The organism is Nonomuraea sp. NPDC001831 (genome assembly GCF_042892035.1).
Classification (GTDB): domain Bacteria; phylum Actinomycetota; class Actinomycetes; order Streptosporangiales; family Streptosporangiaceae; genus Nonomuraea.
In genome coordinates, this window is the sequence record NZ_JBIATU010000002.1 from 1111333 (window position 1) to 1162548 (window position 51216).

63 protein-coding genes (1 of these 63 only partly in view) are annotated in these 51216 nt (G+C 68.9%); 9 read left to right on the top strand and 54 right to left on the bottom strand.

The features are described from left to right. The 11 genes from rimI to ACFYYW_RS10720 all read right to left on the bottom strand — a co-directional run. Positions 1-222, bottom strand: the 5' portion of a protein-coding gene (gene rimI, locus ACFYYW_RS10670; RefSeq protein WP_352318789.1) for a ribosomal protein S18-alanine N-acetyltransferase. It extends 210 nt beyond the left edge of the window; the window shows 222 of its 432 coding nt (coding positions 1-222); the start codon lies at positions 220-222; its stop codon lies off the left edge, out of view. Between the two features lie 11 nt (positions 223-233). Beyond that, positions 234-878 (bottom strand): tRNA (adenosine(37)-N6)-threonylcarbamoyltransferase complex dimerization subunit type 1 TsaB, encoded by a 645-nt coding sequence (gene tsaB, locus ACFYYW_RS10675; RefSeq protein ID WP_352318674.1) that lies wholly within the window; start codon positions 876-878, stop codon positions 234-236. 27 nt (positions 879-905) lie between these two features. Further along, a complete protein-coding gene (locus ACFYYW_RS10680) occupies positions 906-1835 on the bottom strand; it encodes a phosphotransferase (protein ID WP_387647231.1) in 930 nt (309 codons plus the stop codon). Positions 1836-1845: 10 nt separating this feature from the next. Next, on the bottom strand, positions 1846-2382 hold the full coding sequence (locus ACFYYW_RS10685; protein WP_358282161.1) for a class F sortase: 537 nt from the start codon (positions 2380-2382) through the stop codon (positions 1846-1848). A gap of 3 nt (positions 2383-2385) precedes the next feature. Further along, positions 2386-3033 (bottom strand): hypothetical protein, encoded by a 648-nt coding sequence (locus ACFYYW_RS10690; RefSeq protein WP_387647234.1) that lies wholly within the window; start codon positions 3031-3033, stop codon positions 2386-2388. Between the two features lie 211 nt (positions 3034-3244). After that, the gene (gene tsaE / locus ACFYYW_RS10695; protein WP_364415230.1) at positions 3245-3697 is read right to left on the bottom strand and encodes a tRNA (adenosine(37)-N6)-threonylcarbamoyltransferase complex ATPase subunit type 1 TsaE; all 453 of its coding nucleotides are present in this window, start codon (positions 3695-3697) and stop codon (positions 3245-3247) included. Continuing rightward, the gene (locus tag ACFYYW_RS10700) at positions 3697-4749 is read right to left on the bottom strand and encodes an alpha/beta hydrolase (protein WP_352318664.1); all 1053 of its coding nucleotides are present in this window, start codon (positions 4747-4749) and stop codon (positions 3697-3699) included. Before ACFYYW_RS10700 ends, tsaE begins: the two co-directional genes overlap by 1 nt. A gap of 19 nt (positions 4750-4768) precedes the next feature. After that, a complete protein-coding gene (gene alr / locus ACFYYW_RS10705) occupies positions 4769-5917 on the bottom strand; it encodes an alanine racemase (protein WP_352318787.1) in 1149 nt (382 codons plus the stop codon). 135 nt (positions 5918-6052) lie between these two features. Next, complete coding sequence (locus tag ACFYYW_RS10710) at positions 6053-7516, bottom strand: NAD(P)H-hydrate dehydratase (RefSeq protein ID WP_387647239.1); 1464 nt, start codon at positions 7514-7516, stop codon at positions 6053-6055. 113 nt (positions 7517-7629) lie between these two features. Continuing rightward, complete coding sequence (locus ACFYYW_RS10715; RefSeq protein WP_352318661.1) at positions 7630-7980, bottom strand: holo-ACP synthase; 351 nt, start codon at positions 7978-7980, stop codon at positions 7630-7632. A 13-nt stretch (positions 7981-7993) separates the two neighbouring features. Beyond that, positions 7994-9397, bottom strand: coding sequence for a PhoX family protein (locus ACFYYW_RS10720; RefSeq protein WP_387647242.1), 1404 nt, complete (start codon positions 9395-9397; stop codon positions 7994-7996). Positions 9398-9601: 204 nt separating this feature from the next. Between ACFYYW_RS10720 and coaA the strand changes: the two genes are divergently transcribed. Beyond that, positions 9602-10504 carry a type I pantothenate kinase gene (gene coaA, locus ACFYYW_RS10725; protein WP_352318785.1) on the top strand — a complete coding sequence of 301 codons (903 nt, stop codon included), beginning with the start codon at positions 9602-9604 and terminating at the stop codon, positions 10502-10504. On the opposite strand, the gene ACFYYW_RS10730 is transcribed toward coaA, so the two are convergent. Beyond that, the gene (locus ACFYYW_RS10730; RefSeq protein ID WP_352318657.1) at positions 10476-10610 is read right to left on the bottom strand and encodes a hypothetical protein; all 135 of its coding nucleotides are present in this window, start codon (positions 10608-10610) and stop codon (positions 10476-10478) included. The two genes, coaA and ACFYYW_RS10730, sit on opposite strands and share 29 nt — an antisense overlap. 63 nt (positions 10611-10673) lie before the next feature. Between ACFYYW_RS10730 and ACFYYW_RS10735 the strand changes: the two genes are divergently transcribed. From ACFYYW_RS10735 to ACFYYW_RS10755, 5 genes are read left to right on the top strand one after another with little or no spacing between them, the layout of a single operon-like run. Beyond that, on the top strand, positions 10674-11600 hold the full coding sequence (locus tag ACFYYW_RS10735) for a DUF389 domain-containing protein (protein ID WP_352318656.1): 927 nt from the start codon (positions 10674-10676) through the stop codon (positions 11598-11600). Positions 11601-11640: 40 nt separating this feature from the next. Further along, positions 11641-12549 carry an ABC transporter ATP-binding protein gene (locus tag ACFYYW_RS10740; RefSeq protein ID WP_352318655.1) on the top strand — a complete coding sequence of 303 codons (909 nt, stop codon included), beginning with the start codon at positions 11641-11643 and terminating at the stop codon, positions 12547-12549. After that, positions 12542-13396 carry an ABC transporter permease gene (locus tag ACFYYW_RS10745; protein WP_387647246.1) on the top strand — a complete coding sequence of 285 codons (855 nt, stop codon included), beginning with the start codon at positions 12542-12544 and terminating at the stop codon, positions 13394-13396. Before ACFYYW_RS10740 ends, ACFYYW_RS10745 begins: the two co-directional genes overlap by 8 nt. Beyond that, positions 13393-14307: an ABC transporter ATP-binding protein gene (locus tag ACFYYW_RS10750; protein ID WP_352362865.1), complete on the top strand. Its 915-nt coding sequence runs from the start codon at positions 13393-13395 to the stop codon at positions 14305-14307. The genes ACFYYW_RS10745 and ACFYYW_RS10750 overlap by 4 nt, the downstream gene beginning before the upstream one ends. After that, on the top strand, positions 14308-15024 hold the full coding sequence (locus tag ACFYYW_RS10755; RefSeq protein ID WP_352318650.1) for an ABC transporter permease subunit: 717 nt from the start codon (positions 14308-14310) through the stop codon (positions 15022-15024). A gap of 43 nt (positions 15025-15067) precedes the next feature. Here the strand turns inward: ACFYYW_RS10755 and glmM are convergent, their stop codons facing one another. The 3 genes from glmM to rplM are packed head-to-tail and all read right to left on the bottom strand — an operon-like array spanning position 15068 to position 17410. Beyond that, the gene (gene glmM, locus ACFYYW_RS10760) at positions 15068-16417 is read right to left on the bottom strand and encodes a phosphoglucosamine mutase (protein ID WP_364389329.1); all 1350 of its coding nucleotides are present in this window, start codon (positions 16415-16417) and stop codon (positions 15068-15070) included. A 1-nt stretch (position 16418) separates the two neighbouring features. Continuing rightward, entirely contained in the window at positions 16419-16940 is a 522-nt protein-coding gene (gene rpsI, locus ACFYYW_RS10765; protein WP_125644639.1) for a 30S ribosomal protein S9, read from the bottom strand. 26 nt (positions 16941-16966) lie between these two features. After that, on the bottom strand, positions 16967-17410 hold the full coding sequence (gene rplM / locus ACFYYW_RS10770; RefSeq protein WP_352328322.1) for a 50S ribosomal protein L13: 444 nt from the start codon (positions 17408-17410) through the stop codon (positions 16967-16969). Positions 17411-17732: 322 nt separating this feature from the next. Here rplM and ACFYYW_RS10775 point away from each other — a divergent pair, with 322 nt between their 5' ends. The 3 genes from ACFYYW_RS10775 to ACFYYW_RS10785 all read left to right on the top strand — a co-directional run bounded on the left by ACFYYW_RS10775 (position 17733) and on the right by ACFYYW_RS10785 (position 23304). Further along, positions 17733-18494 (top strand): CAP domain-containing protein, encoded by a 762-nt coding sequence (locus ACFYYW_RS10775; protein WP_352328321.1) that lies wholly within the window; start codon positions 17733-17735, stop codon positions 18492-18494. A gap of 24 nt (positions 18495-18518) precedes the next feature. Continuing rightward, the gene (locus ACFYYW_RS10780) at positions 18519-19697 is read left to right on the top strand and encodes a hypothetical protein (RefSeq protein ID WP_387647252.1); all 1179 of its coding nucleotides are present in this window, start codon (positions 18519-18521) and stop codon (positions 19695-19697) included. A gap of 1285 nt (positions 19698-20982) precedes the next feature. After that, a complete protein-coding gene (locus ACFYYW_RS10785) occupies positions 20983-23304 on the top strand; it encodes a hypothetical protein (RefSeq protein WP_387647254.1) in 2322 nt (773 codons plus the stop codon). On the opposite strand, the gene truA is transcribed toward ACFYYW_RS10785, so the two are convergent. From truA to ACFYYW_RS10980, 39 genes are all read right to left on the bottom strand, one after another. Next, positions 23269-24147: a tRNA pseudouridine(38-40) synthase TruA gene (truA, locus tag ACFYYW_RS10790; protein WP_387647257.1), complete on the bottom strand. Its 879-nt coding sequence runs from the start codon at positions 24145-24147 to the stop codon at positions 23269-23271. The two genes, ACFYYW_RS10785 and truA, sit on opposite strands and share 36 nt — an antisense overlap. 80 nt (positions 24148-24227) lie before the next feature. Next, complete coding sequence (gene rplQ / locus ACFYYW_RS10795; RefSeq protein ID WP_364389332.1) at positions 24228-24773, bottom strand: 50S ribosomal protein L17; 546 nt, start codon at positions 24771-24773, stop codon at positions 24228-24230. A gap of 159 nt (positions 24774-24932) precedes the next feature. Further along, the gene (locus tag ACFYYW_RS10800; protein WP_043623495.1) at positions 24933-25949 is read right to left on the bottom strand and encodes a DNA-directed RNA polymerase subunit alpha; all 1017 of its coding nucleotides are present in this window, start codon (positions 25947-25949) and stop codon (positions 24933-24935) included. A 105-nt stretch (positions 25950-26054) separates the two neighbouring features. After that, positions 26055-26681, bottom strand: coding sequence for a 30S ribosomal protein S4 (gene rpsD, locus ACFYYW_RS10805; RefSeq protein ID WP_352327498.1), 627 nt, complete (start codon positions 26679-26681; stop codon positions 26055-26057). A 23-nt stretch (positions 26682-26704) separates the two neighbouring features. Next, positions 26705-27109, bottom strand: a complete 405-nt coding sequence (gene rpsK, locus ACFYYW_RS10810) for a 30S ribosomal protein S11 (RefSeq protein WP_020542285.1) — start codon at positions 27107-27109, stop codon at positions 26705-26707. 42 nt (positions 27110-27151) lie between these two features. Then, on the bottom strand, positions 27152-27532 hold the full coding sequence (rpsM, locus tag ACFYYW_RS10815; protein ID WP_125644650.1) for a 30S ribosomal protein S13: 381 nt from the start codon (positions 27530-27532) through the stop codon (positions 27152-27154). 213 nt (positions 27533-27745) lie between these two features. After that, entirely contained in the window at positions 27746-27859 is a 114-nt protein-coding gene (gene rpmJ, locus ACFYYW_RS10820; protein WP_003956441.1) for a 50S ribosomal protein L36, read from the bottom strand. Positions 27860-27883: 24 nt separating this feature from the next. Next, positions 27884-28105 carry a translation initiation factor IF-1 gene (gene infA, locus ACFYYW_RS10825; RefSeq protein WP_012887858.1) on the bottom strand — a complete coding sequence of 74 codons (222 nt, stop codon included), beginning with the start codon at positions 28103-28105 and terminating at the stop codon, positions 27884-27886. Positions 28106-28381: 276 nt separating this feature from the next. Continuing rightward, complete coding sequence (locus ACFYYW_RS10830; protein WP_352327497.1) at positions 28382-28759, bottom strand: hypothetical protein; 378 nt, start codon at positions 28757-28759, stop codon at positions 28382-28384. A 108-nt stretch (positions 28760-28867) separates the two neighbouring features. Then, entirely contained in the window at positions 28868-29293 is a 426-nt protein-coding gene (locus ACFYYW_RS10835) for a DUF1707 domain-containing protein (RefSeq protein WP_352327496.1), read from the bottom strand. 17 nt (positions 29294-29310) lie between these two features. Further along, positions 29311-30120 carry a type I methionyl aminopeptidase gene (gene map, locus ACFYYW_RS10840; RefSeq protein ID WP_387647261.1) on the bottom strand — a complete coding sequence of 270 codons (810 nt, stop codon included), beginning with the start codon at positions 30118-30120 and terminating at the stop codon, positions 29311-29313. 126 nt (positions 30121-30246) lie between these two features. Further along, entirely contained in the window at positions 30247-30897 is a 651-nt protein-coding gene (locus tag ACFYYW_RS10845) for an adenylate kinase (protein ID WP_352327494.1), read from the bottom strand. After that, positions 30897-32201, bottom strand: a complete 1305-nt coding sequence (secY, locus tag ACFYYW_RS10850) for a preprotein translocase subunit SecY (RefSeq protein WP_352327493.1) — start codon at positions 32199-32201, stop codon at positions 30897-30899. Before secY ends, ACFYYW_RS10845 begins: the two co-directional genes overlap by 1 nt. Before the next feature lie 171 nt (positions 32202-32372). Then, positions 32373-32828 (bottom strand): 50S ribosomal protein L15, encoded by a 456-nt coding sequence (rplO, locus tag ACFYYW_RS10855; protein WP_352327492.1) that lies wholly within the window; start codon positions 32826-32828, stop codon positions 32373-32375. 2 nt (positions 32829-32830) lie between these two features. Further along, on the bottom strand, positions 32831-33013 hold the full coding sequence (gene rpmD / locus ACFYYW_RS10860) for a 50S ribosomal protein L30 (protein ID WP_080043226.1): 183 nt from the start codon (positions 33011-33013) through the stop codon (positions 32831-32833). Between the two features lie 2 nt (positions 33014-33015). Then, entirely contained in the window at positions 33016-33645 is a 630-nt protein-coding gene (rpsE, locus tag ACFYYW_RS10865) for a 30S ribosomal protein S5 (RefSeq protein WP_049572667.1), read from the bottom strand. 25 nt (positions 33646-33670) lie between these two features. After that, positions 33671-34054 carry a 50S ribosomal protein L18 gene (gene rplR / locus ACFYYW_RS10870; protein ID WP_125644663.1) on the bottom strand — a complete coding sequence of 128 codons (384 nt, stop codon included), beginning with the start codon at positions 34052-34054 and terminating at the stop codon, positions 33671-33673. Positions 34055-34056: 2 nt separating this feature from the next. Then, on the bottom strand, positions 34057-34599 hold the full coding sequence (gene rplF, locus ACFYYW_RS10875; protein ID WP_352327491.1) for a 50S ribosomal protein L6: 543 nt from the start codon (positions 34597-34599) through the stop codon (positions 34057-34059). Between the two features lie 16 nt (positions 34600-34615). Next, positions 34616-35014, bottom strand: a complete 399-nt coding sequence (rpsH, locus tag ACFYYW_RS10880; protein ID WP_125644666.1) for a 30S ribosomal protein S8 — start codon at positions 35012-35014, stop codon at positions 34616-34618. 145 nt (positions 35015-35159) lie between these two features. Beyond that, positions 35160-35345 (bottom strand): type Z 30S ribosomal protein S14, encoded by a 186-nt coding sequence (locus tag ACFYYW_RS10885; RefSeq protein WP_020542298.1) that lies wholly within the window; start codon positions 35343-35345, stop codon positions 35160-35162. A gap of 4 nt (positions 35346-35349) precedes the next feature. Further along, positions 35350-35925 carry a 50S ribosomal protein L5 gene (rplE, locus tag ACFYYW_RS10890; RefSeq protein WP_352327490.1) on the bottom strand — a complete coding sequence of 192 codons (576 nt, stop codon included), beginning with the start codon at positions 35923-35925 and terminating at the stop codon, positions 35350-35352. Continuing rightward, positions 35925-36212, bottom strand: a complete 288-nt coding sequence (gene rplX / locus ACFYYW_RS10895) for a 50S ribosomal protein L24 (RefSeq protein ID WP_352327499.1) — start codon at positions 36210-36212, stop codon at positions 35925-35927. Before rplX ends, rplE begins: the two co-directional genes overlap by 1 nt. Before the next feature lie 8 nt (positions 36213-36220). Then, positions 36221-36592, bottom strand: coding sequence for a 50S ribosomal protein L14 (rplN, locus tag ACFYYW_RS10900; RefSeq protein ID WP_090769698.1), 372 nt, complete (start codon positions 36590-36592; stop codon positions 36221-36223). Between the two features lie 191 nt (positions 36593-36783). Then, complete coding sequence (gene rpsQ / locus ACFYYW_RS10905) at positions 36784-37077, bottom strand: 30S ribosomal protein S17 (RefSeq protein ID WP_352327248.1); 294 nt, start codon at positions 37075-37077, stop codon at positions 36784-36786. After that, positions 37070-37306: a 50S ribosomal protein L29 gene (gene rpmC / locus ACFYYW_RS10910; RefSeq protein WP_026214152.1), complete on the bottom strand. Its 237-nt coding sequence runs from the start codon at positions 37304-37306 to the stop codon at positions 37070-37072. Before rpmC ends, rpsQ begins: the two co-directional genes overlap by 8 nt. Further along, positions 37306-37725 carry a 50S ribosomal protein L16 gene (gene rplP / locus ACFYYW_RS10915; RefSeq protein ID WP_125644673.1) on the bottom strand — a complete coding sequence of 140 codons (420 nt, stop codon included), beginning with the start codon at positions 37723-37725 and terminating at the stop codon, positions 37306-37308. Before rplP ends, rpmC begins: the two co-directional genes overlap by 1 nt. 2 nt (positions 37726-37727) lie before the next feature. Further along, on the bottom strand, positions 37728-38579 hold the full coding sequence (rpsC, locus tag ACFYYW_RS10920) for a 30S ribosomal protein S3 (RefSeq protein ID WP_352327249.1): 852 nt from the start codon (positions 38577-38579) through the stop codon (positions 37728-37730). Beyond that, complete coding sequence (rplV, locus tag ACFYYW_RS10925) at positions 38579-38932, bottom strand: 50S ribosomal protein L22 (protein ID WP_080043235.1); 354 nt, start codon at positions 38930-38932, stop codon at positions 38579-38581. The genes rpsC and rplV overlap by 1 nt, the downstream gene beginning before the upstream one ends. Before the next feature lie 31 nt (positions 38933-38963). Then, entirely contained in the window at positions 38964-39242 is a 279-nt protein-coding gene (gene rpsS, locus ACFYYW_RS10930; protein ID WP_030451498.1) for a 30S ribosomal protein S19, read from the bottom strand. 11 nt (positions 39243-39253) lie between these two features. Then, the gene (gene rplB, locus ACFYYW_RS10935; RefSeq protein ID WP_125644676.1) at positions 39254-40090 is read right to left on the bottom strand and encodes a 50S ribosomal protein L2; all 837 of its coding nucleotides are present in this window, start codon (positions 40088-40090) and stop codon (positions 39254-39256) included. A 106-nt stretch (positions 40091-40196) separates the two neighbouring features. Continuing rightward, on the bottom strand, positions 40197-40499 hold the full coding sequence (gene rplW / locus ACFYYW_RS10940; protein WP_352327250.1) for a 50S ribosomal protein L23: 303 nt from the start codon (positions 40497-40499) through the stop codon (positions 40197-40199). Beyond that, complete coding sequence (gene rplD, locus ACFYYW_RS10945) at positions 40499-41149, bottom strand: 50S ribosomal protein L4 (protein ID WP_352327251.1); 651 nt, start codon at positions 41147-41149, stop codon at positions 40499-40501. Before rplD ends, rplW begins: the two co-directional genes overlap by 1 nt. Next, positions 41146-41799 carry a 50S ribosomal protein L3 gene (rplC, locus tag ACFYYW_RS10950; RefSeq protein WP_138694761.1) on the bottom strand — a complete coding sequence of 218 codons (654 nt, stop codon included), beginning with the start codon at positions 41797-41799 and terminating at the stop codon, positions 41146-41148. Before rplC ends, rplD begins: the two co-directional genes overlap by 4 nt. 14 nt (positions 41800-41813) lie before the next feature. Continuing rightward, on the bottom strand, positions 41814-42122 hold the full coding sequence (rpsJ, locus tag ACFYYW_RS10955; protein WP_012887830.1) for a 30S ribosomal protein S10: 309 nt from the start codon (positions 42120-42122) through the stop codon (positions 41814-41816). Positions 42123-42375: 253 nt separating this feature from the next. Beyond that, entirely contained in the window at positions 42376-43569 is a 1194-nt protein-coding gene (gene tuf, locus ACFYYW_RS10960; RefSeq protein ID WP_352327252.1) for an elongation factor Tu, read from the bottom strand. 109 nt (positions 43570-43678) lie between these two features. Next, on the bottom strand, positions 43679-45727 hold the full coding sequence (gene fusA, locus ACFYYW_RS10965; RefSeq protein ID WP_387647314.1) for an elongation factor G: 2049 nt from the start codon (positions 45725-45727) through the stop codon (positions 43679-43681). Positions 45728-45817: 90 nt separating this feature from the next. Beyond that, on the bottom strand, positions 45818-46288 hold the full coding sequence (rpsG, locus tag ACFYYW_RS10970) for a 30S ribosomal protein S7 (protein ID WP_043623423.1): 471 nt from the start codon (positions 46286-46288) through the stop codon (positions 45818-45820). 2 nt (positions 46289-46290) lie between these two features. After that, a complete protein-coding gene (gene rpsL, locus ACFYYW_RS10975) occupies positions 46291-46665 on the bottom strand; it encodes a 30S ribosomal protein S12 (RefSeq protein ID WP_020542315.1) in 375 nt (124 codons plus the stop codon). Positions 46666-47218: 553 nt separating this feature from the next. Next, on the bottom strand, positions 47219-51094 hold the full coding sequence (locus ACFYYW_RS10980; protein ID WP_387647271.1) for a DNA-directed RNA polymerase subunit beta': 3876 nt from the start codon (positions 51092-51094) through the stop codon (positions 47219-47221). Between the last annotated feature and the right edge of the window lie 122 nt (positions 51095-51216).

The following is a 51216-nucleotide window of genomic DNA, read 5'->3' on the forward strand; positions in this document are numbered from 1 at the left end:
CTGGTGCTTCTCCAGCACGGCGATGGTCTGCACGTCGGCCTGGTCGGCCGCGACCGCGATGCCGCTGTAGCCGACGATCTCGTCGTCGGCCAGGGCCACCACGTAGTGGCGCGAACGCGGCATGTCGGCCAGCTCGCCGCGCATCATGCCCTCGCTCCACGCGTCGAGCGGGAACGTGGCCCGCTCGATCGCCATGACCGCGGGCAGGTCGGCCTCGGTCATCGGCCGCAGTCTCACGCCGTCACCCTCTTGGGCGCGCCCGGCACCACGGCGTCGGGCCTGCGCAGGTAGATGGGCCGCGGCGGGTCGAGCGGGACGCCCGCGGCCAGCCGCTCGGCGGCCAGCGCGGCCAGCGCGCCCGCGTAGGGGTAGGGCGGGGCGTCGTGGCGGCCCAGGACGTCGGGGTAGAGCCCGGCGCCGGCGCCCACGACCGGCAGGCCCTCGACGGGCACCTCGGCGGGCCGGTCGACGAACGGGCCGTCGGCACGGGTGCGCATGTCCTGGTAACGCGCCCAGAACACCTCCTTGCGCCGGGCGTCGGTGGCGACCAGGAACGGCTCGCCGAGCCCGCTGCCGTAGGCGACCGCGTCGAGGGTGCAGATGCCGTACGCGGGCACGGAGAGCGTCGTCGCGAGCCCCTGGGCGGTCATCAGCCCGACGCGCAGGCCCGTGTAGGGCCCGGGGCCGCTGCCCGCGACGACGGCCGTCACGTCGCGCAGGGCGGCGCCCGACTCGGTCAGCACGCGTTCGATGGTGGGGACGAGCAGCTCGCCGTGGCGGCGGGCGTCGATCGTTGTGGACTCGGCGAGCACCCGCTCGCCGTCGTGGAGGGCGGCGGTGACGGCGGGCGTCGCGGTATCAAAGGCCAGGACCAGCACGACTGTTTAGCCTACCCGCCGGACGGGTCAGACCCAGCCGGTACGCCGTTTCAGCCACTCCAGCGCGACCACTCCCTGCGCCCGCTGGAACGCCCTGAGCGTGGGCAGGCCGGGCGGATCGGGCAGCCGGCCGTTCCGGACGAAGTAGCCGGTCTGGGCCGCGACGACCGCGGTGACCGCCGGGTCGGGATCGTCGAACAGCTCATGGGGGGCGGGACCGCCCTGCATGCCGACCGACGGCAGCATGGCCACCTGGTCGTACCAGGGCGCGGCCAGGCAGGCCCACGGCCAGTCGACCACGTAGACGCGGTCGGGCGTGAGCAGGATGTTGTCGGCCCGCAGGTCGGCGTGGACGAGGGTGTCGCCGGCCGCCGCCGTCTCCCAGCCGGACTCCAGCTCGGCCAGCTCGGGCAGGTGGCGCAGCGCCCACGGGTCGAGCCCGGCGGTGTCCTCGCCGAGCAGTTTGCGCCAGCCCTGGAAGGAGTCGCCCATGACCTCGCCGACCGTGGGAGCCTCGATCGGCGACGGGGTGAGCGCGGCGGACATCTCCTTCAGTGCCGTGAACACCCGGTCGAGCTCGTCGCGCCGCCACGGCATCGCGGGGTGCACGGCCTCGACGTCCTCGAAGACCAGGGCGACCCAGCCCTCCAGCTCGAACGCCGTCAGCAGCTTCGGCGCGGGGACCGACTCGGGGAGCGCGGCGGCGTTCCTGAGCTCGGAGCGGTAGATGCGCACGCTGTCGGGGTTGGGCTCGGGGCCGACGGCCTTGACGAACGCGCGCCGGCCGTCCTCGGTGCGCACGCGCACCGCGGCCGCCGGGGAGAAGCCGCCCTCCTGGGTGACGGCCGCCACGACGCGGCCGCCGAGGAAGCCCTCGACCGCCTCGCGCACCAGCGGGTGGACCTCTGGCCAGGGCACGCGGGCGCCGGACGCCGGCGGGTTGTGGTCAGTGCTCATCGTTCCATGATCAGGCTCGGGACGCGTAGACGATGATGTTGTCGACATATTCGCCTCTGGCGTAGTCGAACTTACCGCCGCAGGTCACGAGTTTGAGCCCGTCGTCGACGTACACCCGCCGGGCCGGGAAGTGGTCCTTGGAGACCTGCTCGATGGCGTCCACCTTGAAGCTGACGACCTTGCCGTCGCTGCGTTCCACCTTGACGGTCTCGCCCTTGCGCAACTGCCTGAGCTTGTAGAACACGGCGGGGGCGGTCTTGGTGTCCACGTGGCCGATGATCACCGAGGCGCCCTTCTCGCCGGGCACCGCGCTGCCGCTGTACCAGCCGGCCACCTTCGGCTTCTCGTACGGCGGCAGCTCGACCTCGCCGTCCTTGCTCAGCCCGAGCTTCATCAGCGGGGCCTCAAGGTCGAGCGACGGGATGTCGATGCTCTTGGGCACCACGCTCGCCGCCGGGGTGGAGGAGTTCTGCATGCTCTTGCCGAAGGCGACCAGCAGCAGGCCCGTGACGGCGCCCGCGAGCACCACCCGTCCTGGACGTGCCATCGGTCAAGCCCGGCTGCGCCGCTTGACCATCACGACCGCGCCGCCGACGAGGACCAGGGCCACCAGCGCGCCGGCCGGGCCCAGCGGGATCGAGGACTCGTCGTCGACGTCACGGCCGAAGGTGCCGCCGCCGCCCGCCTTGGGCGCCTTGGTGGGCACGCCGGTCGGATCGGCCTCGGCCCTGACCACCTTGAGCGTGGCCTTGCCGACGTCGTTGGTGCCGTCGCACTTGACGTCGACGGTGTACGAGCCGCGCTTGACCGTGCCGGAGACCGTCGCCTCGCCCCGGACCCAGGGCGAGCCGTTCGCCGGGCTGCCGGTCGTGGCCGGCGTGGCCGACCCGGCCGGCACGGGGTTGAGCGGGACGCCGTTGAGGAACGCCCGCGAGGTCGCGGTGCCGGTGTGGGCCGGGCCGCCGGACGGCAGCGGGCAGTTGGCCAGGATCCACACCTTGGACGTCTCCCCCGCGGTGACCCGGTCGGGGTTGACCTGGACCGCGATGCTCGGCCTCTTGGTGGGCGGCGGGGCGGTCGCGGTGGTCGTGGCCGTGGTCGTCGCAGTTGCAGTGGTGGACGTCGTGGCTGTGGCCGTCGGTGTGCCTGTCGGTGTGGTCTCGGCCGAGGCCGCACACCCGGTCAGCCCGACCACCATGATGGCACCCGCGTACGCGACTCGCCTGACCCTGAGCACCGCCGCACCCCACTTTGCCGTCTTGCACCCAGCATCCACCAAAAATGTGGATGTCGCCCCTCCTGATACCCAGAAATTCTGGGCGAATCCCTGACCAACGATCATGATTTATGTCTTCGGCCAGATACGTCAAGGGTGACAGCTTTGCCGGAAATTGACGGACGTTTTAGCCTTAGGCCGGATCAGACGGCGTGTCGGCCCACCGCTCGCCCACCCCGCGCAAGGTCACCAGGCGGGCGTCGTCGCCGGTCTCCCGGTCGATGTGGATCTCCAGCCGGTCTTCGGCCAGCCCCTCGACCAGGCCCTCGCCCCACTCGACCACGGTGACCGACTCCTCCAGCGAGGCGTCGAGGTCGAGGTCGTCGACCTCCAGGTCGCCGCCGAGCCGGTAGGCGTCGACGTGCACCAGGGGCGGGCCCTGCCGCAGCGACGGGTGCACCCTGGCGATCACGAAGGTGGGCGAGGTGATCGGCCCGCGCACCTTGAGCCCCTCGGCGATGCCCTGGACGAGCGTGGTCTTGCCCGCGCCGAGCGGGCCGGACAACACGATCAGGTCGCCGGGCCGCAGGTGGGCCGCCAGGCGGGCGCCGTAGGCCCGCATGTCCTCCGCTGTCGCCAGTCGCACTACAACTCCACTCGCTTGATCAGGTCGCGCAGCGCGTCGTTGACGATCCCCGGGCGCTCCAGCTGGATCAGGTGGGAGGTGTCGGGGATCTCGGTGACCTGCGCCTTGGGCAGCGCCGCCGCGATGGCCCTGCTGTGGTCGGGCGGGGTCAGCCAGTCGCGCTCGCCGTAGACGATGGCGGTCGGGACCGGGTCGAGGACGTGCAGCGCGGACAACTTGTCGTGGTTCATCAGGGCCGGGTAGAAGGCGGCGAACACCTCGGTGGGGGTCTGCCTGATCATCGACTCGGCGAAGTCGACCACGGTCGGGCTCACGTTCGCGGAGTCGCCGAAGCCCATGTAGCGGGTGATCAGGAACGCGATGTCGCTGCCCGCGTGCCGGGTCTTGTCGATCAGCGAGCCCTTCCTGCCCAGCAGCGACACGGTGGACGGCGCGACCTTGTGCACGGCCTTGGACACCATCGCCGGCAGCCCCAGCGTCAGCTCGGCCAGCTTGCCCGCCGAGGTCGCGATGAGGGCGACCGCCCGGATCTTGTCGCCGAACAGCTCAGGGTGGCTGTCGGCGAGCGCCATGATCGTCATGCCGCCCATCGAGTGGCCGACCACCACGCACGGGCCGGGCACGAACTCCTCGATCACCTCGGCGAGGTCCTGGCCCAGCCGGTCGATCGTGCTGTCGTCGGCCGTGCCGCGCTGCGAGCGGCCGTGGGAGCGGATGTCCCACAACACCAGGCGGTGGTTCTCGCGCAGCTCCTTGCGCTGGTAGTGCCACGATTCGAGGTTGAGGCAGTAGCCGTGGCACATCACGATCGTCAGCGGCGCGTCCTCGGGGCCGTCGATCTCGACGTGGAGCGCCACCCCGTCGGAGGTGACGAGCGTGCGCTCCCTGCCGCGCAGCTCGCCGAACGGCTCGCTGGCCTCCTCGTCGGGCCGCAGCCTGATCCGGCCGACCGCGTAGCGCTTGGCCAGAGCCGCCGCCGCGACACCGGCCGACGCCGCTCCGACGATCGCGCCGGCGATTCCGACCCTGCGCCGCCGTGTTGTCGTCGTCATGTCCCCGATCCTTCTCCGCTCATGGCCGCTCCGGAGTGCCCGCCGTCACATGCTGGTGGACCCGCGGCACCCGGGAACCGATCCTGGTCACGATCTCATGCGTGATCGTGCCGAGGGTATCCGCCCATTCCTGGGCAGTCGGCTCGCCCCCGTCGCCGGGACCGAACAGGACCACCTCGTCGCCCGGCGACAAGGGGTCGTCGCCGACGTCGATCACGAACTGGTCCATGCACACCCGGCCCGCCACTTTCCGGCGGCGCCCGCCCGCCAGCACCTCGGCTCTTCCCGACGCGTGCCGGAGTATGCCGTCGGCGTAGCCGAGCGGCACGAGGCCGAGGGTGGTCTCGTGGTCGGTGACGTAGAGGTGACCGTAGGAGACGCCCGACTCCTGAGGGACGCGCTTGACGAGCGCGATCCTGGCCGTCAGGGTCATGGCCGGACGCAGCCCGAAGTCGCCCAGCTCGGGGACGGGGCTCAGCCCGTACATGGCGATGCCCGTCCTGACCAGGTCGAAGCGGGCGGCCGGCAGGGTCAGCACGGCGGCCGAGTTGGCCAGGTGCCTGATCACCGACGACCCGGCGGCGCCCGCCTGCTCGGCCTGCTTCAGCGCGCTCTCGAACGCCTCCAGCTGCTGATCGACCGACGGATGGCCGGGCAGGTCGGCGCAGGCGAAGTGGGACCACAGGCCGACGATCTCGACGACGCCCTCCGCCCGCAGCTCGAGCGCCCTGCTCAGCAGGCCCGGCCAGGCGGCCAGCGGCGCGCCGCCCCTGCTCATGCCGGTGTCGGCCTCCAGGTGCAGCTTGGCCGGACGGCCCACGCGGCGGGCGGCGGCCGCGATCTCGTCGAGCAGGCCCTCGTGAGCGGCCGACAGCTCGATGTCCTGGGCCACGGCCCGGTCGAGGGGCTCGCCGGGGGTGATCAGCCAGGCCAGGACGGGCGCGGTGACGCCGCCCTCGCGCAGCGCCAGCGCCTCGGCGACGAAGGCCGTGCCCAGCCTGGACGCGCCGCCCTCGAGGACGGCCCTCGCCGAGGGGACCAGCCCGTGGCCGTAGGCGTCGGCCTTGACGGCCCCCATCAACTCGGCGCCGCCCGCCCGCTCCTTGAGCAGGGCCACGTTGTGCCGGATGGCGGACAGGTCGACCCGCGCCTCGGCGGGGGTGGCCATCGAGGAGTACATCTCTCCAGTGTGGCAGCTCAGACGGGTGGTCGAGCGCGGTTCGCACCGCCCGGGGACGAGGTTCGCCGTGGACGGAGCTGATGGCCTCAGGGACGTGGTTCGCCGTGGACGGACCGGATGGTCTCAGGGACGAGGTTCGCCGTGGACGGACCGGATGGCCTCCGGGACGGCCGCCGCCACCCCGGCCGCGGTGAGCGGGGCGCCGCGGGCGGCCAGCCGGCCGGCCAGCCCGTGCACGTACGCGCCGGCCGAGCCCGCGTCGTAACAGCACAGCCCCTGCGCCAGCAGCGCGCCCGCCACGCCCGACAACACGTCGCCGGTGCCCCCGGTGGCCAGCCACGACGTGCCGGTCTCGTTGACCCGGACCGGCCTGGCCTCCTCGGCCACCACCGTGGTCGAGCCCTTGAGCAGCACGGTCACGCCCAGCTCGGCCGCGGCGCGGCGAGCGTGCTCCAGCCGGGCGGCCTCGATGTCGTCGCGGCTCACGCCGATCAGCCGCGACAGCTCGCCCGCGTGCGGCGTGATCAGCACGGGCGCCCGCCTGCGCAGCAACGACCGGTCGCGGGCCACCAGCGTGAGCCCGTCGGCGTCGATCAGCACCGGGACGTCCGAGGCCAGCACGCGGGCGGCCAGCTCGTGCGCCCAGTCGCCGGTGCCGAGCCCCGGGCCGAGCAGCCACGCCTGGACGCGGCCCACGTCCTCGACGGACGGCCGGTCGAGCGGCGTGATCACCGCTTCCGGCCAGTGGGCGCGCACCTGCTGGACCGGCTCGTGGGTGCCCGCGTAGCGGACCAGGCCCGCGCCCGCCCGCAGCGCGCCGCCCACGGCCAGCACGGCCGCGCCGGTGTACTGGTCGCTGCCCGCGGCCACCCCGAGCACGCCCCTGCGGTATTTGTCGGACTCGTTGCCGGGCCTGGGCAGCAGGTCCTCCACGTCCGCCCGGGTCAGCGCCGCGACGTCGGGGTCGGGCAGGAAGGGGCCGAGCCCGATGTCCACCAGCTCGACCCGGCCCGTGTGCGCGGCGCCGGGATCGACCAGCAGCCCCGTCTTGTACGCCCCCATCGTCACCGTCACCCGCGCCCGCACCGCCGCGCCCGCGACCCGCCCGGTGCTCGCCTCGACGCCGCTCGGCACGTCGACCGCGACGACCGTGCCGTGGGCCGCGTTCGCCTCCTCGGCCAGCCGGGCGTACGGCTCGCGCAGCGCCCCCGTGGCCCCGATGCCGACCAGCCCGTCCACGATCAGGTCGGCGTCGTGGACGTCCTGGACGGCTGAGGATCCGGCCACGCGGCCTCCCGCGTCGAGGAAGGCGCGCAGGCCGCCCTCGTGCGTCCTGGCGCCGGCCAGGACCGCCTCGACCCTGGCTCCCCGGCGGGCCAGGCGCTCGCCGGCGTAGAGGGCGTCACCGCCGTTGTCGCCGCTGCCGACCAGCAGCACGACGCGAGCGCCGTAGACCCGGCCCAGCAGGTCGGCGCAGACGGCGGCGAGGCCGTGGGCGGCCCGCTGCATGAGGGTGCCCGCGGGCAGGCGCGCCATCAGCGTGCGCTCGGCGTCCCGGATCTGGTCGGCGGTGTAGGCGGTCTTCATGGCCTCACTCCGTTCGGCTGCTCGGTCGCCATATGCCGCCTTCCCCCGCTCCGGTCGCTCCGCTCCAGCTGCCGCTCCACGCGACGGCGCCGCCGCGCGCGCATGATCCGAAACTATCCCTCCGCGATCACGTAGGCCACGGCGACGCCCCCGTCATGGCTGAGCGACAGGTGCCAGCGCTTGACCCCGAGGCCGTAGGCGACCTCGGCGACCTTGCCCGACACGTGCAGCTCGGGCTTGCCCAGCTCGTCGCAGCGCACCTCGGCCTCCAGGTGCCCGAGCCCCCTGGGCGCGCCGAGCGCCTTGGCCACGGCCTCCTTGGCGGCGAACCTGGCGGCCAGCGAGTGCGCCGGCAGCGGCCTTTCGAGGTCGGTGAACAGCCGCTCGCGCAGCTGCGGTGTACGTTCGAGAGCCGCCTCGAAGCGGGCGATGTCGACGATGTCCACTCCGATACCCAGGATCATCGTCCCAGGCTACTCAGAACAGGCCGCGCTCCCACGGCCCCCAGATGGCGAACGACCGCCCCTGGACGGCCTGGACGTTGACATAAAGCGTCTGGCCGCCCGGCCCGAACGTCGAGCCGGCGAACTCGGCGCCCGGGTCGCCGGGGATCGGCTGGAGGCGGCAGAAGTCGAAGATCTCGCCCGTCCTGGTGAGGCCGCGCAGGAAGTTGTCGCCGTCGCCGTCCTCGCAGAGCACCAGCGTGCCGCGCCGGCTGACGGTCACGTTGTCGGGCAGGTCGAGCGCCGACGAGCGGGGCGACTCGTAGACCAGCCGCAGCCGCCCGCTCCACGTCTCGTACGCCCACACCTGGCCCCGCCCGTCGCCGAACCCGGGAGGCGGCCGGTCGCCCGGCGCGGTGGCCCCGCCCTGGGTGGAGACGAAGTACACCACGCCCTGGTGGAAGACCGCGCCCTCCAGCCTGGCGAAGATCGCCGCGCCGCCCGCGCGTCCCTGCCGGCCCACCGCCTGGACGGCCTCCTCGTAGGGCGGCCTGCCGGTGAAGCGGGGGTCGGGCTCGTCGATGTGCACCCAGCGCGTGGCGTAGGAGGCCCCCGCCCGCTGCCCACGCGACAGGTCGGCGCGGTCGGCGCCGACGACGGCGAGCATCTGCAGCCGGCCGCCGTCGAGCAGCCGGCCCTCCCGCATCGGGTGCTTGGGCGGCAGGTAGCGGTAGAAGCCGGAGGGGAAGGAGAAGTTGTCCTCGGTGAGGTAGACGGCTCCGGTGGCGGGGTCGAAGGCGGCCGATTCGTGCGGGAAGCGGCCGGCCGACCTGATCGGCCGCGCGCTCGCGACCCCGCTGACCGGCACCTCGAACAGGTAGCCGTGCCTGCGCTTGAGCTTGCTGTTGTCGCTTCCGGACGGGTCGTCGCCCACGTCGGGGCCGTTGACCGTCTCCTCGCAGCTCACCCAGGCCCGCCACGGCATGGGGCCGCCGGAGCAGTTGGTCATGGTGCCGTTGAGCGAGGGACCGCTGCTGATCACCTCGCCGTGGCGGGTGACGTGCAGGGTCGAGGTGCCGCCGCCGGCGGCCGGGTCGTAGGCGGTGTCCTTGTCGCCGAACGCGCCGACCGGACCGGTGACCTCGTGATTGCGGACGAGGAACGTGCTGCCCTTGGGGCCGCTGAAGGCCGCCATGCCGTCGTGCCTGCCCGGGACGGTGGAGCCGTCGGTGAACCGCTCGCCCGCGGCGCTGAACGAGCGGTACCGGAAACCGTCGGGGAGGTGCAGGCGCACCTTGCCGTCGCGCAGGTCGGCGACCGGGCGCAGCGGCCCGTAGCCGACGGCGGGCCGCACGCCGCCCCTGGCCCCGGCGCAGGCGACCCCGGCGAAGGGCCCGGCCACGGCCAGGGCGTTGGCGAGGAAGCGACGGCGATCCACAAGACCTCCCGGGAGGCTACGTCCGGAACAGTAGCCGCCCGCCGGTTCCGGCACGCCCGGATCGTCGGGACCGGTCTTTCTTCCCGGAATCATGCTTTGGTAATCCCACGTTTTTGTCCACAGGCTGTGGACGACGCCGCGCCGTACCCGCCCATGATCGCATTTGTCCCCCATCGCTACGCTGCCTAGGTGAACAACGGCTACGTGGAACTGAGCAGGGAGCAGTGGAGCGAGCTCCGCAAGAACACGCCCTTGACTCTCACCGCAGACGAGCTGGAAGACCTGCGCGGCGTCGATGACCCCATCGACCTCACCGAGGTCACCGACATCTATCTCCCCCTGACCCGGCTGCTCAACCTGCACTTCACCGGGTCCAGGCAGCGCAGCAGCGTGCTGAGCGCCTTCCTCGGCGACGCGGGGGCGCGCGTGCCGTACATCCTGGGCATCGCCGGGAGCGTCGCGGTCGGCAAGTCGACCACGGCGCGGCTGCTGCACACCCTGCTGGCCCGCTGGCCCGAGCACCCGCACGTGGAGCTGATCACCACCGACAGCTTCCTCTACCCCAACGCGGTGCTGGAGGCCAAGGGCATCATGCAGCGCAAGGGCTTCCCGGAGAGCTACGACCGGCGCGCGCTGGTCAGGTTCGTGGCGGAGGTCAAGGCGGGCGCGCCCGAGGTGTACGCGCCGGTCTACAGCCATCTGGAGTACGACATCGTCCCCGGTGCTCGCCAGGTTGTGAAAAATCCAGACATCCTGATCATCGAGGGGCTGAACGTGCTCCAGCCGGCCCCGCCCACGTCCCTGGCCGTCAACGACTACTTCGACTTCTCCATCTACGTGGACGCCAAGGTCGAGGACATCCGCACCTGGTACGTCGAGCGGTTCCACAAGCTGCGCCGCACGGCCTTCGAGGACCCGAAGTCCTACTTCAAGTACATCGCCGAGCTCACCTACGAGCAGGCCACGGACTTCGCGGTCAACGTCTGGCGCGACATCAACGAGCGCAACCTGGTCGAGAACATCGCCCCCACCAGGGGACGCGCCGACCTCGTCCTGCAGAAGGGCGCCGACCACGCGGTCAGGCGGGTACGGCTTCGCCGGACCTGAACACCTCGTCGAAGACATAGGCGGCGAACCGGCCCGCGCACTCCTGGTCGTCGATGTCGGCGAACCAGCAGTCCTCACCATGATCGTGGCATCTGAAGCGAGTCATGTGAGGCAGCCTCGCGTACGGCGGTCAACACGACGTCAATGTCCGATGGACGACAATGGCGGGGTGCTGCATCTGCGACTGATCACCCCTGCCGACCGCACCGACGAGGCCGTCGCGCTGTTGCAGGGGTGCACGGGCGTCACCAACGTCATCGTGCTGCCCGGGGCGGCCCGCGAGCCGGCGGGCGACGTCGTCCTCTGCGACGCCGCCCGCGAGGCGGCCAACGAGGTGATCAGCAGGCTCAAGTGGGTGGAGGACGTCGGCTCGATCGCCATCGAGCAGGTGGACCTGTCGTTGTCCAGGGCCGCCACGGCGGCAGTCGAGGAGGCGCCCGGCGATCCCGACGACGCGGTGGTGTGGGAGGAGCTGGCCCACAAGGTCTCCAGCGAGTCCCGCATCACCTGGGCCTACCTGGCCTTCCTGGCCATCGCGACGCAGCTCGCGGGCATCGGCGTGCTGCAGAACTCGCCCATCCTGATCGTCGGCGCGATGGTGCTCGGCCCGGAGTTCGGCGCGATCGCCGCGATCTGCTTCGGCCTGCTGGGCCGGCGCGGACGCCTGATCACCACCGCTCTGCGGACGCTGGTCATCGGCTTCACCGTCGCCATCGCCATCACCTTCGCCTGCGCGCTGGTCTCCAACTGGCTGGGCTGGATCGACCTCGGCAACCTGAAGGTGAACGCGGAGGTGCAGTTCATCGTCAAGCCGGACAAGTGGTCGTTCATCGTGGCGCTGCTGGCGGGGGCGGCGGGCGTCCTGTCTGTGACGGCGGGCAAGTCCTCGGCCCTGATCGGCGTGTTCATCTCGGTCACCACCGTCCCGGCGGCCGGCTACCTCGCCGTCGCGCTGGGGCTCGGCGACTGGGCGGAGGTCGCGGGGTCGGTCTCGCAGCTCGCGGTGAACATCCTCGGCATGGTCATCTCGGGCACCGCCACGCTGTTGGTCCAGCGGAAATTCTGGCCTCAAGTAGGACAGCGTTCATCCGTGTGAACGAGGCCAGGCCCACCCCGCGCCCGGTAGGGTCCGCCACATGCACATCCTCGCCACCGAGGGGCTGACCAAACGTTTCCCCACCGTCACCGCGGTCGACGGGCTCACGGTGACCGTGGGATCCGGCGTCACCGGGCTGGTGGGGGCGAACGGCGCGGGCAAGTCGACACTGATCAAGATGCTGCTCGGCCTGCTGCCGCCCAGCCAGGGCGCCGCGCGGGTGCTCGACCTCGACGTCACCGCGCAGGGCGCCGAGATCCGCCGGCTCGTCGGCTACATGCCCGAGCACGAATGCCTCCCTCCCGACGTCTCCGCGACCGAGCTGGTCGTCCACCTCGCCAGGATCTCCGGGCTGCCGCGCACGGCCGCCCGCGAACGCGCCGCCGACGTGCTGCGCCACGTGGGCCTGGCCGAAGAGCGCTACCGCCCGATCGGCGGCTACTCCACCGGCATGAAGCAGCGGGTCAAGCTGGCCCAGGCTCTCGTGCACGACCCCAAGCTCGTCTTCCTCGACGAGCCCACCAACGGGCTCGACCCGCGCGGCCGCGACGAGATGCTGACGCTGATCAGGCGCATCGGCACCGAGTTCGGCATCAGCGTGCTGGTCACCTCCCACCTGCTGGGCGAGCTGGAACGCGTCTGCGACCACGTGATCGTCATCGACGGCGGCCGGCTGCTGCGCTCGTCGGCGATCTCGGAGTTCACCCAGGCCACCCAGACGATCACGGTCGAGGTCGAGGACGGCCTGGAGCCCCTGGCCCGCCGCCTGACCGAGACCGGCCAGACCGTCTCCCAGCAGGGCCGCCTACTGGTGGTCAAGGTGCTCGGGCCCGAGACCTACGACGCCGTCCGCGACGCCGCCGTCGACCTCGACCTGTGCCTGATCCGCCTCGAACAGGGACGCCACCGCATCGAGGACGTCTTCAGGGAGGAGGCGGCCAATGTCTGAGATCTACGACATCGGCTACCGGCACTACGACGGCCCCCGCATGGGCGGCGCGTACGCCACCCGCGCGCTCACCGTCCACAGCCTGCGCGGCATCTTCGGCCTCGGCCGTCCGGCGCGCAGCAAGATCGTGCCGTTCGCGCTGGTCGTCATCATGCTGCTGCCGATGGTGGTGTCGATCGCGCTCATGGCGCTGGCCAAGCAGCGCGGCATCCCCTACAGCGGGTTCGCGGTGCTCATGCAGGCCGTGGTGGCCATCTTCCTGGCCTCCCAGGCCCCCACGGTCGTCGCCCCCGACCTGCGCCACCGCGTGCTGCCCCTGTACCTGTCGCGGCCGATCTCGGTCTTCCAGTACGTGGCGGCCAAGGTGATCGCGATGACCACCGCGCTGTTCCTGCTGGTCGCCGGGCCGCTGACGCTGCTGTGGATCGGCGAGCTGGTCGTGGACATGCCGGGGCCGCCCGCCACCGGCGAGTACGTCGGCGCGCTGCTCATGGCGCTGGTGCTGGCGCTGCTGCTGTCGGCATTCGGCCTGGCCCTCGCCTCGTTCACGCCGCGGCGCGGGCTCGGGGTGGCCTCGGTGATGACGGTCTACCTGCTGTCCTCGGCGTCCGTGCCGCTGCTCTACGGCACGATGCTCAGCACCGGCAACGAGTCGTCGGCGCCCTGGGCCTGGTTGATGAACCCCTTCTGGCTGGTCGACTCCGTGCAGTCGTGGCTGTTCGGCACTCCGTCCCACGCCGACGGCCCGTACCCGAACGGTCCCGCCTCGGCGGCGATCCTGGTGGTGCTGATCGGCGTCGGCCTGGGAGCTCTCGCGCTGCGCTACAGGAAGGCGGCCTCGCGATGAAGATCGAGCTCTCCCAGGTGTCCCGCTGGTACGGCAACGTGGTGGCGGTCAACGACGTGACCATGACGATCGGCCCCGGCGTCACCGGCCTGCTCGGCCCCAACGGCGCGGGCAAGTCGACGTTGCTGCACATGATGGCCGGGTTCCTGGCGCCGTCCGGCGGCTCGGTCACGCTGGACGGCACTCAGGTCTGGAAAAACCACCACATCTATCGAAATATCGGTCTGGTCCCGGAACGCGAGGGCGTGTACGGCTTCCTCACCGGCTGGCAGTTCGTCCTGTCCGCCGCCCGCCTGCACGGCCTCCCCGACCCCGTCGAGGCCGCCCGCAAGGCCCTGGCCACGGTCGAGATGGAGGAGCCGAAGGACCGCCGGGTGGAGACGTACTCCAAGGGCATGCGCCAGCGGGTCAAGGTGGCCGCCGCCCTCGTCCACGACCCGGCCGTGCTGCTGCTCGACGAGCCGTTCAACGGCATGGACCCGCGCCAGCGCCTCCACCTGATGGACCTCATCCGCGCCATGGGCACCGCGGGCAAGACGATCCTGTTCAGCTCGCACATCCTGGAGGAGGTCGAGCGGGTCGCCCAGCACATCGAGGTCCTGGTGTCGGGCCGGCACGCGGCCTCGGGCAACTTCCGCGAGATCAGGCGCCTGATGACCGACAGGCCCCACCTGTTCGTCATCCGTTCCAGCGACGACAGGAAGCTCGCCGCGGCCCTGATCCGCGACGAGTCGGCCGGCGGCATCACGCTGCGCCCCGACGGCCTGGAGGTCCAGGCGACGGAGTTGCGGCGCTTCGCCCGGCTGCTCCCGCGCGTCGCCCGCGACGAGGGTGTGCGCCTGCACCAGGTCTCCCCCGCCGACGAGGACCTGGAGAGCGTCTTCGCCTACCTGATCAACAGGAGCACCTGAATGAACACCGTGGTCGCGGGCATCACGTACCGCTCACTGCTCGGGCGTCGCCGCATCATCCTGCTCCTGCTGCTCCCGCTGGCCCTGATCGCCCTGGCCGTGCTGCTGCGCGTGGCGACCGGCGCCGACCAGAAACTGGCCGTGGACCTGATGCAGAAGTTCGCCGTCCAGGCCATGCTGCCCTTGCTGGGGGTCATCGCGGGCACGGGCGTCATCGCGCCGGAGATCGACGACGGCACCGTCATCCACCTGATGTCCAAGCCCATCTCCAGGCCCGTGATCGCCCTGACCAAGTTCGGGGTGGCGGCCTCGCTCATGGCCGTGTTCGGGGCCCTGCCGACGTACGTGGCGGCCTGGATCCTGGTGGGCGGCGAGGACGGCATCGCGGCCGGCTTCGCCCTCGGCGCACTGGTCGCCGGCATCGCCTACGCCGCGCTCTTCCTGGTCCTCGGGGTCGTGACCAAGCACGCGGTCACGATCGGCGTCATCTACGCCCTCGTCTGGGAGGTCACCGTGGTCAACCTCATCCCGGCGGCGGGCAGGTACTCGATCCAGGCGTGGGCCGCGTCCATCGCCGACCAGATCTCCGACTCGCCGTTCCTGGAGTCGAAGGTCGCGATCGGCTTCGCCGTGCCGGCGCTGGTCGTCGTGACCGTGGGCGCGGTCTTCTGGGCCGGCCGCAGGCTGCGCGTGTTCGCCCTCACCGGCGACGAGTGACGGCCCGGCGGGTACGGCACGAGGCCGTACCCGCCCAGGCGCGTCAGGAGGCGCAGGCCGTACGGACCACGTCGGCCAGGCGGCCGGCCACCTGGTTGGCGTGCTCCTCGGAGGCGGCCTCCACCATCACCCGGATCATGGGCTCGGTGCCGCTCGGCCGGATCAGCACCCGGCCGGTCTCCCCCAGCTCCGCCTCGGCCTCGGCCACGGCGGCGATGAGCTCGGGCACCGACGCCTTGCCCTTGTCGACGTCCTTGACGTTGATCAGGATCTGCGGCAGCGGGGTCATCACCGAGGCCAGCTCCTTCAGCGGGACGCCCGACTTGGCCACCACGCCCAGCAGGTGCAGCGAGGTGAGCAGGCCGTCGCCCGTGGTGGCGTGGTCGAGCATGATGACGTGACCGGACTGCTCGCCGCCCAGGTTGAACCCGTCGGACTTCATGCGTTCGAGGACGTAACGGTCGCCGACCGCGGTCTCGATCACGGTGATGCCGGCCTCGCGCATCGCCAGCTTGAAGCCCAGGTTGGACATGACGGTGGCGACCACGGTGTCCTTGGACAGCAGGCCGTCGCCGTGCATGGCGGCGGCGAGCACCGCCATGATCTGGTCGCCGTCGACGACCGTGCCGGTGTGGTCGACCGCCAGGCAGCGGTCGGCGTCGCCGTCGTAGGCCACGCCGAGATCGGCGCCCCTGGACACGACCACCTGCTGGAGCTTGTCCAGGTGGGTGGAGCCGTGCCCGGCGTTGATGTTGAGCCCGTCGGGTCTGGCGCCGATGGCCTCGACCCGGGCGCCCGCCCGCACCAGCGCCTCGGGCGCGACCATGTGGGCAGCGCCGTGCGCGCAGTCGACCACGACGTGCAGGCCGTCGAGCGCGGCGGTCATCGTGGTCAGGACGTGCGAGATGTAGCGGTCGGCCTCGCCGTACGCGTCGCGCACGCGGCCGACCCCCGAACCGACGGGGAAGGACCAGCTCTCACCGAGCCGGCGCTCGATCTCGTCCTCAACCGCGTCGGACAGCTTGAAGCCGCCCCTGGCCAGGAACTTGATGCCGTTGTCCGGCGCCGCGTTGTGCGAGGCGGACAGCATGACGCCGAGGTCGGCGCCGAGCGCGGCGGTGAGATGGGCGACGGCCGGGGTGGGCAGCACGCCGAGGCGCAGCACATCCACTCCGGACGCCGCGAGGCCGGCGACCACTGCGGCCTCCAGGAACTCCCCGGAGGCTCGCGGGTCCCGGCCCACGACGGCCACGGGACGACGTCCCGTGGCCGCGAACGCGCCCGCATCACCGAGTACATGGGCGGCCGCCACGGACAGGTCCATGGCGAGCTCGGCCGTGAGGTCGCGACCAGCGACCCCACGGACCCCGTCGGTGCCGAAAAGGCGCGCCAATTTAGCGCTTGCTGTACTGCGGAGCCTTGCGGGCCTTCTTGAGGCCGTACTTCTTCCGCTCCGTGGCGCGGGCGTCACGGGTGAGGAAGCCGGCCTTCTTCAGCGGCGGGCGGTTGACGTCGACGTCCAGGATCGCCAGGGCGCGGGACAGGCCCATGCGCAGCGCGCCGGCCTGGCCGGTGACGCCGCCGCCGTCGATGCGCGCGATGACGTCGAACGCCTCTTCGGCGCCGAGCACCACGAAGGGCTCGTTGACGATCTGCTGGTGGACCTTGTTCGGGAAGTAGACGTCCAGCGAACGACCGTTGATCGTCCACTTGCCGGTGCCGGGGACGATGCGCACGCGGGCGATCGCCTCCTTGCGGCGACCGGTGCCGTACGAGTTACCCGTGGTGACGGGCTTGCGCACGGGCGCGTCAGCGCTGGCAGCGGACTCGGTGGTGTACTCGGACGGGAAGTCCTCGCCGGAGAATTCCTCCAGCTCGGTCTCGACGACCGTCTCGACACCGGTGGGCTCAGCCACGGTTCTCCTCTAACTCTTTCGAACTACTACTGGGCGATCTGGGTGATCTGGAACTGCACCGGCTGCTGAGCCTGGTGCGGGTGGTCGGAACCCGCGTAGACCTTCAGCTTCTTGGCCATCTTCCGGCCGAGGGAGTTCTTCGGCAGCATGCCCTTGACGGCCTTCTCGACGGCCTTCTCCGGCCGCTTGTCCATGAGCTCGCCATAGGTGACGGAACGCAGACCGCCCGGGTAGCCCGAGTGACGGTACGCCTTCTTCTGCTCACGCTTGTTACCGCTCAGCGCAATCTTGTCGGCGTTGATGACGATGACGAAGTCACCGGTGTCGACGTGGTTGGCGAAGATCGGCTTGTGCTTGCCGCGGAGCAGGTTCGCGACGTGGCTGGCCAGCCGGCCCAGCACGACATCGGTCGCGTCGATGACGTACCACTGACGCTGGACGTCGGCGGGCTTCGGTGAGTACGTGCGCACGGTCGTAGCCTTCTTTTGCTCGCGTCTTCGGCGCTGTCGGATGCGACAGCTACATGGGTCGGTCGGTGCGGGCACACGGCAGCCCGGACCTTCCGTCTCCCGAGCCCGATGGGCTTGACGATGGGAGATGACGCCGGACGCGCCGCGCATCGGTCACGCTGGACCTATGCACACAACGAACGATTAGGTTACCCGCCTACAGGCGCGCAGGTCAAAAGACCGGTAACCCTGCACGAGTCTACCTGACAGCAGAACGGTTCCATTTCGTTTCCCTGGGATCCCTTCTTTCGCAGTACCCGACATCTCTATCGTTAGCTGCGGTATGTGGCGGAACTCTCACACCCGGCAAACCCAGCGGGGCGCGCGGCGCCGGAACAGCCTGGGCGTGCTGGCCTGCCTGATGGCCGCGCTGTTCACCGGCGTGCTGCTCGGCCGGCTGTCCGACGACGTCGAGCCCACCGCCCACATCTACCTCAACGAGACCGCCCCGCCGGCCGCGGCCACCGCGCGTCCCGCCCCCACCGCCGGCCAGAAGGCCCAGCCCGAGCTGGACCGCATCCCGCGCCAGGCCAGCACGGTCAGGACGCCGCGCGGCAGGTCCACCCCCAGGCCCGCCAGGACCCCCGAGGGGCAGATCGCCGGCTTCGACGCCGACGACGACCCCACCCAGGTGTTCACCGGCGGCGGCGACCAGGCCAAGGTGATCCCCGGCATGGCCGCCCGGGTCGTCACGCTCACCAACGCCGCCCGCGCCGAGCACGGCTGCGGGCCGCTGCGGGTGGACGGCAGGCTGGGACGCTCGGCGCGCGAGCACTCGCTGGAGATGGCGCGCACCGGGCAGCTCGCCCACAACTCCCCCGACGGCGCCTCCCCCTGGGACCGCATGGACCGCGCCGGCTACCACTGGGGCGCCGCCGAGAACATCGGCAACGGCTACAGCACGCCCGAGCAGGCCGTACGCGGCTGGCTGGACAGCCGCGACCACCGCAGGAACATCCTGGACTGCACCCTCAAGGCCATCGGCGTCGGCGTCGCCGCCGGACCGGACGGCCCATGGTGGACCCAGGACTTCGGAACTCAATGACGAACATCACGGTAATGTCTCCGCATGGTTTCCAACGGCAATGAGGAACGTGGCACGGACAGCGGTCCCCGCCGTTCGCGCAGGGAGCGCGCCGCCGAGAGCGAGACCACTCAGCAGTCTCCGTTCCCGCCGCCGTCCTCGCAGTCCCCTTTCCCCGGGCCTTCGCAGCCGCCGCAGTCCGGCCGCACCGGCCAGTTCCTGCCGCCCGAGCAGCCCGGCCAGCCGGGGCCGTTCGGTCAGTCCGGATCGTTCGGTCAGTCGGGGTCGTCCGGCCAGTCCGGATCGTTCGGTCAGTCGGGGTCGTCCGGTCAGTCCGGATCGTTCGGCCAGTCGGGATCGTTCGGCCAGCCGCCGTATTCGTCGCAGTCCGAGCAGTCGACGCAGTCGGGGCAGCCGGGACAGTCAGGGCAGGCGGGGCAGTCCGAGCAGTCGCCGCAGCCGCAGCAGCCGCAGCAGAGCCGGGTCGGCTGGAGTCCCTACGACGAGGGCCGGCGCTCGCGCGCCCCGCTGTGGTTCGCGATCGGCGGCGTCCTGCTGCTGGGCCTGCTCGGCGGCGGCCTGGCGCTGATGTGGAACGCCGACGGTCCCAGCACCGCTGCGGCCGGCGCCCCCACCAGGACCTCCGCGCCGCTCCCCTCGGCCCCGCCGGGCAAGTACGGCTTCGCGGCCGAGCGCAAGACCGACCCCGACCCGATCACGGTCAAGGAGATCTTCGGCTCGACCAAGAAGATCAACGTCTCGGGGCGCTCGTACGAGATGACGGTCACCAGCAAGGACAAGAAGTGCACCGACGGCGCCCTGGGCGACAAGCTCCAGAAGGCGCTCAAGTCGGGCAAGTGCACCCAGCTCCTCCGGGCCAGCTTCCGCGACAAGTCCGGCAAGGTGATCGGCACGATCGGCGTGGCCAACCTCAAGACGAGCGGCACCGCCAGCAAGGTGGCCAAGGTCGGCGACGCGAGCAACTACGTCAAGCCGCTGGCCGGCAAGGACAGCGTCACCAAGATGCTCGGCTCGGGCAGCGGCGGCGCCAAGATCTCGACCCACGGCCACTACGCGATCATGGTGTGGTTCCAGAACAAGGACGGCAGCAAGCCGGACAAGAAGGAATCGAAGCGCATCCTCGAAGCCATCAAAGACCTCAGCGACGCGACCGTCTTCAAGGCTCTGGACAACCGTTCGATGACGGGAAGCGCCCTCAGCTGAACCGGCATCCTGCCCGATAACCCCCCAAAGAGGACGGCGGATCCCGCGGGGAACCCCCATACCGACATAACGATCTCGCTACTCTCGCTAGGCTCGCCCTATGCGTGGCCAGGAACCCGGGTCCGAGCACGATCGCAGGGAAGCCGACCGTACGACCGCATCGCCGATGCCACCGCCGAGTTTCGGCCGCATCGGCAGCGGCGTCCCGTCGGCGTTCTCTCCGTCAGGTGAACCGAGCGGCGACGAGGCGCGGGTTCCAGGCGGCATTCCACCGGAGCCCGCGGAGGCGTCCACCGGCGTACAGCCGTGGGAGGTGGCCGGCGACGACTCGGCCCCCTACGACTGGTTCGCCGACGACGCCCCCGACACCACCGCTCCCCCACCCCCGAGCTCCTCCGGGTCCAGCGCCTTTCCCGGCACCACCGCTCCCGCACCCCCGAGCTCCTCCGGGTCCAGCGCCTTTCCCGAGACCTCCGGTCCCCGAGCGGGCGGCCCCTCCGAAGCCTCCGGCCCCTTCAACGTCCCTGGGCCTCACCCCCCTTACGGAGCACCCGTCCCCGCCGCCGGCGCCTCCTTCGCGCCTCCCGAGGCGGGCGGCGCTCCGCAGGGCCCGGGAGTCGACGAAGACACCGTCGCCGCCCCCCGTACCCCCCGCAGAAACACCGGCCCTTGGCCGACCGGCACGCCGAACACCCCCGCGGCCGCTTCCCCCACCTCAGCCGGTGCTCCCTCCACCCCAGCCGTGCCGTCAGGCCCCCCGGCCGCCGGATCCGGCATCCCCGGCACTTCGGTCCCGGGAGCCTCCGGAGCGCCCGAAGCCCCCACCTCTGCCCCCGGCAGCTGGGGATCGTCTGCGTCCGCGTCCCGGATGCCCGGAACGCCCGTCTCGGCTTCCGACCCCGCAGGGGTTGCCGATGCCCCCGAGTGGGCTGTTGACGCCCCGACGAGGCCCGCCTGGGCCCCCCAGGTTTCCGACGCTGCGGGCGAGTCGTCCCGCTCGTCCGCCCGGCCCGCCTGGGCGCCCCAAGCTCCCGACCAAGCCGCCTCGCCCCCCAGAGCCGTCCCCGGCCCCGGACGCCCCCTCGGCACCCCCACCGAAGCCGGATGGGGCCCGAAGCCGTCCAGCGAGACCGAGCCGAGCGCAGGCACCGCCGACACACCCGCCTGGACCCCCAGAAACGCCACCGAAGCCACCTGGGGCCCGCAACGTGGGCACGACGCCTCCTGGACCCCGCACCCCCAGACCGACGCCGGCCGGGGCCCACAGCCAGGCGGCAACCCCACCATGGGCCCGCAGCCGGAGGACGGCGCCACCTGGGGTCCGCACCCCCAGGACGACGCCGGCCAGGGCCCGCGCCCCGGGAACAACCCCGCCCGGGGTCCGCAACCGGAGGATGACACCTCCTGGACCCCTGACCCCGGCCAGTGGGCCGCCACCCCGGAGGAAGACCCTCCCGCCTGGCCGGGGCAGTCGGCCGCGCCGGGCACTCCGCAGTGGGAGCAGCCAGGGCCGGTCGTACCGGGCGCGCCGCAGAGGGAGCAGCCGGGGCCGGTCGTGCCGGGCACTCCGCAGAGGGAGCAGCCGGGACCGGTCGTGCCGGGTGCGCCGCCGTGGGAGCCGCCGCCGGCGTTCACAGCCGCCGCCGCGGGCCTTCAGGTGTGGCCCGCCCCGGTCGCCGACCCGCACACCATGCCTCCATGGCCCGCCGCCACGGGCGAACTCGTGGCCGAGCCGGACACCGACGAGCCGTCCCTCGGCGACCCCACCGCTCGATTCCCCACCCCCCAGGCCGGTCACCCTGGGCCCCCGGCAGCGGCCGGCCACCAGCCCACGCAGTTCCCCACCCCTCCGACCGACACCCCGACCGGCCCATCGACCAGCCGCCCCACAGCGCCGCCGGTCCACCCGTCGACCGCCGCGGCCGCCACCTCCGCCACCGGCGTGCCCACCGACCCGAACGCCACCGCACCGGCGTTCCCCCACGACCCCGCAACGCCGTACGACCAGGACGCCGCACCGTACGCCCCCGGCCATCCGCCGTATCCCGCCGACGCCCTCGACACCCCGGACACCGCACCACACGACGCCCCTGACGCCGTACGGTTCGGCACCGAGCCCGGACAGTCCGGCACCGACGCCGGACGTCTCACCCCCAAGCCCGGACAGTCCGGCCCCGACGCCGGACGTTTCACCCCCGAGCCCGGCTCGTACGATCCCGAGGCCGGTTCACCCACCCCCGAGGCCGGCTCGTACGACCCCGATGCCACCCGCCCGGGCGGCATCCCCAAGGCGGCCCACTACTTCGACCCCGAGGCCGCCAAGCGCGACGCCGCCGCCACCGTCCAGCAGCACGCCACCCCGGCCGCTCCGCACGACGAGAACGACCCGGCAGCCCTGGACACCCCGACCCAGGGCATGCGCGCGTCCGACCCCCGCGAGGAGCCCACCGGCCCGATGCGGACGGCCCACCACGTCGAGCCCCACCCCACCAACCCGACGGGCCGCCCCCCGGAGCCGGGCGACGTACCCGTCTGGCCCCCCGCGCCCCCCGCCGAGGAGAAGCGCCCGGAGGACAGGCACCCGGACGAAAGGCCCGACGCGGCGACGCAACGCGCAACCGGCCACGCTCCCGACACGCCTGCACAGACCACCCACCCAGCGGAGCAGGACGAACCCCGGCGTTCACCGGAGCTGCGCCCGGACCCGTCCCCCACCCAGGAGAGACTCCCCGACCTGCCCTTCAACCAGGACCTGTGGACGAAGAGGCCCGGCACCGCCCTCGACCTCCCCACCCCGCCCCAAGGCACGCCCGCCTTCCCACCCGGCGCGTTCAGGCAGCCCCCGTTCCAGATCCCACCGCCACCGCCCCCGGCCCGCGGCAAGAGCAAGCGCGCCCTGCTCGTGACCCTCGGCGCCCTGGCCCTGGCAGGCGTCGCGACCGGCGGCTTCTTCGCCTACCGCGCGCTGAGCACCGCCCCGCCGGCCGCCACGACCGCGGGCGCCACCCCCGCCCCGCCCACGCTGCTGCCCACGACGGAGCTGACCACCAGCCCGCCCGCCGACGTCCCGGGCGCGTCCATGCTCAACTCGGAGGAGACCGACCCGAAGAAGATGTCCGTGACGGAGGCGTTCCCGAAGAAGAAGGTCTCCGCCGCCGGCACGACGTTCACCAGGGTCAAGACCGACACCGAGACGAGCTGCGACAAGGCGGCGACCGGCGCGTTCGCCGACGCGCTGCGCGAGCGCAAGTGCAGCCGGATCATCCGGGCCACCTTCGTCGACAGCAAGCGCCGCTACGCCGTCACCACCGGCATCGCGGTGCTGCCGACCAAGGAGGACGCCGTCCAGACCGACCTGGCCAAGAACCTTCCGCGCAACGTCTGGTTCCGCGCGCTGCCCGGCGCGAAGGGAAGCGGCGGCGAGCGGGTGTCCATCGCCGGCGGCTACGCGGCCGGTCTGGTGTGGGGCAGGTACATCGTCTTCAGCTACGCCACCCACGCCGACGGCCACACCCCGGACGCCGGCGACAAGACGCTGGCCAAGGTCAGCGGGGCGTTCCGGGACCAGACCTCACTCGTCCTGGAGCGCCGCGTCACCAAGGGCTGAGAGCGTGCGGACCCGGCGGGTGGCGGCGGCCCGGGCGGCGAGTTCGTCGGCCGCCGGGTAGCCCACCTCCTCCAGGCACAGCCCGTGCGCGGGCGCGACGTGCACCCCGGAGTCCCGTACGGCCCGCGTCAGCACCTGGCCGGGCCACTCCACCGGCCGCCGCCCGTCGCCCGCGGCCAGCAGTGAGCCCACCAGCGCCCGGACCATCGAGTGGCAGAACGCGTCGGCCACGACGGCGGCGACCAGCACGCCGTCCGCCTCGCGCGTCCACTCCAGGCGCTGCAGTTCCCTGATCGTCGTCGCGCCCTCGCGCTTCTTGCAGAACGCCGCGAAGTCGTGCTCGCCCACCAGCCGCCGGGCCGCCTCGTTCATGGCGTCGAGGTCCAGCGGACGGCTGTGCCAGACCACCTCGTGCCGCCGCAGCGGATCGGCCCCGCCCGCCGTGTCGCACACCCGGTACGCGTACCGCCGGAACATCGCGGAGAAACGGGCGTCAAAGCCCTCAGGAGCCACCGAGACCCGATGAACGCGTACATCCAGCGGCAGAATGCCACCCAGCCGCCGGACGAGCGCAGAGAGCCGCTCATCGAGTTCCAGCGGCCCGCGGTTGCCGTCGAGCTCGGACAAAGACGCGGCCGGCACGTCCACGTGCGCCACCTGGCCGCGCGCGTGCACGCCCGCGTCCGTCCGCCCGGCCACGGTCAGCGCGGCGGGCTCGCCGAGGCGCAGGATCCTGGTGAGCGCCAGCTCGATCTCACCCTGGACCGTACGGCGACCGGGCTGCCTCGCCCATCCGGAGAAGTCGGTCCCGTCGTATGCCAGATCCAGGCGGAGCCGTAGCACGATCGTCCCTTTCGCGTTCACGGAAAAGGGCCCGGACCCCCGCGAAGGGGGTCCGGGCCCGATTCAACCAGCCTGAGAGATCAGGCCTCGTCCTTCTTCGCCTCGGCCTCGGCGGCCGGAGCCTCCTCGGCGGCAGCCGGGGTCTCCTCGGCGGCGGCCTCGGGGGCCTCGGGCGCCTCGGTCTCGGCGGCCTCGGTCTCCTCGGCGGCCGGAGCCGGAGCGGCAGCGGCGGCCGGAGCCTCGGTACGGCGGGTGGTGACACCGTTCAGCGGCTCGGACACCAGCTCGATGACGGCCATCGGAGCGTTGTCGCCCTTACGCGCGCCGACCTTGGTGATCCGGGTGTAACCACCCGGACGCTCGGCGAACGTCACCGCGATCTCGGTGAACAGGTGGTGAACCACGCCCTTGTCCTTGACCACGGTCAGGACCTGGCGACGGTTGTGGATGTCGCCCTTCTTCGCCTTGGTGATCAGGCGCTCCGCCAGCGGGCGAAGGCGCTTGGCCTTGGCAACCGTCGTGCGGATCTTGCCGTGGCGGAACAGGTCCGTGGCGAGGTTCGCCAGGATCAGCCGCTCGTGCGCCGGGCTGCCGCCAAGACGTGCACCCTTGGTGGGCTTGGGCATTGCTTTCTCCTCTTGGGTTAACCCGCCCCGGCCGTACCAGGTACCGGAGTCGGGCCGGCCGCAGTCACCACGACTGGGCCGTTACGTTCGTCACGCGCCGAGCGGCTGGGCCACTCGGCGCGTGCGGGGCACGTGCGGAGACGGGTCTCCGCACGAGGCTCAGTACTGCTCGGTCTCGACGTACGCGCTGTCGTCGTCGTCGTAGCCGCCGCCGGCCACCGCGCTCGGGTCGAACCCGGGCGGGGAGTCCTTGAGCGCCAGCGACATCTCGTGCAGCTTCTGCTTGACCTCTTCGATCGACTTGGCCCCGAAGTTCCTTATGTCGAGAAGGTCCTGCTCGCTGCGGGCGACGAGCTCACCCACGGTGTGGATGCCCTCGCGCTTGAGGCAGTTGTAGGAGCGAACGGTCAGGTTCAGCTCCTCGATCGGCAGCGCCAGGTCGGCGGCCAGGGCGGCGTCGGTCGGCGACGGGCCGATGTCGATGCCCTCGGCCTCGACGTTGAGCTCACGGGCCAGGCCGAAGAGCTCGACGAGGGTCTTGCCGGCCGAGGCCACCGCGTCGCGGGGCTTCATGGCGGGCTTGGTCTCGACGTCGAGGATGAGACGGTCGAAGTCGGTGCGCTGCTCGACTCGGGTCGCCTCGACCTTGTAGGTGACCTTGAGCACCGGGGAGTAGATCGAGTCGATCGGGATGCGCCCGATCTCCTGGCCCGGCTGCTTGTTCTGGGCGGCGGAGACGTAGCCGCGACCGCGCTCGACGGTCAGCTCCATCTCCAGCTTCGCCTTGCCGTTGAGCGTGGCGATGCGCAGCTCGGGGTTGTGCACCTCGACACCGGCCGGAGGCGCGATGTCGGCGGCGGTGACCTCACCCGGGCCCTGCTTGCGCAGGTACATCACGACCGGCTCGTCGTGCTCGGAGGAGACGACCAGCTCCTTGAGGTTCAGGATGATGTCGGTGACGTCTTCCTTGACCCCGGGAACGGTCGAGAACTCGTGCAGCACGCCCTCGATGCGGATGCTCGTCACGGCCGCGCCCGGGATGGACGACAGCAGCGTGCGGCGCAGCGAGTTGCCGATGGTGTAGCCGAAGCCCGGCTCCAGCGGCTCGATGACGAACCGGGACCGGGTCTCGTCGATCGACTCTTCGAGGAGAGTCGGGCGCTGAGCGATCAGCATGGTGTGGGTTCTCCCCTTGTCGTGTGACGCCCGCTATATGACGCCACTCCGATAAACAGTCTAGTTCGGGCACGGAAATCCGCACCCGAACTAGGACGTCAGTGACTACTTGGAGTAGTACTCGACGATGAGCTGCTCTTGGACCTGGGTGTCGATCTGCTGGCGAACCGGCAGCTGGTGGACCAGGACGCGGAGCTTCTCCGGCACGACGCCGAGCCACGCGGGAACCGTGCGCTCGCCCGCGGTCGCCCGAGCGACCTCGTAGGGCAGCAGGTTGCGCTTGGTCTCGCGGACCTCGATGATGTCGTGCTCGCGAACGCGGTACGACGGGATGTCGACCTTCTTGCCGTTCACCAGGATGTGGCCGTGGCGCACCTGCTGGCGGGCGGCGTCACGCGACTGGGCGAAGCCGGCGCGGTAGACGACGTTGTCGAGACGGCTCTCCAGGATCTGGAGCAGCACCTCACCCGACTTGCCGCTCTTGCCCGCGGCCTCCTCGTAGTAGTTGCGGAACTGCTTCTCGAGGACGCCGTAGATACGACGGGTCTTCTGCTTCTCGCGAAGCTGAAGCTGGTACTCGGACTCCTTGGGGCGTCCGCGGCCGTGCTCACCCGGCGGGTAAGGACGGATCTCGATGGGGCACTTGGCGGACTCGCACTTGCTGCCCTTGAGGAAGAGCTTGGTCTTCTCGCGACGGCAGAGCTTGCAGTCCGCGCCCGTGTAACGAGCCATTTCTCAATATCTCCTGGGGAAATTCAGACGCGGCGGCGCTTCGGCGGACGGCAGCCGTTGTGCGGGACCGGCGTGACGTCCTGGATCGAACCCACCTCGAGGCCGGTGGCCTGGAGGGAGCGGATCGCGGTCTCACGGCCGGAGCCGGGACCCTTGACGAACACGTCGACCTTCCGCATGCCGTGCTCCATGGCGCGGCGGGCGGCGTTCTCGGCGGCCATCTGAGCGGCGAACGGGGTGGACTTACGGGAGCCCTTGAAACCCACGTGGCCGGCGCTGGCCCAGGAGATCACGTTCCCGTTGGGGTCGGTGATCGAGACGATCGTGTTGTTGAACGTGCTCTTGATGTGGGCGTGCCCGTGAGCGACGTTCTTCTTTTCCTTGCGGCGCACCTTCTTCGGGGCACCCTGACGGCTCTTAGGAGGCATTGTTTGCCATTACTCCTGAGATCTTCGGTCCGCGGCTGTGGACTACTTCTTACCGGGCTTCTTCTTACCGGCGACGGTCTTCTTCTTGCCCTTACGGGTACGCGCGTTGGTCTGCGTGCGCTGACCGTGGACCGGAAGGCCCTTGCGGTGCCGGATGCCCTGGTAGCAACCGATTTCGATCTTGCGACGGATGTCGGCCTGGACCTCGCGGCGCAGGTCACCCTCGATCTTGAAGTTCGCCTCGATGTAGTCACGCATCGGGACGAGCTCGGTGTCGGAGAGCTGGTGCACGCGGAGGTCGCCGCTGACACCGGTCGCCTGGAGGATCTCCTGGGCGCGGGTGCGGCCGATTCCGTAGATGTAGGTGAGAGCGATCTCCAGCCGCTTCTCGCGGGGGAGGTCGACGCCAACCAGGCGAGCCATGGTCGGGCATTCTCCTTCTTTTTGGCGGAGGTCTTGCGCCGCACTACCCCTCCCCATGCCCGGGGTGAGGGCCCCGGCCTCCGACCGGGGGTCTCCTGGGTGGTACGGAATGCTCCGCCTGCCCAGGTGTGGGACGCGATTACTGTCGCGGGCTCCTCATGCGTCGAGCCCGCTCCCTAAATCGGGGCGGACTCGGAGAAACCTTGCGTACGACTAACCCTGACGCTGCTTGTGGCGCAGGTTGTCGCAGATCACCATGACGCGACCGTGCCGGCGAATCACCTTGCACTTGTCGCAGATCTTCTTGACGCTCGGCTTTACCTTCATTGTCCTTCGTGTTCCTCAGACGTCTTACTTGTATCGGTAGACGATCCGCCCACGACTCAGGTCGTAGGGGCTCAGTTCAACGACTACCCGGTCGTCCGGCAGAATCCGGATGTAGTGCATCCGCATCCGTCCGCTGATGTGGGCCAGGACCTTATGGCCGTTGTCGAGCTGCACCCGGAACATGGCGTTCGGGAGCGACTCAACCACAGTGCCCTCGATCTCGATGGCGCCGTCTTTCTTGGCCAAAATCCCTCGCGTTTCACTGATCGGTCGTCTGAGGCTCCGGTTCACTAAGCAGCCGCGACCTCACGCTTCGAAGAGAGCGGCGATCGGCAAAGACCGCCGACGCGTGATAGTCATAGTGAGCCGACTAAGGAGTGTACGACACCTGAGCCCAAAACGCGAAACGCGTGCCAGGTGTCCTGACACAACCATGTAAGAGTCTACCCCACGGCCCTCACTCCTTCGACCGTACACCGAAGGGCCCGCCGGGCGGACCGGCGAGCCCTTCGGGGGGTGCTCCTAGTAGATGCGGTGCCGGTCACCGCAGTACGTGGACGACCCGCCCCAGCACGTCCAGGTGTAGATCTTCCTGATCCCCCGGCCCGACCAGGTCTCGTCGTGGCTCCCGTCCCACTTCCTGGAGAACTGGTGCCAGCTTCCGTTCGCGTAGTACCGGAACCACACGTAGCCGAACTTCGGCGTGGACTCCTTGCCGTACCAGTGGGTGTAGACCTTGCCGTGCGACCGGTACGTGCTGCCGTGCGTGAACGCCTTGTGGTTGGCCGAGCTGAACGTGCCCCACCCGCCGGACGAGGCCGCCTGGGCGGCGGGGGCGACGGCGAGACCGGTGACGGCGATCGAGCCGGCGAGGGCGGCGGCTGCGAGGACCTTGCGCATCTGATTCCTCCGTGAGTCGTGTTCCCGACACGGCACACGCTAGGAACCAGCGCCGTCCCGTACTGCGGAGGAATACACACAGTGCATTACGGCACACACGGCTCCGGGCTAACTGCGCTTCTGCCCGTTCCCGAAGATCGTGCTCATCAGCAGGATGGCGCCCCAGGGCCCCATGACCCACAGCGGCCACGGATAGATCATGTGACCGGACGAGACGCTCACGATCAGCCAGATCACCCAGTTGACGGCGCTGGCCGCGGCCCAGGCGCCCCAGGCCGCCCGCATGCCCGGATGCAGGTTGCCGCGCGTGGCGGGCACCGCCTCGGGCTTCGCCGGCCGGTGGCGCAGGTCGACGTCGGGCAGGTCGGCCGTCAGCTTGGCCAGGTCACCGTAGGTCTTGCTCTTGTAGAGCTCTTCGAGCCGCTCGTTGAACTCGTCCATCGTGATGCGGCCCTGCGCGGTGTGCTCCCGGAGGATGGCGGCGACCCGGTCGCGGTCGACGTCCGAGGCACGCATCTCGGGGCTGTTCGCCATTCCACCACTCCCGGGGGTCAGGGCTGAAGGTGACTCAGGCGCTCTTCGCCACCGTCCAGGGCGGTAAGCACCCAAGGTCCATTATGTGTCACGGCGACGCTGTGTTCGAAGTGCGCCGAGGCCTTCCCGTCGATCGTCACGACCGTCCAGTCGTCGGACAGCACGCGGGTGCGCTCGGTGCCGAGGTTCACCATGGGCTCGATGGCCAGGCACATGCCCTCCTCCAGCAGCGGGCCGCGGCCCGGCTTGCCGTGGTTGGCGATCCACGGGTCCATGTGCATCTCGGTGCCGATGCCGTGGCCGCCGTACTCCGGAGGGATGCCGAAGCGGCCCTGGGACTTGACGTAGCGCTCGATCTCGTAGCCGATGTCGGACAGGTGCCGGCCGACCTTCAGCGCGGCGATGCCGCGCCACATGGCCTCCTCGGTGACCCGCATCAGCTCGGTCAGCTTCGCGTCGACCTCGCCGACCGGCACCGTGACGGCGGAGTCGCCGTGCCAGCCCTCCAGGATCGCGCCGCAGTCGATGGAGATGACGTCGCCTTCACGCAGCTTGCGGGCGTTCGTGGGGATGCCGTGCACCACCTCGTCGTTGACGGACGCGCAGATCGTCGCCGGGAAGCCCTGGTAGCCCTTGAACGACGGGATCGCGCCTTCGTCCCTGATCGCCTTCTCGGCGATGGAGTCGAGGTCGAGCGGCGTCATGCCGGGCTCGACGGAGCGCTTGAGCAGATCGAGCGTGCGCCCGACCACCAGGCCGGCGGCCCGCATCTTCTCCAGCTGCTCGGGCGACTTGATCTGGATTCCGTGTCGGTTTCTCTTGAACATCGTTCGGCACCCCCCGGGGTTTCTGACGGGCCTCGTGGGAGCCCTAATTCCCCCACAATAGCCGCACACAAAAAAGCAAGGTGGCACGGAGATCCGTGCCACCTTCGCAGGAGATCGTGTCCGGCGTCATCCCAGGTACGGGCGGATCGCCTCCATGGCCCGCTGCGTCACCTCTTCGACCGGCCCGGTCGCGTCGACGCCCACGAGGATGCCCTCGTCGACGTAGTACGAGACCAGCGGCGCGGTCTGCTCCTGGTAGACCTCCAGGCGGTGCCTGACGGTCTCTTCCTTGTCGTCGTCCCGCTGGAACAGCGCGCCGCCGCAGGCGTCGCACTTGTCGTCCTTCTTGTCGTCGAACTCCACGTGCCAGATACGGCCGCACTGACTGCACGTGCGCCGCCCCGCCAGCCGCCGGACGACCTCGTCGTCGTCCACGACCAGCTCCAGCACCAGGTCGAGCTCCAGACCCCAGTCCTTGAGCATGTCGCGCAGGATCTCCGCCTGCGCGACGTTCCTCGGGAAGCCGTCGAGCAGGAACCCGTCCTGCGCGTCGTCCTCGGACAGTCGGTCGCGGACCATGGCGATGGTGACCTCGTCGGGCACGAGATCGCCACGGTCCATGTAGGTTTTGGCCAGCTTGCCGAGGTCCGTGCCGCCCGAGACGTTGGCACGGAAGATGTCACCTGTCGAGATCTTCGGGATGGACAGGTTCGATGCGATGTACTGGGCCTGTGTCCCCTTACCCGCTCCGGGGGGCCCGACGAGAACGAGACGCACTACCGCAGGAAACCTTCGTAGTTACGCTGCTGGAGCTGGCTCTCGATCTGCTTCACCGTGTCCAGGCCGACACCAACCATGATCAGAATGCTCGTCCCTCCGAACGGGAAGTTCTGGCTAGCCCCGGCCACCGCCAGCGCGACGATCGGGATCATGGAGATCAGACCCAGATAGAGCGCGCCGGGCGCGGTCAGACGGGTGAGCACGAAGTTCAGGTATTCAGCCGTCGGACGGCCGGGACGGATGCCCGGAATGAACCCACCGTACTTCTTCATGTTGTCGGCGACTTCAGCGGGGTTGAACGTAATCGACACGTAGAAGTACGTGAAGAAGACGATCAGCACGAAGAACGTGATCATGTAGACCGGGTGGTCGCCCCTGACCAGGTACTGGGAGATCCACTGGACGACCGCGTTGTTCGACGTCGGGAAGAGCGAGGTCAGCAGCTGCGGCAGGTAGAGCAGCGACGAGGCGAAGATGACCGGGATGATACCGGCCTGGTTGACCTTGAGCGGGATGTACGTCGAGGTGCCGCCGTACATCCTGCGGCCCACCATGCGCTTGGCGTACTGGACCGGGATGCGGCGCTGCGCCTGCTCGACGAAGACCACGGCCGCGATCATGAAGACACCGACGACCATGACGACCGCGAAGGTGAACTTGTTCGCCTGGAAGATGTTGGTCAGCTCGGACGGGAAGACCGCGACGACCTGAGTGAAGATCAGGATGGACATGCCGTTGCCGACGCCGCGGTCGGTGATGAGCTCACCGAGCCACATGATCACCGACGTGCCGGCCGTCATGATGATGACCATCGTGACGATGCCGAAGATGTTGTCGGGGTCGAGCAGGACGTCCTGCTGGCAGTTGGGGAACAGCTGGCCGGACCGCGCGAGCGCGATGAAGGCGGTCGACTGGAGGACGCCGAGGCCGATGGTCAGATAACGCGTATACTGCGTGATCTTGGCCTGACCCGCCTGGCCTTCCTTCTTGAGAGCTTCAAGACGTGGAATCACCACGACGAGCAACTGGAGAATGATGCTCGCGGTGATATACGGCATAATGCCCAGCGCGAACACCGACAGCTTCAGGAGCGCACCACCACTGAAGAGCTGCACCATCCCATAGATGTTGCCGGTGGCTCCGTTACGGGCCTGATCGAAACAGGCCGCGAGGTTCTGGACGTGAACTCCCGGAGTCGGAAGAACCGAGCCGAGACGGAACAGCGCGATGATGCCCAGGGTGAAGAGCAACTTCTTGCGCAGGTCCGGTGTCCGGAACGCCCGGGTAAACGCGGTCAGCACGGTCCCTCCTGCGCGCCTTTATGGCGATGTGAGTATGCGGTGGTGCGGGGATCTGCCATGTCAAGTCTCAAGTCAAACGAGCCGGACAGAATCCTGCCGTCTCGCCGAACTCTAACGCACTAAGGGCGTGGGGGCCCATTGTCGGAACCCCCACGCCTCGTCATAGCGGAGCTACAGCTCGGTAACGGAACCACCGGCGGCGGCGATCTTCTCCTTCGCGGCGGACGAGAAGGCGTGAGCCGTAACGTTCACAGCGACGGAGATCTCGCCGGTGCCGAGCACCTTCACGAGCTGGTTCTTGCGAACGGCGCCCTTGGCCACCAGGGCCTCGACGGTGACGTCGCCACCCTCGGGGAACAGCTCGCCGAGCCTGTCCAGGTTGACGACCTGGTAGGTCGTCTTGAACAGGGCGTTGGAGAAGCCCTTGAGCTTCGGCAGACGCCTCTGCAGCGGCACCTGGCCACCCTCGAAGCCGAGGGGGACCGTGGTACGGGCGTGGCTGCCCTTGGTGCCGCGACCGGCCGTCTTGCCCTTGGACGCCTCGCCACGACCCTTGCGGATCTTGGACTTGTTGGCACCCGGAGCAGGACGCAGGTCGTGAATCTTGAGCGGAGCCTTGTCAGTCATGACTAGTCGACCTCTTCCACCTCGACGAGGTGCGTCACCACGGACACCATCCCGCGAATCTCGGGACGGTCCTCCTTGACGACGACATCGCCGATTCGCTTCAGGCCAAGCGAACGCAGCGAGTCACGCTGGTTCTGCTTGCCACCGATCTTCGAGCGAACCTGAGTGATCTTCAGGCGTGCCATGACTAGCTCACCGCCTTCGCGGCCGCGGCCTCGGCGATGCCCTCGCGCTGAGCCTTGAGCATGCGGGCCGGAGCCACGTCCTCGATCGGCAGGCCACGGCGGGCGGCGATCTCCTCGGGGCGGGAAAGGCCCTTCAGAGCCGCCACGGTGGCGTGCACGATGTTGATCGGGTTGTCCGAGCCGAGCGACTTGGACAGCACGTCATGGATGCCGGCGCACTCCAGGACCGCGCGCACCGGGCCACCGGCGATGACGCCGGTACCGGCCGACGCCGGACGCAGGAAGACGACACCGGCCGCCTCCTCGCCCTGCACGGTGTGCGGGATGGTGCCCTGGATGCGGGGCACCTTGAAGAAGTGCTTCTTGGCCTCTTCGACGCCCTTGGCGATGGCCGCGGGGACTTCCTTGGCCTTGCCGTAACCGACGCCGACCAGGCCGTTGCCGTCACCGACGACGACGAGGGCGGTGAAGCTGAAGCGACGACCACCCTTCACGACCTTGGCCACTCGGTTGATCTTCACTACGCGCTCGATGTACGAGACGCCCTTGTCGGCGGCGCCACCGCGGCGATCGTCACGACGGTCCCGCCGCTCGCCACCGGTGCCGCCACCGCGACGCGGAGCTGCAGCCATCAGTGGTTCCTCTTCTCAGTTGCCATCAGAATTCCAGCCCGCCTTCGCGGGCGCTGTCCGCCAGGGCCGCGATGCGACCGGCGTAGCGGTTGCCACCGCGGTCGAAGACGACCTTGGTGATCCCGGCTTCCTTGGCCCGCTGAGCGAGGAGCTCGCCGACCTTCTTGGCCTTCTCCGTCTTGTCCGCCTCGAGCGTGCGCAGCGAGGCGTCCATGGTGGAGGCGCTCACCAGCGTGTGACCGACGGAGTCGTCCACGATCTGGACGAACATGTGACGGGTCGAACGGTTGACGACCAGGCGCGGACGCTCGGCCGTACCGACGACGAACTTGCGGACGCGGCGGTGACGGCGAGCCCGCGAGACGGTGCGGGCAGCCGTGTGCTTGCTGAACGCAGTCTTCGGAGCCATGCCTACTTACCAGCCTTTCCGACCTTGCGGCGGATCTGTTCGCCCTGGTAACGCACGCCCTTGCCCTTGTACGGGTCAGGCTTGCGCAACTTGCGGATGTTGGCCGCGACCTCGCCGACCTTCTGCTTGTCGATGCCGTCCACGTGGAACAGGGTCGGCTTCTCGACGCGGAAGGAGACACCCTCGGGGGCGTCGACGATGACCGGGTGGCTGAAGCCCAGCGAGAACTCCAGCTGCGTCGGGCCCTTGGCCTGGACGCGGTAACCGACGCCGACGATCTCCAGGGACTTCGTGTACCCCTGGGTGACGCCCTGCACCATGTTGGCGATCAGCGTCCGGGACAGGCCGTGCAGCGCACGGACCTTGTTCTCGTCGTTGGGCCGGGAGACGGCGATCGCGCCGTCGTCGTCACGACCGACCGTAATCGGGTCCGCGACCGTGTGAGAAAGCGTGCCCTTCGGGCCCTTGACCTGGACATCCTGGCCGGTGATCGTGATGTCTACGCCACTGGGCACAGGGATGGGCAGCCGTCCGATTCTCGACATGCTGTGTTCCTCCCCTCTACCAGACGTAGGCGAGGACTTCGCCGCCCACGCCACGCTTGCCGGCCTGCTTGTCGGTCATGAGACCGGCGGACGTCGAGATGATCGCGACGCCCAGTCCGCCCAGAACTCGAGGCAGGTTGTCCTTCTTCGCATAAACCCGCAGACCGGGCTTGGAAACCCGGCGCAGGCCCGCGAGCGAACGCTCACGGGTAGGCCCGAACTTGAGCTCCACCACGAGGTTCTTTCCAACCTTGGCGTCTTCGACGGCCCAGGACTGGATGTAGCCCTCCTGCTGGAGGATCTCGGCGATGTGCGCCTTGATCTTCGAATACGGCATCGACACGCTCTCGTGGTACGCCGAGTTCGCGTTACGCAGACGCGTCAGCATGTCTGCGATCGGGTCGGTCATCGTCATGGCCAGTGGCCTTCCTCGCCGCGGTTTCCAGTCGGCCAAGCAGCGCTCTGCCGGTGGACCTTCGGCGCGGTCATGGACGCGAAGCGTCCTGTCTTCTTCTGAACATGGACTCCGGGGGACGACGCGGAGCCGCCCCCCAGAGTATCTACCAGCTCGACTTGGTGATGCCGGGCAGCTCGCCCCGGTGCGCCATCTCGCGGAAGCACACGCGGCACAGGCCGAACTTGCGGTACACCGCGCGCGGACGACCGCAACGCGAGCACCGGGTGTAGGCCCGGACCTCGAACTTCTGCTTGCGCCCCGCCTTGGCGATCAGCGACTTCTTCGCCATTGGATCAGGCCTCCTTGAACGGGAAGCCGAGGAGCTTCAGCAGCGCCCGGCCCTGGTCGTCGTTCGTCGCGGTGGTCACGACCGTGATGTCCATGCCCCGCGGACGGTCGACCTTGTCCTGGTCGACCTCGTGGAACATGACCTGCTCGGTCAGACCGAACGTGTAGTTGCCGTTGCCGTCGAACTGCTTCGGCGACAGGCCGCGGAAGTCCCGGATACGGGGCAGCGCCAGCGCCAGCAGGCGGTCGAGGAACTCCCACATGCGGTCGCCGCGCAGCGTGACGTGCGCGCCGATCGGCATGCCCTCGCGCAGCTTGAACTGCGCGATGGACTTGCGCGCCCGGACGACGGCCGGCTTCTGGCCGGTGATCGCGGTGAGGTCGCGTACGGCGCCTTCGATGAGCTTGGAGTCGCGAGCCGCCTCACCGACACCCATGTTGACCTTGATCTTGGTCAGGGCCGGGATCTGCATGACGTTCTCGATGCCGAACTGCTCGCGAAGCTGGGCCGCGATCTCCTCGCGGTACTTCGTCTTGAGTCGCGGCGTCGGGCGCTCGGTCTCAGTGGTCGTGGCGGTCATCAGCTGTCCTCACCCGTCTCCTCGGCCTTGTCGGCCTTCTTGTCGGCGGGCTTCTCGTCCTTGAGCTTCTTCACGTTGGACACGTGGATGGGGCCCTCCATCGTCTGCACGCCGCCGGTCTTGGCGCCACGCGGACCCTGGAGAGACTCCTTGGTGTGCTTCTTGATCATGTTGACGCCCTCGATCACCACGCGGTCCTCGCGCGGGTACGTGGCGATGACGTGACCCTTGGCACCCTTGTCCTTGCCGGCGATGACCTGAACCAGGTCACCCTTCTTCACATGCAGCTTCGGCATTACAGCACCTCCGGGGCGAGCGAGATGATGCGCATGAACTTCTTGTCGCGCAGCTCGCGGCCGACCGGGCCGAAGATACGAGTGCCACGAGGGTCACCGCTGTCCTTGATGATGACGGCGGCGTTCTCGTCGAAGCGGATGTAGGAGCCGTCGGGCCGGCGGCGCTCCTTGACCGTGCGGACGACGACGGCCTTGACCACGTCGCCCTTCTTGACGCCCGTGCTGCCCGGCAGCGCGTCCTTGACAGTGGCGACGATGATGTCGCCGATACCGGCGTAGCGTCGGCCCGAGCCACCGAGAACACGGATGCAAAGGATCTCCTTCGCACCAGTGTTGTCGGCGACCTTGAGCCGCGACTCCTGCTGGATCACTTGAACTCCTGTTAGTCGCGCCGGTTCTCATCTCTGAGCCTGGCGGAACCTGTCGTTGTCTTGTTCCCACGGCCACAGTCCACGAAGGGGCCGCACCGCAGGCGACGCGAGGCCCGGAGGACCTCGCGTCCTTGGACGCCGTCATGGGGGCCCTGAGGCCCCCACGAGGCGCGGTATATCCGAGAAGAGCCTTACTTGGCCTTCTCGAGGATCTCCACGACCCTCCACCGCTTGGTGGCGGAGAGGGGGCGGGTCTCCATGAGCAGCACGCGGTCGCCGACGCCGCAGGCGTTGGCCTCGTCGTGTGCCTTGTACTTGGTCGTACGGCGGATGACCTTGCCGTACAGACGGTGCTTGACGCGGTCCTCGACGGCGACGACGACGGTCTTGTCCATCTTGTCGCTGACGACCAGGCCCTCACGGACCTTGCGGAAGTTCCGCGCGTCGTTCGCTTCGGTGGTCTCGGTGGTCTCGGTCTCAGCCATCGCTCGACTCCTTCTCGACCGTGACGATGCCGAGCTCACGCTCGCGCATCACGGTGTAGATACGGGCGATCTCGCGGCGGACGGCGCGCAGCCGCCCGTGGCTCTCCAACTGACCGGTCGCTGCCTGGAAGCGGAGGTTGAACAGCTCCTCCTTGGCTTCCTTGAGCTTCTGGACCAGGGTGTCCTGGTCCTCCACTCGCAGCTCGCCGGCGGTCAGGCCCTTAGCCATCACGCCTCACCCACTTCACGCTTAACGATCTTGCACTTCATCGGCAGCTTGTGGATCGCCCTGGTGAGCGCCTCACGAGCGACCGACTCCGCCACGCCGGACAGCTCGAACATCACGCGTCCGGGCTTGACGTTGGCGATCCACCACTCCGGCGAACCCTTACCGGAACCCATGCGGGTCTCGGCCGGCTTCTTGGTGAGCGGACGGTCGGGGTAGATGTTGATCCACACCTTGCCGCCACGGCGGATGTGACGGGTCATGGCGATACGAGCGGACTCGATCTGGCGGTTGGTCACGTAGGAGTGCTCAACAGCCTGAATGCCGAACTCGCCGAACACGACCCTGGTGCCGCCCTTGGCGGCTCCGCTGCGGTCAGGCCGGTGCTGCTTGCGGTGCTTGACCCTGCGCGGGATCAGCATGGTCAGCTCCCTTCAGCACCCGGCTGCGCAGCCGGGCCGGTCTCGGGGGCAGCGCCCGCGGGCGCGGCCGATTCGGTACGGGGGGCGCGGTCGCCACGGCCGCCGCCACGACGCGGACGGTCACCGCCGCCACGACGCGGACGGTCGCCGCCGCCACCACGACGGTCGTCACGCTCGCGACGCTGACCGGCACGAGCGCCGGCGGCAGCCGCCTCACGCTCGGCGCGGCTGGTCGGAGCCTCGCCCTTGTAGATCCAGACCTTCACGCCGATGCGGCCGAAGGTGGTACGGGCCTCGTAGAAGCCGTAGTCGATGTCCGCGCGGAGGGTGTGCAGCGGCACGCGACCCTCACGGTAGAACTCCGACCGCGACATCTCGGCGCCGCCCAGACGACCGGCGCACTGGACACGGATGCCCTTGGCGCCGGACTTCATGGCCGACTGCATCGCCTTGCGCATGGCGCGGCGGAACGAGACACGGCTAGACAGCTGCTCGGCGACACCCTGAGCGACGAGCTGAGCGTCGATCTCCGGGTTCTTGACCTCGAGGATGTTGAGCTGGACCTGCTTCTTGGTCAGCTTCTCGAGGTCGCCGCGGATACGGTCCGCCTCGGCGCCGCGGCGGCCGATCACGATGCCCGGACGCGCGGTGTGGATGTCCACCTGCACACGGTCCGTGGTGCGCTCGATCTCGACCTTGGAGATGCCGGCCCGCTCCATGCCCTTCTGCAGCATGCGGCGGATCGCCACGTCCTCGGCGACGTACGACTTGTACAGCTTGTCGGCGTACCACCGGCTCTTGAAGTCGGTCGTGATGCCGAGGCGGAACCCGTGCGGGTTAACCTTCTGGCCCACTATCGGGTCCTTCCCTTCGGCTCGCGGGATTCCACGATCACGGTGATGTGGCTCGTCCGCTTGTTGATCCGATAGGCGCGACCCTGTGCACGCGGGCGGAACCGCTTCAGCGTCGGGCCCTCGTCGACCCAGGCGCGGCTCACGACGAGCGTGCTGGGGTCGAGGTTGAAGTTGTGCTCGGCGTTCGCCATGGCGCTGCTGAGCACCTTGTAGATCGGCTCGCTCGCCGACTGGGGAGCGAACTGCAGCACGGCCTGCGCCTCCGAAGCGGGCAGCCCGCGAATAAGGTCCACCACGCGGCGGGCCTTGAGGGGCGTGACACGGACGAACCGCGCCTGAGCCCTGGCTTCCATCGCTTACTCCTCTAAATGCTTCTGAAGGCGTCTATCGCCGGCTGCGCCGGTCTTCCTTGACGTGGCTGCGGAACGTCCGCGTGGGGGCGAACTCTCCGAGCTTGTGGCCGATCATCGACTCGGTGACGAACACCGGGACGTGCTTGCGGCCGTCGTGCACGGCGATCGTGTGCCCGAGCATGTCGGGAACGATCATGGAGCGCCGCGACCACGTCTTGATGACGTTCTTGGTGCCCTTCTCGTTCTGGGCGTCCACCTTCTTCTGAAGGTGGTCGTCCACGAAGGGACCCTTCTTAAGGCTACGTGGCATTTCGGCTGCTCCTACCGCTTCTTCCTCTTGCTCCGACGACGGATGATCAGCCGGTCGCTGGACTTGTTGGCCTGGCGGGTGCGGCCCTCGGGCTTGCCCTTGGGGTTCACCGGGTGGCGACCGCCGGACGTCTTGCCCTCACCACCACCGTGCGGGTGGTCAACGGGGTTCATGGCGACACCGCGGACGGTCGGGCGCTTGCCCTTCCACCGCATACGGCCGGCCTTGCCCCAGTTGATGTTGGCCTGCTCGGCGTTGCCGACCTGGCCGACCGACGCCCGGCAGCGCACGTCGACCATGCGCATTTCACCGGACGGCATACGCAGGGTGGCGTACTGGCCTTCCTTGGCGAGCAGCTGGATCTGGGCGCCCGCGGAACGACCGAGCTTCGCGCCGCCGCCCGGACGGAGCTCCACCGCGTGGATGAAGGTACCGGTCGGGATGTTGCGCAGCGGCAGGCAGTTGCCCGGCTTGATGTCGGCAGCGGGGCCGTTCTCGATTCGGTCGCCCTGCTTGAGGCCGGTCGGCGCGATGATGTAGCGCTTCTCACCGTCGGCGTAGTGGAGCAGAGCGATGTTGGCGGTGCGGTTGGGGTCGTACTCGATGTGAGCGACCTTCGCCGGGATGCCGTCCTTGTCATGCCTACGGAAGTCGATGATCCGGTAGGCGCGCTTGTGTCCGCCGCCCTGGTGGCGCGCGGTCACCCGGCCGTGTACGTTCCGGCCGCCCTTGCTGTGAAGGGGCGCAAGCAGCGACTTCTCGGGAGTGCTGCGGGTGATCTCGGAGAAGTCCGAGACACTCGACCCGCGGCGACCCGGAGTCGTCGGCTTGTACTTACGGATGCCCATCTTTTTCGTTCATCCTTCGTCGGTTACATGGGCGAGCCCGCCGCACCGAAATGCGACGGTCTCGTCCCTCGCAGACCTTTCGGTCCGCTTCCTATCTATGGCGCTGCTAGCCGATCTGACCGAAGATGTCGATCCGATCGCCCTCGACCAGGCTCACGATGGCGCGCTTGGTGTCGGGACGCTTGCCGAAACCGGTGCGGGTGCGCTTGCGCTTGCCCGTCCGGTTGATGGTGTTCACGCTGGTGACCTTGACCCCGAAGATCTGCTCAACGGCGATCTTGACCTGGGTCTTGTTCGCGGTCTTCTTCACCAGGAACGTGTACTTGTTGTTCTCATCGATCAGGCCGTAGCTCTTCTCAGAGACGACCGGCTTGATGATGATGTCGCGCGGGTCGGCGATCTTCTCCATCAGGCGTCTTCCTTCCCGCCCTGGCTCAGCCGCGCGACGACCTGGTCGTACGCCTCCTGGGTGAAGACCACGTCGTCGTGCACGAGCACGTCGTAGGTGTTGAGCTGCCCGGCGTCCAGCAGGTGGACCTCGGGAGCGTTACGCAGGCTCATCCAGGTCAGCTCGTCGGCCTCGTCGACGACGACGAGCACGCGGGGAGCCTGAGTGATCTTGCGCAGGGCCTCCAGGGCAGCCTTGGTCTTGGGGGTCTCCCCCGTCACCAGCGTGCTGACCACGTGGACGCGACCGCCACCGGCCCTGTCGGACAGGGCGCCGCGCAGCGCGGCGGCCTTCATCTTCTTGGGCGTGCGCTGCGAGTAGTCACGCGGCACGGGCCCGTGGACGGTGCCACCGCCGGTGAACTGCGGCGCGCGGGTCGAGCCCTGACGGGCGCGGCCGGTGCCCTTCTGGCGGTACGGCTTCTTGCCGCCACCGCTGACCTCGCCACGGGTCTTGGCCTTGTGGGTGCCCTGCCGGCGAGCGGCGAGCTGGGCCACGACCACCTGGTGGATCAGCGGAACGTTGACCGTCGTGCCGAAGACGTCTTCGGGCAGTTCGACGGTGCCGGCCTTGGCGCCGCTGGCGTCGAGGACGTCAATAGTGGTGCTCACTTGGCAGCCCCCTTCTTGGCAGCGGTGCGGACGAGGACCAGGCTGCCGTTCGCGCCGGGGATCGCACCCTTGATCAGGATGAGACCGTTCTCGGCGTCGACGGAGTGAACCTTGAGGCTCTGCACAGTGGTGCGGACGTTACCCATCCGACCGGCCATGCGCAGGCCCTTGAATACGCGGCCCGGGGTGGCGCAGCCACCGATGGAACCCGGCGAGCGGTGCTTGCGCTGCGTACCGTGCGACGCGCCCAGACCACCGAAGCCGTGCCGCTTCATGACACCGGCGAAGCCCTTGCCCTTGCTCTTGCCCGTCACGTCGACGAACTGGCCGGCCTCGAAGGTGTCGGCCAGCAGCTCCTGGCCCAGGGTGTAGTCGCTCGCGTCGTCGGTGCGGATCTCCGCGAAGTAACGGCGCGGGGTGATGTCGTGCTTACGCAGGTAGTCGCCGAGCGGCTTGTTGACCTTCCGGGGGTCGACCTGCCCGAAGCCGAGCTGAACGGCGGAGTAGCCGTCCTTCTCTGCGGTGCGGACCCGGGTCACCACGCACGGACCGGCCTCGACCACGGTCACCGGAACCATCCGGTTGTCCGCGTCGAAGACCTGGGTCATGCCGAGCTTCTTGCCCAGGACGCCCTTGATCGTCTTAGCCATGTCAGTGCGTTCCCTCAGAGCTTGATCGAAATGTCGACACCCGCGGGGAGGTCGAGCCGCATGAGCGAGTCAACCGTCTTGGGGGTCGGGTCGATGATGTCAATCAGCCGCTTGTGCGTGCGCATCTCGAAGTGCTCGCGGCTGTCCTTGTACTTGTGCGGCGAGCGGATGACGCAGTACACGTTCTTCTCGGTCGGCAGCGGCACCGGGCCCGCGACCTTCGCGCCAGTCCGCGTCACCGTCTCGACGATCTTCTTGGCCGAGCTGTCGATGACCTCGTGGTCATAGGCCTTAAGCCGGATGCGGATCTTCTGTCCCGCCATAGTGGCCTCGGTGTCCTTCGCTGTCGTCTGAAAAAGTATCGTGCGGCCTTGTGCCGCTGTGTTGGTGCAGGTCTGACCCTGCGTGACCCCACGAGACAGACACTGTTGATCTGTCTTTTCTTCCGTGATCCGGCAGTTACTTCGGTCACTATGGCCGAAGCGACTGCTGGATCACGGCGCTTTACGCGAGGCCCTTGACGCGGTACGGCGGTCGGCCCTGAATGTGGGGCCGACCGCCGCCCCGACGGTCGAGCTACTTGATGATCTTCACAACCCGGCCGGCGCCGACGGTGCGGCCACCCTCACGGATCGCGAACTTGAGGCCTTCCTCCATGGCGATGGGCTGGATCAGCTCAACGCGCATCTCGGTGTTGTCGCCCGGCATGACCATCTCGGTGCCCTCGGGGAGGTTCACAACACCGGTCACGTCAGTCGTACGGAAGTAGAACTGCGGGCGGTAGTTGTTGAAGAACGGCGTGTGGCGGCCGCCCTCGTCCTTGGACAGGATGTAGACCTGGCCGGTGAACTCGGTGTGCGGGGTCGTCGTGCCCGGCTTGATGATGCACTGGCCGCGCTCGACGTCGTCGCGCTTGATGCCGCGGAGCAGCAGGGCGGCGTTGTCGCCGGCGTGACCCTCGTCGAGCATCTTGTTGAACATCTCGATGCTGGTGACGGTGGTCGTCGTCTTCTCCGGCTTGATGCCGATGATGTCGACCTGCTCGTTGACCTTGACGATGCCGCGCTCGATACGACCGGTGACGACGGTGCCGCGACCGGTGATCGAGAAGACGTCCTCGACGGGCATGAGGAACGGCTTCTCCGTGTCACGGGGAGGCTCGGGGACGTTCTCGTCCACCGCGTTCATCAGCTCGATGATGCTGTCGGCCCACTTCTCGTCACCCTCGAGAGCCTTGAGGGCGGAGACGCGGACGACGGGCAGGTCGTCGCCGGGGAACTCCTGCGCGGACAGGAGCTCACGGACCTCCAGCTCGACGAGCTCGAGGATCTCCTCGTCGTCGACCATGTCGGCCTTGTTCAGCGCCACGACGATGTAGGGGACGCCGACCTGGCGGGCCAGGAGGACGTGCTCCTTCGTCTGCGGCATCGGGCCGTCGGTGGCGGCGACCACGAGGATGGCGCCGTCCATCTGAGCGGCACCGGTGATCATGTTCTTCACGTAGTCGGCGTGACCGGGGCAGTCAACGTGAGCGTAGTGACGCTTCTCGGTCTGGTACTCGACGTGCGCGATGGAGATCGTAATACCGCGAGCCTTCTCCTCGGGCGCCTTGTCGATCTTGTCGAACGGGGTCGCCTTGTTGAGCTCGGGGAAACGGTCGTGAAGCACCTTGGTGATCGCCGCGGTCAGCGTGGTCTTGCCGTGGTCGATGTGTCCAATGGTGCCGATGTTCATGTGCGGCTTAGTCCGCTCGAACTTGGCCTTGCCCACTGGTTCTCTCCTTGAGAATCTGACTGACTTGTCTACACACTCGGGCCCGGGAGATCCCAGACCCCTAGGCGGCGGGGTGGCTCGCACCACCCCGCCAGGGACCGGGAAGTTATTCGCCCCGGGCCTTCGCGACGATCTCCTTGGCGATGCCCGGGGGCACCTCCGCGTAGGAGTCGAACTGCATGCTGTAGCTCGCGCGCCCCTGCGTCTTGCTACGCAGGTCACCCACGTAGCCGAACATCTCAGACAGCGGCACGAGCGCCTGGACGACACGGGCGCCGGCCCGCTCGTCCATCGCCTGGATCTGCCCGCGGCGACCGTTGAGGTCACCGATGACGTCACCCATGTAGTCCTCGGGCGTGGTGACCTCGACGGCCATCATCGGCTCGAGAAGAACGGCGTCCGCCTTGCGCGCGGCCTCCTTGAAGGCCATCGAGCCGGCGATCTTGAACGCCATTTCCGAGGAGTCGACGTCGTGGGCGGCACCGTCGGTCAGCGTAACCTTCACGCCCACCATCGGGTAACCGGCCAGCACGCCGAACTCCGCGGCCTCCTGGGCGCCGGCGTCGACCGAGGGGATGTACTCCCTCGGGACGCGGCCACCGGAGACCTTGTTCTGGAACTCGTAACCGTCGTTGCCCTCGCCCAGCGGCTCCAGGTCGATGATCACCCGCGCGAACTGACCGGAACCACCGGTCTGCTTCTTGTGGGTGTAGTCGACCTTCTCCACCTTGCGGCGGATGGTCTCGCGGTAGGCCACCTGCGGGCGGCCCACGTTGGCCTCGACCTTGAACTCGCGGCGCATACGGTCGACGAGGATCTCCAGGTGAAGCTCGCCCATGCCCCAGATGACCGTCTGGCCGGTCTCCTCGTCACGACGGACCTGGAAGGACGGGTCCTCCTCGGCCAGCCGCTGGATGGCGGTGGACAGCTTCTCCTGGTCGCCCTTGGTCTTGGGCTCGATGGCGACGTTGATGACCGGAGCCGGGAACGTCATCGACTCGAGCACGACCGGGTTGGCCGGGTCGGCAAGGGTGTCGCCGGTCGTGGTGTCCTTCAGACCCATGACGGCGACGATCTGACCGGCGATCGCCTGCGGGCGCTCTTCGCGCTTGTTGGCGTGCATCTGGTAGATCTTGCCGATCCGCTCCTTCTTGCCCTTCACCGAGTTCACGACCTGTGAACCGGTGTCGAGGGTGCCGGAGTAGATGCGGATGTAGGTGAGCTTGCCCAGGTGCGGGTCGCTGGCGATCTTGAAGGCCAGCGCGGAGAACGGCTCGGCCGGGTCCGCGTGACGCTCGATCACCTTCTCCTCGTTGCCGACCGCGTAACCCTTGAACGCCGGGATGTCGGTCGGGGCGGGGAGGTAGGCGACGATCGCGTCGAGCAGGGGCTGAACGCCCTTGTTCTTGAACGCGGTGCCGCACAGGACCGGGTTGATGGCGCTGCTCAGCGTGGCGCGGCGGATGGCCGCGATCAGCTGCTCCTCGGTGGGCTCGGTGCCCTCCAGGAAGAGCTCCATCAGCTCGTCGTCGTTCTCGGCGACCGTCTCGATGAGGCGGTCACGCCACTCGCGGGCGGCGTCGGCGTGGTCGGCCGGGATGTCGACGGTGTCGTACATCTCGCCCTTGGCCGCGTCGGCGCTCCAGATGAGCCCCTTCATCTTGATGAGGTCGATGACGCCCTTGAAGTCGGCCTCGACACCCCACGGAAGCTGGATCACAGCGGGGGTCGCGCCCAGGCGGCTGACCATCATCTCGACGCAGCGGTGGAACTCCGCGCCGACACGGTCCATCTTGTTCACGAAGCAGATGCGCGGGACCTCGTACCGGTCAGCCTGCCGCCACACCGTCTCCGACTGCGGCTCGACACCGGCGACACCGTCGAACACGGCGACGGCACCGTCGAGGACGCGGAGCGAGCGCTCCACTTCGATGGTGAAGTCGACGTGACCCGGAGTGTCGATGATGTTGATGGTGTGACCGATCCACTCACAGGTCGTCGCGGCAGACGTGATCGTGATGCCGCGCTCCTGCTCCTGCTCCATCCAGTCCATGGTGGCAGCGCCCTCATGGACTTCACCGATCTTGTAGTTGATGCCGGTGTAGAACAGGATGCGCTCGGTCGTGGTGGTCTTGCCCGCGTCGATGTGGGCCATGATCCCGATGTTGCGGACCTTGGCCAGGTCAAGAGCGGTCGTAGCGGCCACTTTAACTCGCGTCCTCGTCGTCTCGTCGAACCCGCCGGGTTACCAGCGGTAGTGGGCGAAGGCCTTGTTGGACTCGGCCATCTTGTGGGTGTCCTCGCGCTTCTTGACACTCGCCCCGAGGCCGTTGCTGGCGTCGAGGAGCTCGTTCATGAGGCGCTCGGTCATGGTCTTCTCGCGGCGGGCGCGGGAGTACTGCACCAGCCAGCGCAGGGCCAGGGTGGTGCTGCGCGCGGCGCGCACCTCGACCGGCACCTGGTACGTCGCGCCACCGACACGGCGGCTGCGGACCTCGAGGGTGGGCTTGACGTTGTCAAGCGCGCGCTTGAGGGTGACGACCGGGTCGTTGCCCGTCTTCTCCCTGCAGCCTTCGAGGGCGCCGTAGACGATCGACTGCGCGATGGAGCGCTTGCCGTCAAGGAGCACCTTGTTGATCAGGGCGGTCACCAGCGGCGAGCTGTAAACCGGGTCAGACATGAGCTGACGACGGCCAGGAGAACCCTTACGAGGCATTGTTAGCTCTTCTCCTTCTTCGCGCCGTAGCGGCTGCGGGCCTGCTTGCGGTTGCGGACACCCTGGGTGTCGAGCGAACCGCGGATGATCTTGTAGCGAACACCAGGCAGGTCCTTCACACGACCGCCACGCACGAGCACGATGGAGTGCTCCTGCAGGTTGTGGCCCACACCGGGGATGTAAGCCGTGACCTCGATGCCGTTCGTGAGCCGAACGCGGGCCACCTTGCGCAGTGCCGAGTTGGGCTTCTTCGGGGTCGTGGTGTAGACGCGCTGGCACACGCCGCGCCGCTGCGGACTCCCCTTGAGGGCAGGAGTCTTGGTCTTGGAGACCTTGTCCTGCCGGCCCTTGCGGACCAACTGCTGAATAGTGGGCACTGCCACTCCGTTTCGTGCCTTGGCCGGTGTTACGTCATTGGTCTTGCATTTCGCAGGTTCTGCCGGTGTCATGACCTGCTGGTTTTCCTCGTCTCGGTGCCCCCGCGGTCGGGCGTGTCGCGCTATTCGCACGGACACAGCCACGGAGACTTGCGAGCCTGAGAGTCCAGCCGACGCTCTCCCTATGGATATGAGCGCACAGCCGAAAGCCCGCTAGAGACGGGCACGATGCTCAAGACTACCCAGGCCCAGCCGACACGTCAAAACGGCACGGCAACGCCTGTCGGCATCGCCGCTCCGTGCCACCGGGGCCCGTCTCATCCAGCCCATCCGAAGCGCCGCCGCAATGATACCGGCCCCGGGGACCGACGTGTGCCGATTCGCCGGGGAGCCCCGCAACCGGCCCCCAGACCGTCATGCCGCCGGACCGGCCCCCCGGGGCCCGTCCACTCCCACAGGGCGTCAGGGGCCGTCTACGGCAGCGCGTACGGCCGGAAAAGCGCCGCGCCCGGGCCTCTCAGGAGAGAGACCCGGGCGCGTCGCCTGCGAACTGCTAGCGGTTGTACTGACCGAAGTCGTACTCCTCCAGCGGGACGGCCTCGCCGCTGCCCGTGCCGAAGGTGTAGTCGGCCGCGGAACCGTCGTAACCGCCGACGGTGTACATGGCGGCCTTGGCCTCCTCGGTCGGCTCGACCCGGATGTTGCGGTACTGGGGCATGCCCGTACCGGCCGGGATGAGCTTACCGATGATGACGTTCTCCTTCAGGCCCAGCAGCGAGTCGGACTTGGCGTGGATCGCCGCGTCCGTCAGGACCCTGGTCGTCTCCTGGAAGGAGGCCGCCGACAGCCACGACTCGGTGGCCAGCGACGCCTTCGTGATGCCCATGAGCACCGGACGGCCCGCGGCCGGCGAGCCGCTCTCGGCCACCGTCTCACGGTTCATCTGCTCGAAGCGCGGACGCTCCACCAGCTCACCGGGCAGCAGGTCGGTGTCACCGGACTCCAGCACGTTCACGCGCTTGAGCATCTGCCGCACGATGATCTCGATGTGCTTGTCGTGGATCGACACACCCTGCGACCGGTAGACCTGCTGGACCTCGGCCACCAGGTGCAGCTGCACGGCCCGCGGGCCGAGGATGCGCAGCACCTCGTTGGGGTTGACCGCACCGGCGATCAGCTGCTGGCCGACCGTCACGCGCTGACCGTCCTGGACGAGCAGGCGCGAACGCATCGAGACCGGGTAGGCGATCTCCTCCGACCCGTCGTCGGGGGTGATGACGATCTTCCTGGTCTTGTCGGTCTCGTCGATCCTGGCCCGGCCCTCGGCCTCGGAGATCGGGGCGACACCCTTGGGGATGCGCGCCTCGAACAGCTCCGTGACACGGGGCAGACCGTGGGTGATGTCGGCGCCGGCCACACCACCGGTGTGGAACGTACGCATCGTCAGCTGCGTGCCGGGCTCACCGATCGACTGGGCGGCGATGATGCCGACCGCCTCGCCGACGTCCACGAGCTTGCCGGTGGCCAGCGAGCGGCCGTAGCAGGTCGCGCAGACACCGATCTTGGCCTCGCAGACGAGCGCGCTGCGGGTGCGGACGGTCTCGACGCCGGCCTCGACCAGCTTCGTCACGTGGATGTCGTTGATGTCGACACCCGCCGGGACGATGACCTTGCCGTCGACCTCGACGTCCTCGGCCAGGATGCGGCCGTGCACGTTGGACTCGGCGTTCTCCGCCTTGACCAGGTTGCCGGACGCGTCACGCTCGCCGACGTGCAGCGGGACCGCGCGGTCGGTGCCGCAGTCGATCTCACGCACGATGACGTCCTGGGCGACGTCCACCAGACGACGGGTCAGGTAACCCGAGTCGGCGGTACGCAGGGCGGTGTCGGCCAGACCCTTTCGCTGACCGTGGGTGGAGATGAAGTACTCCAGCACCGACAGGCCCTCGCGGAAGGAGGCCTTGATCGGCCGCGGGATCGTCTCGCCCTTGGTGTTGGACACCAGACCACGGATGCCGGCGATCTGCCGGACCTGCATCTTGTTACCACGGGCGCCCGAGTTGACCATCATCCAGACCGGGTTGGTCGCCGGGAAGGCGTTGACCATGTCGGTCTCGACGTCGGCCGTGGCGTGGGTCCAGATCTCGATGAGCTCCTGGCGGCGCTCCTCGTCGGTGATCAGACCACGCTCGTACTCGCGCTGGACCTTGTCGGCCCGGCGCTCGTAGTTCTCCATGATGTCGGTCTTGTTCGGCGGCGCGACGACGTCCTCGATCGAGATCGTGACGCCGGAGCGGGTCGCCCAGCGGAAGCCCGCGTCCTTGAGCGCGTCGAGCGAGTTGGCGACCTCGACCTTGGGGTAGGTGTCGGCCAACTCGTTCACGATCGTGGACAGCTGCTTCTTGCCCACCTGGAAGTTGACGAACGGGTAGCTCTCGGGGAGCGTCTGGTTGAACAGGCACCGCCCGAACGTCGTCTCCAGCCGGATCGGGTCACCCTGCTCCCAGCCCTCCGGAGCGACCCAGTCGCGCGGCGGCAGGACGTCCTTGACCCGGATCTGGATCTTCGCCTGGATCTCCAGCTCACGGCGGTCGAAGGCCATCTGCGCCTCGGCGATCGAGCCGAACACGCGGCCCTCGCCGATCGCGCCTTCCTTCTGGGTGGTCAGCCAGTAGAGGCCGATGACCATGTCCTGGGTGGGCATCGTCACGGGCTTGCCGTCGGCCGGCTTGAGGATGTTGTTGGTCGAGAGCATCAGGATGCGTGCCTCGGCCTGGGCCTCAGCCGACAGCGGCAGGTGCACGGCCATCTGGTCGCCGTCGAAGTCCGCGTTGAAGGCGGTGCAGACGAGCGGGTGGATCTGGATGGCCTTGCCCTCGACCAGCTGCGGCTCGAACGCCTGGATGCCCAGACGGTGGAGCGTCGGAGCGCGGTTGAGCAGCACCGGGTGCTCGGTGATGACCTCTTCGAGCACGTCCCACACGACAGGGCGGGCGCGCTCGACCATCCGCTTGGCCGACTTGATGTTCTGCGCGTGGTTGAGGTCCACGAGCCTCTTCATCACGAACGGCTTGAACAGCTCCAGCGCCATCTGCTTGGGCAGACCGCACTGGTGCAGCTTGAGCTGCGGGCCGACGACGATGACCGAACGGCCGGAGTAGTCGACTCGCTTGCCCAGCAGGTTCTGGCGGAACCGGCCCTGCTTGCCCTTCAGCATGTCGCTGAGGGACTTCAGCGGCCGGTTGCCGGGGCCGGTCACCGGGCGACCGCGACGGCCGTTGTCGAACAGCGCGTCGACGGCCTCCTGGAGCATCCGCTTCTCGTTGTTCACGATGATCTCGGGGGCGCCGAGGTCGAGCAGACGCTTGAGGCGGTTGTTCCGGTTGATGACCCGGCGGTACAGGTCGTTGAGGTCGGAGGTCGCGAACCGGCCACCGTCGAGCTGCACCATCGGGCGCAGGTCCGGCGGGATGACCGGGATGCAGTCGAGCACCATGCCGCGCGGCGAGTTGGTGGTGTTCAGGAACGCCGACACGACCTTGAGCCGCTTGAGGGCGCGGGCCTTCTTCTGGCCCTTGCCGCTGCGGATGGTCTCGCGCAGGTTCTCGGCCTCGGCGTCGAGGTCGAAGCTGATCAGGCGGTCCTGGATCGCCTGCGCGCCCATGCCGCCCTTGAAGTAGCGGCCGAAGCGGTCGCGCATCTCGCGGTAGAGCAGCTCGTCGCCCTCGAGGTCCTGGACCTTGAGGTTCTTGAAGCGGCTCCAGACCTCGTCGAGCCGGTCCAGCTCGCGCTGGGCACGGTCGCGGAGCTGGCGCATCTCGCGCTCGGCGCCCTCGCGGACCTTGCGCCGCTGGTCGCCCTTGGCGCCGGCGGCCTCCAGCTCGGCCAGGTCGGACTCGAGCTTCTTCTGCCTGGACTCGACGTCGGCGTCACGGCGCTGCTCGATGTGCTGCCGCTCGACGGAGATCTTCGCCTCCAGCGAGGGCAGGTCACGCTCACGCATGTCGGTGTCGACGTGCGTGATCATGTAGGCCGCGAAGTAGATGACCTTCTCCAGGTCCTTCGGGGCCAGGTCGAGCAGGTAGCCGAGGCGCGACGGCACGCCCTTGAAGTACCAGATGTGCGTGACGGGCGCGGCCAGCTCGATGTGGCCCATCCGCTCACGACGCACCTTGGCCCGGGTCACCTCGACGCCGCAGCGCTCACAGATGATGCCCTTGAACCGGACGCGCTTGTACTTACCGCAGTAGCACTCCCAGTCGCGGGTCGGACCGAAGATCTTCTCGCAGAAGAGTCCGTCCTTTTCCGGCTTGAGAGTCCGGTAGTTGATGGTCTCGGGCTTCTTGACCTCGCCGTGCGACCACTGACGGATGTCGTCGGCGGTCGCAAGACCGATCCTGAGCTCGTCGAAGAAGTTGACGTCTAGCATTGTGTGCGATCTCCCCCTCAGACTTCTTCCACGCTGCTCGGCTCACGCCGGGACAGATCGATACCGAGTTCCTCCGCCGCGCGGAAGACGTCCTCGTCGGTGTCGCGCATCTCGATGGACAT

Bases quoted from the DNA above. Each gene is read 5' to 3' on its own strand.
- ACFYYW_RS10885 (WP_020542298.1), bottom strand. From the start codon at position 35,345: ATGGCGAAGAAGTCGCTGATCGCCAAGGCGGGGCGCAAGCAGAAGTTC.
- rpsH (WP_125644666.1), bottom strand. From the start codon at position 35,014: ATGACGATGACCGACCCGATCGCAGACATGCTGACGCGTCTGCGTAAC.
- ACFYYW_RS10750 (WP_352362865.1), top strand. From the start codon at position 13,393: ATGAAGATCGAGCTCTCCCAGGTGTCCCGCTGGTACGGCAACGTGGTG.
- rplE (WP_352327490.1), bottom strand. From the start codon at position 35,925: ATGACCGCCACGACCACTGAGACCGAGCGCCCGACGCCGCGACTCAAG.
- map (WP_387647261.1), bottom strand. From the start codon at position 30,120: ATGTTCAAGAGAAACCGACACGGAATCCAGATCAAGTCGCCCGAGCAG.
- rpsS (WP_030451498.1), bottom strand. From the start codon at position 39,242: ATGCCACGTAGCCTTAAGAAGGGTCCCTTCGTGGACGACCACCTTCAG.
- rpmJ (WP_003956441.1), bottom strand. From the start codon at position 27,859: ATGAAGGTAAAGCCGAGCGTCAAGAAGATCTGCGACAAGTGCAAGGTG.
- ACFYYW_RS10775 (WP_352328321.1), top strand. From the start codon at position 17,733: ATGTGGCGGAACTCTCACACCCGGCAAACCCAGCGGGGCGCGCGGCGC.
- fusA (WP_387647314.1), bottom strand. From the start codon at position 45,727: ATGGCCCACATCGACGCGGGCAAGACCACCACGACCGAGCGCATCCTG.
- rpsQ (WP_352327248.1), bottom strand. From the start codon at position 37,077: ATGGCTGAGACCGAGACCACCGAGACCACCGAAGCGAACGACGCGCGG.
- ACFYYW_RS10690 (WP_387647234.1), bottom strand. From the start codon at position 3,033: ATGGTGGTCGGGCTGACCGGGTGTGCGGCCTCGGCCGAGACCACACCG.
- ACFYYW_RS10715 (WP_352318661.1), bottom strand. From the start codon at position 7,980: ATGATCCTGGGTATCGGAGTGGACATCGTCGACATCGCCCGCTTCGAG.
- ACFYYW_RS10680 (WP_387647231.1), bottom strand. From the start codon at position 1,835: ATGAGCACTGACCACAACCCGCCGGCGTCCGGCGCCCGCGTGCCCTGG.
- rpsJ (WP_012887830.1), bottom strand. From the start codon at position 42,122: ATGGCGGGACAGAAGATCCGCATCCGGCTTAAGGCCTATGACCACGAG.
- rplW (WP_352327250.1), bottom strand. From the start codon at position 40,499: ATGGAGAAGATCGCCGACCCGCGCGACATCATCATCAAGCCGGTCGTC.
- rpmC (WP_026214152.1), bottom strand. From the start codon at position 37,306: ATGGCTAAGGGCCTGACCGCCGGCGAGCTGCGAGTGGAGGACCAGGAC.
- rplB (WP_125644676.1), bottom strand. From the start codon at position 40,090: ATGGGCATCCGTAAGTACAAGCCGACGACTCCGGGTCGCCGCGGGTCG.
- rplP (WP_125644673.1), bottom strand. From the start codon at position 37,725: ATGCTGATCCCGCGCAGGGTCAAGCACCGCAAGCAGCACCGGCCTGAC.
- rpmD (WP_080043226.1), bottom strand. From the start codon at position 33,013: ATGGCACGCCTGAAGATCACTCAGGTTCGCTCGAAGATCGGTGGCAAG.
- rplF (WP_352327491.1), bottom strand. From the start codon at position 34,599: ATGTCGAGAATCGGACGGCTGCCCATCCCTGTGCCCAGTGGCGTAGAC.
- ACFYYW_RS10800 (WP_043623495.1), bottom strand. From the start codon at position 25,949: ATGCTGATCGCTCAGCGCCCGACTCTCCTCGAAGAGTCGATCGACGAG.
- ACFYYW_RS10745 (WP_387647246.1), top strand. From the start codon at position 12,542: ATGTCTGAGATCTACGACATCGGCTACCGGCACTACGACGGCCCCCGC.
- ACFYYW_RS10785 (WP_387647254.1), top strand. From the start codon at position 20,983: ATGGGCCCGCAGCCGGAGGACGGCGCCACCTGGGGTCCGCACCCCCAG.
- rplV (WP_080043235.1), bottom strand. From the start codon at position 38,932: ATGGAAGCCAGGGCTCAGGCGCGGTTCGTCCGTGTCACGCCCCTCAAG.
- rpsK (WP_020542285.1), bottom strand. From the start codon at position 27,109: ATGCCTCCTAAGAGCCGTCAGGGTGCCCCGAAGAAGGTGCGCCGCAAG.
- rplQ (WP_364389332.1), bottom strand. From the start codon at position 24,773: ATGCCCAAGCCCACCAAGGGTGCACGTCTTGGCGGCAGCCCGGCGCAC.
- rplR (WP_125644663.1), bottom strand. From the start codon at position 34,054: ATGGCTCCGAAGACTGCGTTCAGCAAGCACACGGCTGCCCGCACCGTC.
- ACFYYW_RS10835 (WP_352327496.1), bottom strand. From the start codon at position 29,293: ATGGCGAACAGCCCCGAGATGCGTGCCTCGGACGTCGACCGCGACCGG.
- rpsE (WP_049572667.1), bottom strand. From the start codon at position 33,645: ATGGCTGCAGCTCCGCGTCGCGGTGGCGGCACCGGTGGCGAGCGGCGG.
- rpsG (WP_043623423.1), bottom strand. From the start codon at position 46,288: ATGCCTCGTAAGGGTTCTCCTGGCCGTCGTCAGCTCATGTCTGACCCG.
- rpsD (WP_352327498.1), bottom strand. From the start codon at position 26,681: ATGGCTCGTTACACGGGCGCGGACTGCAAGCTCTGCCGTCGCGAGAAG.
- ACFYYW_RS10710 (WP_387647239.1), bottom strand. From the start codon at position 7,516: ATGAAGACCGCCTACACCGCCGACCAGATCCGGGACGCCGAGCGCACG.
- ACFYYW_RS10830 (WP_352327497.1), bottom strand. From the start codon at position 28,759: ATGCGCAAGGTCCTCGCAGCCGCCGCCCTCGCCGGCTCGATCGCCGTC.
- ACFYYW_RS10980 (WP_387647271.1), bottom strand. From the start codon at position 51,094: ATGCTAGACGTCAACTTCTTCGACGAGCTCAGGATCGGTCTTGCGACC.
- ACFYYW_RS10700 (WP_352318664.1), bottom strand. From the start codon at position 4,749: ATGACGACGACAACACGGCGGCGCAGGGTCGGAATCGCCGGCGCGATC.
- rplO (WP_352327492.1), bottom strand. From the start codon at position 32,828: ATGACTGACAAGGCTCCGCTCAAGATTCACGACCTGCGTCCTGCTCCG.
- ACFYYW_RS10685 (WP_358282161.1), bottom strand. From the start codon at position 2,382: ATGGCACGTCCAGGACGGGTGGTGCTCGCGGGCGCCGTCACGGGCCTG.
- rplC (WP_138694761.1), bottom strand. From the start codon at position 41,799: ATGGCTAAGACGATCAAGGGCGTCCTGGGCAAGAAGCTCGGCATGACC.
- ACFYYW_RS10740 (WP_352318655.1), top strand. From the start codon at position 11,641: ATGCACATCCTCGCCACCGAGGGGCTGACCAAACGTTTCCCCACCGTC.
- rpsM (WP_125644650.1), bottom strand. From the start codon at position 27,532: ATGGCTCGCCTGGTTGGCGTCGACCTCCCCCGCGAGAAGCGGCTGGAG.
- ACFYYW_RS10755 (WP_352318650.1), top strand. From the start codon at position 14,308: ATGAACACCGTGGTCGCGGGCATCACGTACCGCTCACTGCTCGGGCGT.
- ACFYYW_RS10730 (WP_352318657.1), bottom strand. From the start codon at position 10,610: ATGACTCGCTTCAGATGCCACGATCATGGTGAGGACTGCTGGTTCGCC.
- alr (WP_352318787.1), bottom strand. From the start codon at position 5,917: ATGGCCACCCCCGCCGAGGCGCGGGTCGACCTGTCCGCCATCCGGCAC.
- ACFYYW_RS10780 (WP_387647252.1), top strand. From the start codon at position 18,519: ATGGTTTCCAACGGCAATGAGGAACGTGGCACGGACAGCGGTCCCCGC.